Origin of the sequence: Streptomyces sp. NPDC058534 (assembly GCF_042717365.1) — a bacterium.
Taxonomy (GTDB): Bacteria; Actinomycetota; Actinomycetes; order Streptomycetales; family Streptomycetaceae; genus Streptomyces.
On sequence record NZ_JBHXNW010000017.1, the window covers coordinates 58264 to 106792 of the forward strand.

Genomic DNA, 48529 nt, shown 5'->3' on the forward strand with positions numbered 1-48529 from the left:
TTTTTTTATCACGACCCGCGCCGGGCCGCGCGGGGGGCGGGGGGGTGGGGCCTCCGGCACGGGCCGCCCCCCCCCGGGGCGGGCGGCGCCGCCGCCCGGGGCCTAGCTTCCGGGGGTGGGGGCTTGGCCGCAGCCGCGTTCGCGGGCGCCCTCGCGGGTGCGGCCGGGGGCGACCGGGCGCCGTGGGTTGCGGCGCAGCCACTCGCCCTCCAGCCGCGCCATGCGGTCGTTGTGGGCCCGCAGCGCGTCGTTCGACCCGTAGAGCAGGGTGTCGTGGCGGGTGCGGTGGATGGTCTCCAGCTCCTTCATGAGCTGCTGGTCGTCCAGGCGGCCCGGGTCCACTCCGGTCATGGTGTCCCCTATGTCGTGTTCGTTCATGCGGTCCGGGTACCCGCCCCCGGAGCACTACCACCCCCGAGCGCCACCCGGGAGAGCGCCATGGATCTCGCGTTTCTGCATCCCCTCTACGAACACCAGGGGCCCTGGGCCTCCGTGTACGTCGATCTGTCCCGGCACACGGAGGACACCGCGCACGAGCGTGAGCTGACAGCGGCCGCGGTGGCCCGGGAGCTGGCGGAGCAGGGCGCCGACGACGCCACCTGCCAGGCGGTGCGGGAGGCCGTGGACGAGCTGCGGCACGCCTCCGACCCGCACGGCCGGGCGCTGTTCGCGTGCGCCGGACGGGTGGTCCTGGACCCGCGGCTGGCCCGGCCCCCGTACGGCGGGACCACCGCCGACTGGGCACCGCTGCCGCACGTCGCCCCGCTGCTCGACCTGGCCGGCGAGGACCCGGTGTGCGTGGTGGCGTACATCGACCGCAAGGGCGCCGATTTCGAGCTGCGCGGCGCGCTGGGCAGCTCGGACGCGGGCGGGGTGACCGGCCGGCAGTGGCCGCTGCACCGCACGAGCAGCGCCGACTGGTCGGAGCGCCACTTCCAGCTGCGGGTGGAAAATGCCTGGGAGCACAACGCGGCGGAGATCGCGGACGCGCTCGCGGTGTGCCAGGAGGAGACGGGCGCCGACCTGCTGATCCTGGTCGGCGACGACCGGGAGCGGCGGTCCGTGCACGAGCGGCTGCCCAAGCGGCTGCAGGAGCGGATCGCCGAGGCCTCGCGCGGCGCCGGCAGCAGGCTCCTTGACGACGAGGTGGAGGGGCTGCGCGAGGACCACGTGCGCTCGCGCGCGCGGGAGGAGCTGGACCGGTTCCTGGCCGCCCGGGCACCCGACGACGAGGGCCGGGCGGGCGCGGCCGAGGGCGTGCCCGCGCTGGTGGAGGCCGCCCGGGAGCACCGCATCGACGAGCTGCTGGTCATCCCGGACGCCCCCGACACCCACCGCGAGGTGTGGATCGGCGAGGACGCCGACCAGCTCGCGGTGCGCCGTACGGAGCTGAAGACGCTCGGCGAGCAGAACTCCTGGTCGGCCCGGGCGGACGACGCGCTGCTGCGGTCGACGGTGATGACCGGCGCACCGGCGGTCTCGGTGACGCCGGCGCTGCCGTCGGAGGCCGCGGCCAAGGCCCCGGTGGGCGGTCTGGGGGCCCTGCTGCGCTGGAAGTGACCGGGCGGGCCGGTTCCTGAGGGCCCTATCGGGCCCGCTCCACCCGCCGCTCGTCCCAGACCGGCTCCGGCGTCTCACGGACGCGGCCGTCGCTGCCGAAGACCAGGTAGCGGTCGAAGGAGCGGGCGAACCAGCGGTCGTGGGTGACGGCGAGGACCGTGCCCTCGAAGCCCTCCAGGCCCTCCTGGAGGGCTTCGGCCGATTCCAGGTCGAGGTTGTCGGTCGGCTCGTCGAGCAGCAGGGCGGTGACGCCCTGCAGTTCCAGCAGGAGGATCTGGAAGCGGGCCTGCTGGCCGCCGGAGAGCCGGTCGAAGGTCTGCTCCGCCTGGTGGGTCAGCTCGTAGCGGCGCAGCCTCGACATGGCGGCGCCCCGGTCCTGGGCGTGCTCGGACCACAGGATGTCCAGAAGGGTCCGGCCGAGCAGTTCCGGGTGGGCGTGGGTCTGCGCGAAGTGTCCGGGCAGCACGCGCGCCCCGAGCTTCCAGTTCCCGGTGTGCGTCACGTCGTCGCCGGCCAGCAGCCGCAGGAAGTGCGACTTGCCGGAGCCGTTGGAGCCGAGGACGGCGACCCGTTCGCCGTAGAAGACCTCCAGGCCGAAGGGTTTCATGAGGCCGGTGAGTTCCAGTTGCTCGCAGGTGACGGCACGGACGCCGGTGCGGCCGCCCTTGAGGCGCATCCTGATGTCCTGCTCGCGCGGCGGCTCGGGCGGCGGTCCGGCCTCCTCGAACTTGCGCAGCCTGGTCTGGGCGGCGCGGTAGCGGGAGGCCATGTCCGGGCTGTTCTCGGCAGCCTGACGCAGCGTCAGCACCAGCTTCTTGAGCTGCGCGTGCTTCTCGTCCCAGCGGCGGCGCAGTTCCTCGAAGCGGGCGAAGCGTTCGCGGCGGGCCTCGTGGAAGGTGGTGAAGCCGCCGCCGTGCACCCAGGCGTCGGCGCCGGCGGGTCCGGGCTCCAGGGAGACGATCTTCTGGGCGGCGCGGGCGAGGAGTTCCCGGTCGTGGGAGACGAAGAGCACGGTCTTGCGGGTCTCGGCGAGCCGCTCCTCCAGCCAGCGCTTGCCGGGCACGTCGAGGTAGTTGTCCGGCTCGTCGAGCAGCAGCACCTCGTCGGTGCCGCGCAGCAGCGCCTCCAGGACCAGCCGCTTCTGCTCACCGCCGGACAGGGTGCTCACCCGCCGCCACTGGGCCTTCTCGTACGGCACGCCCAGCGCGGCCGTGGTGCAGATGTCCCACAGGGTCTCGGCCTCGTAGCCCTGGGCCTCGGCCCAGTCGGCGAGCGCCTGCGCGTAGCGCATCTGGGCGGCCTCGTCGTCCACGGTCATGAGCGCGTGCTCGGCGCTGTCCACGGCGCGCGCCGCCTCGCGGATCCGCGGCGATGCGACGGACACCAGCAGGTCCCGTACGGTCGTCTCGTCCCGGACGGAGCCCACGAACTGCCGCATCACCCCGAGGCCGCCGCCGACGGTGACGGTCCCGCCGTGCGGCTTCAGCTCCCCGGACAGCAGCCGGAGCAGGGTGGTCTTGCCCGCGCCGTTGGGTCCGACGAGGGCCACGACGGCCCCCTCCCCCACCCGGAAGGAGGCGTCGCCGAGCAGCGCCCTCCCGTCGGGGAGGTAGTACTCCAGGTGCGCTGCTTCGAGATGACCCATGGCACCGGATTGTGCGGCTCCGGCCACGCCCCGGGCAAACCGATTACGGCGGGCCCGGACGGCGCCGGGGGACGTGGCGAGCGCCACCGGCAGGAAACGGCGCGCACCGGGTAGGCGGGTGGGCATGAGCCCCGACGTAGACCTCACCGCCCTGACGCCCGGCCCGCACCCCCTCCGCAACGGTTTCCTGCGGCTGGACCAGCGTGCGTTCGAGGCCGTCGCCGCCCGCACCTGGCCGGGCGCCGACCCGCTGCTGCCCCGGCTGAGCCGTTCCGCCAACCACGGGGTGCTGTGGTTCGGGGTGGCCGCCGCCCTGGCCGCGTCCCGCACCCCGCGGGCCCGGCGCGCCGCCGCCCGGGGCCTCGCCTCGCTGAGCCTCGCCTCGCTGACGATCAACACCCTCGGCAAGCGCTCGGTGCGCCGGTCCCGCCCGGTGCTGGACCCGGTGCCGCTGGTCAGGCAGTTGAAGCGGCAGCCGATCACGACGTCCTTCCCGTCGGGGCACGCCGCGTCGGCGGCCGCGTTCGCGACCGGGGTCGCGCTGGAGTCCCCGGCATGGGGCGCGGCGGTGGCCCCGGTGGCCGCCGCGGTGGCCCTCTCCCGCGTCTACACCGGCGTCCACTTCCCGAGCGACGTACTGGCCGGCGCGGCTCTCGGGGCGGGGGCCGCGTTCGCCGTACGGAGCCTGGTGCCGACGCGCGCCCAGCACACCCCGCCGGCCCGGCCGCGCGCCGAGGTGCCGGCGCTGCCCAAGGGCGAGGGTCTCGTGATGGTCGCCAACGTCGCCTCGGGCACCTCGGACCGGGTGCGGGCGCTGTGCGACGCGCTGCCCGACGCCGAGGTGGTGGAGTGCGAGCCGGAGGACATCCCGGCGGAGCTGGAGAAGGCGGCGGACCACGCCCGGGTGCTCGGCGTGTGCGGCGGCGACGGCACGGTGAACGCCGCGGCCGAGGTCGCCCTGCGGCACGGCCTGCCGCTGGCGGTGCTGCCCGGCGGCACGCTCAACCACTTCGCCTACGACCTGGGCGTGGAGGACGTGCGGGATCTGTGCGGGGCGCTGGAGCGGGGCGAGGGGGTGCGGGTGGACGTGGGGCGGTTCGTCTCGGGCGGGCGGCAGGGCGTCTTCCTCAACACCTTCAGCCTCGGCGTCTACCCGGAGCTGGTGCGTGAGCGGGAGCACTGGTCGTCCAGGATCGGCGGCTGGCCGGCCGGGGTGCTGGCGGCCGTGCGGGTGCTGCGCGCGGACCGGCACCCGCTGGAGGCGGAGGTGCGCGGTCGCCGGCGCCCGCTGTGGATGCTGTTCGCGGGCAACGGGACGTACCACCGCAGGGGCCTCGCCTCGGGCCGCCGGCTCGACCTGGCGGACGGGCAGCTGGACGTGCGGGTGGTGCACGGTGGCCGCCGGCCGGCCCTGCGGCTGCTGTCCGCGGCGCTCGCTGGTCCGCTGACCCGCTCCCCGGCCCACGCGGCGGTGCAGGTGCCCCGGCTGCGGCTGTCGGGGGTGGCGCCGGGCACGCTGATGGCGTTCGACGGTGAGCTGACGGAGACCGAGGGCGACCTGACGCTGGAGAAGCTGCCGCAGGCGCTCACGGTGTACCGGCCGCTGCCCGGTGAGGGCGGCCTGCTGTCCTGACAGGTCGTCAGTCCGAGATGTGAAACGCGGGTCTCATCATTCGGCGGTCGGGCGTAACGTGATCAGACCGTCGGGAGAGGGGATCCACCATGCCGAAGCCGCGGGAGACCGCCGTCTACACGCACGGGCACCACGAGTCCGTGCTCCGCTCGCACACCTGGCGCACCGCCGCCAACTCCGCCGCCTATCTGCTGGGCTCCCTGCGGCCCGACATGAGGGTCCTGGACATCGGCTGCGGGCCCGGCACCATCACCGCGGACCTCGCGGCGCTGGTCCCGGACGGGCACGTCACCGGCGTGGACCGGGCCCCGGGGATCGTCGAACGGGCCCGGGCCACGGCGGCGGAACGCGGGCTCCGCAACACCGACTTCGCCGTGGGGGACGTACACGCGCTGGACTACCCGGACGACACGTTCTGCGTGGTCCACGCCCATCAGGTGCTCCAGCACGTGGGTGACCCGGTGGGGGCGCTGCGCGAGATGAGGCGGGTGGCGCGGCCCGGCGGGATCGTCGCCGTCCGCGACTCGGACTACGGAGCCATGACGTGGTACCCCGCGTCCCCGGGCATGGACGACTGGCTGGACCTGTACCGGCGGGTGGCCCGCGCCAACGGCGGCGAGCCGGACGCCGGGCGCCGGCTGAAGGCGTGGGCGCTGGAGGCGGGGTTCACGGACCTCACGGCGACCTCCGCGACCTGGACCTTCGCCACCGCCGAGGAGCGGGAGTGGTGGAGCGGCCTGTGGGCGGACCGGACCCTGGCGTCCGCGTACGCCGACCGCGCGACCGCGGGCGGCCACGCGACCACCGAGCGGCTGCGGGCCGTCTCGGCGGCCTGGCGGGAATGGGGCGAGCGGCCGGAGAGCTGGTTCAGCGTGCTGCACGGAGAGCTTCTGTGCCGCAAGGGGTGAAGAAGGGGTGAGGCCGCGGCCCCGGGAGACTCACTCCCGGGGCAGCAGCGGTCCGAGCGGTCCGAGGTCCAGGTTCAGGTCCTCGGGCCGCAGTCCGTAGCGGTCGCGCAGTTCGGTCATGCGGTCGTCGAGGAGCATCAGGGTGAGTCCGATCCGCTCCTCCTGGTCCTCGCTGAGGTCACCCTCGTCGACCCGGCGCAGCGCCTGGCGTTCCATGAGCTGGCGCAGCAGCTCGACGACCGTCAGCACCAGTTTGAGCAGGTCGCGCTCGACCGTGTCGGGGTCGAGGTCGAGGCGTTTGCGGGGCTCCGGTTGTTCAGTCACGTCAGTCCCCGAACGGCGATGGAACGTTGCTGTTGACCGAGCTGATCAGCGCGTTCAGATCGATGCGGACCAAGTCGACGTCCGCGATGCGCAGCGTGACGTCGCCGGTGATGACGACGCCGCCGGCCAGCAGCCGGTCGAGCAGGTCCACGAGAGCGATCTCCCGGCGTTCTACGACGGTCACGTACCCTCCCCCGGCTCTTCCTCAGCGGTGTCCTCTCCACCGGCGGCCGCTTCACCGGCGAAGGAATAGGCGGCCCAGGGGCCGGTGAGCTCCACGCGGATTCCCGGGACGTCGTCCTTTGTCCGGTCGATCCTTTCCACGAACTCCTCGGAGGCGTCACGCCGCACCAGGTAGGCGGCGTTGAGGACGTTCCGTCCGGCGGCACCGGACAGCCGGGGATTCTGCGGCGCGTGCAGCCGCGCGTCGTCGGCCAGGGAGGACAGCGTCGAGTGCAGACCCGTCGCGAACTCCTCGGCCCTCGACCACAGATCCTCGTTCGCCCGCGACTGCCGGCGGCGCTGGCGCAGGTAGTCCCGGCCCGAGGCGGGCTTGGGGGCGGGCTCCGCCGGCGCGGCCGCCTGCTCGGGCTCCGCCTCGACGTACACCTTCACGCCCCACTCCACCCGTCCGTCCAGCCGGCCGAGCGTGTTCCGGAAGGCCTCCTCGCGCTGCTCCATCATCATCCGTACGCCGCTGTCGTCCCGGAAGACGGTGGCCAGCCGGAGCGGCAGCGGCGTGGTGACCGCGGTGAGCGCGTCGATCACCTGCTGGTGGGAGCGGGCCGTGGCGGCCAGCCAGTCGAGGTCCTCCAGGTGCGCGCGCAGGGCCTCCTCGCTGAAGTCGGCCTCGGGCACATGGCTGACGACGGCGACCAGGTCGCCGTGGACCAGCAGCCGGGGCGGGTCGCCCGCCACCCCCGTGAGCTGGGACTGGAGGGCCGCGCCGAAGGGGCGGCAGACGGCGTAGACGTACCGCAGTCCGGTCACGGTGCCTCCCTCGGTACGCGGCCCGGGTCCAGCTCACGCAGGCGTTCGCGCAGCTCCGCGTTCTCCCGGGTGAGTTCGTCGCGCCGGGCGCGCGAGGAGAGCGCGGGGTCGCTCTCCCACCAGTCGATGCCCATCTCCTTGGCCTTGTCGACGGAGGCGACCACGAGCCGCAGCTTGATCGTCAGCAGCTCGATGTCGAGCAGGTTGATCTTGATGTCGCCCGCGATCACGATGCCCTTGTCGAGCACCCGCTCCAGGATGTCGGCGAGGTTGGCGCTCTGTCCCTGGCCGTAGGGCTCGGGCAGCCGGCTGGGTGTGGTCATCGACGGCTCCCGCGGCCGGCGTCCTCGTACTCCTCACGGGACGCGTCCTCGCCCTCCTTGTCGTCCGCCTCTTCCTCGTACTCGCCCTCCGGCTCCTCCTCGTCCTCGTCCTCCTCTTCCTCGTACTCGCCCTCGGGCTCCTCCTCGTCCTCCTCCTCGGGCTCCTCCTCGTACTCGGCGTCCGTCTCGCCCTCCTCCTCGGCGTCCGGCGCCTCCTCCTCGCCCTCGTGCTCCTCCTCGCCCTCGCCCTCGGGCTCCTGCCCCTCTTCCTGCTCCTGCTCCTCCTCCGCCACGGCGTCCTCGTGGCTGCGGACGACCTCGCCGTCGCGGATCTCGCCGCGCCAGCCGTCGTCGGCCTCGCCCTTGAAGGTGATGTGACGGACGTAGTTCTTCAGGTCGAGCCGGGCCCTGCGGCCCTGGGCGCGCCAGATGTTGCCGGTCTTCTCGAACAGACCCTTGGGGTAGTACTCGATGACCAGGATCACGCGGGTCATGTTGTCGGCCAGCTCGTGGAAGCTGACGACGCCCTTGGTCGTGCCCTTGGCGCCCTCCGACGTCCAGGAGATCCGGTCGTCGGCCACCTGCTCGGTGGTCTTCGCCTTCCAGCTGCGGTTGGACCAGAAGACCTTCAGCTGCCAGTCGGACGTCGTGTCGTCGGCGCGGTTCGCGCTCTTGACGCCCTTGGCGAAGGTGCTGAAGTCCTGGTACTGGGTCCACTGGTCGTAGGCCGTGCGCACCGGCACGCCGACGTCGACGTACTCGATGATGACGGTCGGCTTCTGACCGCCGCCGCCCTTCTTCCGGCCCTTGCCGCCGAAGAGGCCCTTGACGGCGCCCACCACGTTGTCCTTCACCTTGCCGGCGCCGACCTCGAGCGCGGCCCGCACCGGGCTCTTGCCCTCGGCGAGCTTGCGTCCGCCGTCGAGGGCGAGCTTGGCGAATCCGGGGCTGTTGCCGTCGGCTATGTCGTTGAGCTTGCCCGTGGTCTCGCCGAGCTTGCTGCCGACGCCGGTCAGCAGCCGCGTGACCTGCGCGGCGAGGTAGTCCTGCACCTCCGCCTTGAGGCGGTCCGCCGCCTCGCTCTGCGCCACGTCGGCCAGGGGGTTCTTCTTCGCGGCCTTGCCTGCCTCGGAGGCCGCGGATCCCAGGGTGTCGGTCATCGCTCACCACCGCCCTTCGTCTGCCGGGTGGCTCCGCGGGCGGCGCTCCTGGCACCGGCCGTCTTCTTGCCGGCCGCCTTCTTGCCGGGCTGGGCCCGCTTCGCCGCGGTCTTCTTGGCGGGTGCCTTGGCGGCCGCCTTCTTCGCCGGCGTCTTCTTCGCGGGCGCCTTCCTGGCCGTCTTGCGCGCGGCGGGCGCCGCCTCGCGCCGGTCCTCGTCGCGCTCGGCGCGCTCGTCCTGCTCGTCGTCGTGCTCGTCGTGCTCGTCGTGCTCGTCGTGCTCGTCGTGCTCGTCGTGCTCGTCGTCGGCGCGCTCGTCGGACTCCGCGTACTCCTCCGAGTCCTCCGAGCCCTCGGAGTCGCTGGAGCCGACGCCCGGAACCTGGGACGTCACGCCGGAGAGCTGGTCGCGGACCTCGGCGGTGCGCCCGTGCAGCCGGTCGGCGAGCGCGTTGATCTGCCGCTCGACCATGGCGCCCGAGGCCGCCTTGCCCACGCCCCGCAGATCCGTCTGGATCTGGTCCCCGATCTCCTTGAACTGGGGGTTGTTCTGCAACTGCGTACTGACCAGCTCGGCGATGCCCTTCGGGGTCAGGTTCATCTTCTTGCCGGCCACCATGGTGCCCACGGCGACCGCCAGTTTCAGCTTCTTCGTGCGTCCCAGCAGATATCCGGCCCCTACCGCGAGGCCCAGTCCCACTCGATTCATGGTGCCGTCCCTTGGCCCAATCCCGCGCTCGTGCGCGAAGCGATCTCCAGCCGGTCCAGAAGCTCGTCCTCCTGTTGGTCGAACTCCTCCTCAGTGATCTCTCCGGACTCCAACTGCTGTTCCAGACGGGCTAGTTCGGCCCGGACCGTGGCGGGGTCGTAGTAGATCCGCTCGGCCTCGTTCATGACCTGTCTGATGGCCCACCCGCTGGCGCGCGCCGGGGCGAGCGGCAGCAGCAGGACCTCCGAGATCAGTCCCACGTCCTCACTCCGTTCCGACATCCATCCCGCCGGCCGCGGTGCCCGCGGGCGCGGCCGGGCCGGGCTCCACGAAGCTGTACGGCGGCAGCGGGCCGTTCACCCGCACCTCCAGGTGCGGCATCTCCCCGCGGGCGCGCTCCACGGCGGCCAGGAACTCCTCGGCGGATTCCCGCTTCACCAGGAACGACACGTTGGCCAGCCAGCCGGTGGACTCGGGGCCCACGCTCACCGCGTCGGCGCCCGCCTCCAGGGCGCGCTCCAGCGTGGTGGCGTCCTCGGCCTCCTTGCCCTTGACGGCGGCCGCGACCATCTCGCCGAGCTGGATCTTGTTCTCGTAACTGCCGCCTCCCGCCTGCCGGTTGGCGTCGGCGAGGGCCCGGATCTCCGGGTGCTGGGCCATCACGTGGTGCAGTACGGCCTCCTCGTCGTGGGTGGCCTTGATGTTGTACTCGACCCGGCCGTCCAGCGCCCGGAGGCGTTCCTCGTAGTGTTCGGCGCGCTCCGCGAGCACCCCGGTCACCGCGCTGTCGTCCGGGGCGACGCTGCCGAAGCGCATGGGCAGCACGCAGCCGTCGGCGCCGACCTCGCTCAGCACGGTCTGGTGGGCGAGCAGCTCCCTGCGCTTGGGCCGCAGCCCCTCGGGCGCGTCGCTGACGACGGCCGCCAGCCCGCCCTCCTTCAGGATCCGTATCCCGCGCGGCGGGTCGCCGACACCGCCGGTGCCCTCGGGGAGCGAGGGATGCGCGCCGGCGGTGATGCCGTAGACGTACGTACTCACTCCTGCTCCTCCTTCCGGCGCGAGGCGGCGGTCTTGCGGGCACGCGGACGCGACGTGGTCTCGCGCTCGCGCCCGGAACCGTCCTCGTCACGGGCCTGCGTGAACGCGTCGGAGATCGTCTCCGCCGCGCCGGACAGCGCGCCCTTGGACTTGCCCTTGGCGCCGGACTCGGTCATCTTGCCGACCAGGTCGGGCAGGCCGGGGTCCTTGCGCGGACCGGCCTCCAGGTCGAGCCGGTTGCACGCCTCGGCGAAGCGCAGATACGTGTCCACACTCGCGACGACGACACGGACGTCGATCTTGAGTATCTCGATGCCGACCAGGGAGACGCGCACGAAGGCGTCGATGACGAGCCCCCTGTCCAGAACAAGCTCAAGCACGTCATAGAGGCCACTGCTGCCGCCTCCACCGCCGGACTGTTGTGCCGGTACGACAGTCATGCTTGCTGTTCCTCCATCATGGTTGTGGGTGTGGGTGTGGGTCCGCTGCGGCAGGTGGGCCGCCTAGCGTCCGCCGGAGCCGCGCGAGTCGGCCCGGCCGCGCTCGTAGCGCCTGACGCGCCGGTAGCCCGTGAGCTGCCCCTGCGAATCGAGCTCCACCTGGTAACTCCCCATCAGGCTCATCGTGTCGGGAACCCGCTGGAGTTCGAGGACCTCGACCTCCAGGACCCAGCCCTCCTCCGTCTGCTCGAAGGACGACACGGATTCGGCTGTCATGCCGGTGAGCTCCGCGAGCTGAGCGCGTGCCTCGCGCAGCACCTCCATGGGCCGGGGCCCGCGGGACTCGTGTGACTCCTGGTGTGACTCCTGTGACTTATGTGACTTATGTTGTTTTCGTGAACTGTGTTGTGAGCCTTGCGATTCGGACGTGTTGTTCGTGTTCGTCATGGCCACCTCTCATACCGGGTGGCCGCAAGGATGTTCGCCAAACCTCCATGGACGCGTGCATGTGCCACGCGCCGACGTGACCTGGCACGCCGCGGCCGGGACGACTCAGCCGCGCAGCGCGTTCAGCCGTCGCCGGGCGGGGCCCAGTGCCCGGGGGCGGTTCATGATCCCGGCCCAGGGCCGGGTGCGGGCCTGCTCGACGGCGTCCGCGATCGTCCAGCGGCGGGCGTGCAGGGCGGGGTCGTCCAGCTCGTCCCAGGAGATGGGCGTGGCCACGGGCGCGCCGGGCCGGGCGCGGACGGTGAAGGGCGCCACCGCGGTCTGCGCGTAGGCGTTGCGCTGGATGTCGAGGTAGAGCCGGTCCCCGCGGTCCTTCTTGCGGGCGGCGGTGGTGAGCCGGTCCGGATGGGCCGCGGCCAGGACCTCGGCCGCGTCCCGCGCGAACTCCCTTACCTCGTCGAAGTCCTGACGTCTCGTCAGGGGGACCACGACGTGCAGCCCCCGGGATCCGGTGGTCATGAGCGCCGAGGGCAGCTTCAGCCCGTCGAGCAGCTCGCCCACCAGCCGGGCGGCCTCCCGGACCGCCTCGAAGTCGTCGTCACCGGCCGGATCGAGGTCGAAGACCATCCGGTCCGGCCGGTCCACCTGCCCCGCCCGGGACAGCCAGCGGTGCAGGGTGAGGGCGGCCTGGTCGGCGAGGTAGACGAGGGTGGCCGAGTCGTCGCAGACCGTGTGGCAGACGGTGCCGCCCTCCTTGCCGACCTCGACGCGGCCGACCCACTCCGGGTAGTGCTCCGGAGTGTTCTTCTGCATGAACCTGGGCCCGTCGACGCCGTCGGGATGCCGCTCCAGCATGAGCGGGCGCCCCCGCAGGTGCGGCAGCATGAACGGGGCGACGGCACGGTGGTAGTCGACGAGATCACCCTTGGTGTACTCCGGCGCGCCGCCCTCACCCGCGGGGAACAGCACCTTGGCCGGGCGGTGGACCTCCACCGTGTGGCGGCCGGCCCGCACGGTCCGTGCGCCGTCGTCCCCACTCACGGAACGATCGCCTGCTCCACCAGCATCCGTCCGGCCGCGGCGATGGACTCGGCGTCGATCCCCGCGGCGTGCAGTTCCTCGGCGGGGGTCGCGGAGCCCGGCATCGTCCCGACGGCGAGCCGCACCAGCCGGGGCACGGGCCGACCGTCGCAGAACGCGTCGAGGACCGCGTCGCCGATCCCGCCCTCCTGGCGGTGGTCCTCGACGCTGACCAGGCAGCCGGTCTCCTCCGCGGCCCGGCGCAGGGTGGCGCGGTCGACGGGCTTGACCGAGTACAGGTCGATCACCCGGACCGGGATGCCGTCCCCGGCGAGGGCGTCGGCCGCGGCCAGCGCCTCGTGCAGGGTGACGCCGGCCGCCACGAGGGTGAGCCGGTCGCCGTCGGAGGAGCGCAGCACCTTGCTGCCGCCGACCGGGAACTCCTCGTCGGGGCCGTAGACGACCTTGCTCTCGCCGCGCGAGGTGCGCAGGTAGCGGACGCCCTCCAGGCCCGCCATCCCGGCGACCAGGCGCGCGGTCTGGTTGGCGTCGCACGGGTACAGCACGGTCGAGCCGTGGATGGCCCGCATCATCGCCAGGTCCTCCAGACCCATCTGGCTGGGCCCGTCCTGGCCGATGGCGACACCCGCGTGGGAGCCGACCAGGTTGATGCCGGCGCCGCTGACGGAGGCCATGCGCAGGAAGTCGAAGGCGCGGGTCAGGAACGCGGCGAAGGTGGTGGCGAACGGCACCCAGCCGCGTGCCGCCATCCCCACGGCCGCGGCGACCATCTGCTGCTCGGCGATGTAGCACTCGAAGTAGCGCTCGGGGTGCTCCTTGGCGAAGAACTCGGCGCGCGTGGAGTCGCCCACCTCGCCGTCGAGGGCGACGACGTCGCCGCGGGCGGTGCCGAGCGCGGCCAGCGACTCGCCGAAGGCGTTGCGGGTGGCGACCTCGTCGCCCAGCTCGTAGCGGGGCAGCTCGGTCTGCCCGGTGCCGGTCGAGTGCAGCGCCCGCGCGTCCTCGGGTTCATGCACCGTGACCCGCAGGTCGCGCGGGCCGCCGAGTTCGGCGACGGCCTCCTCGGCGTCGGACAGCGGCTTGCCGTGGTGGCCCTCGCGGTCCTCCACCGCCTTGACGCCCTTGCCCTTGAGGGTGCGGGCGATGACGGCGGTGGGCTGGCCCTTCGTGGACAGGGCCTCGCCGTAGGCGCGGTCGACGGCGTCGACGTCGTGGCCGTCGACCTCGATCGTGTGCCAGTCGAAGGCGCGGAAGCGGCGCGCGTACGCGTCGAGGTCATGGCCGTGCCGGGTGGGTCCGCGCTGGCCGAGCCGGTTGACGTCGACGATCACGGTGAGGTTGTCGAGGTGTTCGTGCCCGGCGTGCTCGGCGGCCTCCCACACCGATCCCTCGGCCATCTCGCTGTCGCCGCACAGCACCCACACGCGGTAGTCGTTGTGGTCCAGCCGCTTGCCCGCGAGGGCGATGCCGACGCCGACGGGCAGGCCCTGGCCGAGCGAACCGGTGGCCGTCTCGACCCACGGCAGCCGCTGCGGCGTGGGGTGGCCCTCCAGGCGGCTGCCCGCCTTGCGGAAGGTGAGCAGTTCCTCGTCGTCGATGGCGCCGGCCGCCTTGAAGGCGGAGTACAGCAGCGGCGAGGCGTGTCCCTTGGAGAGCACGAAACGGTCGTTGCCGGGGTGGGCGGGGCGCGCGAAGTCGTAGCGGAGGTGGTTGGCCAGCAGTACGGCCATCAGGTCGGCGGCGGACATCGAGGACGTCGGGTGCCCGGAGCCGGCGGCGTCCGCCGCCCGTACGCTGTCGACGCGCAGTTGCTGTCCGAGGTCGACGAGTTCACCGGTGTTCATGAGTCTCCTTCCACGCTGCGGCCGTCGGTGCGTTTGACCGGGCCGGGGGCGATGTCGGGTCCGGGGGGCGGCTGGTTCTCCGGGGGTTCGGGCCCGGGGTCGGCGGGCGGACCCGCGGCCCGGCTCGGTCCGGACGGGGCGACGGACCGACCTCCGCCGGACGCCCGGGACGCCTTGCGCGCCTTGCCGGAACCCCGGGCAAACCCCGTACCGCCGCCTTCCCCGGCCCGCCGCGGCTTGCCGGCGGCACGGGGCGGGTGCGGCTGGTTCTTGGCGGACTCCCCGCCCGGCTGGTTCCTCGCGGGCTCACCGCCCGACTGGTTCCTCGCAGGCTCACCACCCGGCTGATTCTTGGCGGGCTCACCACCCGACTGATTCTTCGCAGGCTCACCACCCGACTGATTCTTCGCAGGCTCACCACCCGGTTGATTCTTGGCGGGCTCACCGCCCGACTGGTTCCTCGCGGGCTCGGTGCCGGGCCCGCGCTTCGCGGAGTCGCCGTCGCGCCGCTTCTGCGTGGGCTCACCGTTCGGCGGGCCCTCGACGGGCTCGGCGGGCTCGGCCGGCTCGGCGGCGGGGCGGTTTCCGGGTGTCGCCGGGGCCTTCCCGGGCCGTTCCGGCCGGCCCGCCACGCGTGCCACCTCCGGTGACGCCGACTCCAGCGGCACCGACCAGGAGCGGACGAGGCCCAGCTGCACCGCCTGACGGGGCAGCACCGCGTCCAGCAGCCAGTCCGCGGCCACCCGGACGCGGTTGCCCGGCATCGCCGCGAGGTGGTAGCCGCGGGTGACCGCGCCCGCCGCGGGGCCGGACATCGGCAGGCCGAGGGGGTTGGCGGCGGCCTTGGCCCCGCCGAGGTCCACGACGAACCCCAGGTCACGGTGGCGGTAGGGCCGCCGCTCGCCGATACCGAGCGACGCGGCGACGTTCTGCGCGCACACCTTGCCGTGCCGCCAGGCGTGCTGCGCGGTCATCGGCGTGAACTGGCCGGGCCGGGTCAGGTCGGGCACCGCGGCCACGTCTCCGCAGGCGAACAACTCGGGGCGGCCCGGTGCCTGGAGGTGCGGGTCGACGAGCAGCCGGCCGCGTTCCATGGGCAGCCCCAGGGACTCGACCAGCGGGTCCGGCCGCACCCCCGCGCACCACACCAGCGTGCGCGTGTCGACGCTCGTACCGTCGGTCAGCACCACCCCGTCGTGCGTGGCCTCCTTCACCGAGGTCCCCATCCGCACGTCGACGCCCCGCTGCCGCAGCACCCGCTCGGCGGTGCGGGAGAGCCGTTCGTCCATCTCGGGCAGCACCCGGGGCGCCACGTCCAGCAGCATCCAGCGGGGCCGCATACCGGTGCGCATGGGGTGCTTGCGGACCTGCGCGTCGGTGTACATCGCGCCGTGCGCGGCGACCTCGGTGCCGGTGTATCCGGCGCCGACCACGACGAAGGTGCACCGCGCGGCGCTCTCCTCGCGGTCGTCGGCCGCGGCGGCCAGCTCCACCTGGCGCGTCACGTGGTCGCGCAGATACAGCGCCTCCGGCAGCCCCCGGAAGCCGTGGGCGTGCTCGGCGACGCCCGGGACGGGCAGCAGTTTGTTGACGCTGCCCGCGGCGAGCACCAGCCGGTCGAAGGACAGGGTGCCCTCGCCGCCCTCGGGCCCGGTGTAGCGCACGGTGTGCTCGTCGAGGTCGATGCCGTCGGCCTCGCCCAGCACCAGCCGGACGTGCGGCAGCGAGTCCGAGAGGGACACGGTGACCCGGCGCGGTTCCAGGATTCCGGCGGCCACCTGCGGCAGCAGCGGCAGGTAGAGGAAGTAGTCGGTCGGGTTGAGCAGGGTGATGTCGGCCTGGTGCCGGGTGAGCCGGGACAGGGTGCGGGCCGTCCGGTACCCGGCGAAGCCGGCACCGACGATCACGATGCGGGGTCGGCTCACGGTTCGCCTCCGGGCTGTCGCGTACCTCGTGAGCCTTCCGCGTCCCCTTGACCAGGGCACCCAAACGTCCGCGAGGAAGCCGCCGCGCCGCCGGTTCTCCGCCATACGCCCGGGTACCCGGCCCCGGTCCCACCCGCTCCCTGTCCGGAGGCACCCCCTCATGCCCGAGTACGGCTATTTCCTCTCGTGCGAGCAGTACGGCCCGGCGGAACTGATCGAGCAGGCCCGGATGGCCGAGCAGGCCGGGTTCGAGGCCCTGTGGATCTCGGACCACTACCACCCGTGGAACGGCGAACAGGGCCAGAGCCCGTTCGTGTGGTCGGTGATCGGCGCGCTGTCGGACGCCGTGTCCCTGCCGGTGGAGACGGCGGTGACCTGCCCGACCGTGCGCATCCACCCGGCGGTGGTGGCGCAGGCGGCGGCGACCAGCGCCGTGATGTCCAACGGCCGCTTCCGGCTCGGCATCGGCACCGGCGAGGCGCTCAACGAGCACATCTTCGGCGACGCCTGGCCCGCCGCGCACGTACGCCTGGAGATGCTGGAGGAGGCGGTCCAGATCATGGGCCGGCTCTTCACCGGCGAGGAGGTCAACCACCACGGCACCCACTACACGGTGGAGAACGCCCGCCTGTACACCCTCCCCGACGAGCCCGTCCCGATCGACATCTCCGGCTTCGGCCCGGCGGCGACCCAGCTGGCCTCCAGGGTGGGCGACGGCTACATCACGATGATGCCGGACGCCTCGATGGTGGAGCAGTACCGCAAGGGCGGGGGCGGCGGGAAGCTCGTCAGCGGGGGCACCAAGGTCTGCTACGACACCGACCGGGACGAGGCGGTACGGACCGTGCACCGGCTCTGGGCCAACGAGCAGCTGCCGGGCGAGCTGAGCCAGGTGCTGCCCTCGCCGAAACACTTCGAGCAGGCGCAGACCCTCGTCACCGAGGACATGGTGCGCAGCAGCCGGGTGTGCGGCGGCGACGTGGACGAGCACGTCGCGGAGCTGAAGCGGTTCGCCGACGCCGGCTTCGACCGTGTCTACGTCAACCAGATCGGCCCCGACCTGCGCGGCTTCTTCGACCTCTACCGCACGAAGGTGCTGCCGCAGCTCCAGCGGGGTGCCTGACCCGCACGCCGGTGGGCCCGCACGGACGCGTATCCGTGCGGGCCCACCGCTGTGTCCGCGGGCGGTCAGCCGCGCTCGCGCGGGGCCTCGGGGTCGGTGCCGTCCTGGCGCGGTGCCGCAGCTCCGGAACCGCCCGGCGCGGGCGGGCCCGGGACGCCGGTCGCGCCGCCCACGCCGGGTGCCACCGGCGGCATCGGCGGCACCTCGGGCGCGCCCGACGGCACGGCCGGCGCGTCACCGCCGACGCCGTGGCCGGACCCCGGCCCCGACGGGTGGGGCCGGGCCGCACCGCGCAGCAGATACGCGGCGACGCCCAGGAGGGCGGCCGTGATCAGCGCGGCGGCCCAGTCGGGCAGTCCCACGGCGAGCGCCAGGCCCACGGTGAGCGCGAGGGCCGCGCCCGCGTACAGGGCGGCGGCACCGGACGCGGCGTACAGCGTGGCCTTGCGGCGCTGCTTGCGGGTCTGTTCGCGCAGCTCGTCGCGCACGGTCTCGCGTGCCACCTGTGCCAGTTCGTCGACCAGATGCCTGTCCAGGTGTTCCAAGTGATCCATGCGGTCCATACCTTGCGGGTACCCGGGCGCGGAACTTCCATGGCCGGGGCGCGAGTCGGACCCGGCGCCCGCCAACTAGGCTCGTCGCCATGGACATTCTGGGAGCCACACTGCGCGTCTACGTCGACGACCTGGAGAAGGCGATCCCCTTCTACGAGGGTCTGGCCGGTGGCCGGGCCATGCGTTCCGAACGCGGCGGGGTCGAAGTCGCCGCGGTCGGCTGCTTCCTGCTGATGAGCGGACCCGAGTCCCAGCTCGAGGTGTTGCGCAAGGTGACGGCGACGATCGCGGTGACGGACGTCGAGGAGACCCAGCGCACCCTCACCTCGCTGGGGGGCGACGTCATCGCCGGACCGGTCCCCACGCCCGCGGGCCGCAACCTGATCGCCCGGCACCCGGACGGCGCGATCTACGAGTACGTGGACCGGCGGGCGTAGCCCCGGGCCGGACGGGCTCACCCCCCGTCCGGCCGCATCCGGAAGTCGTGCCGGGCCGGGAGCGGTTCGTCGCCGAGCCGCGCCCACAGCGCTCCGATGCTCTCGTCGCCCTCCCGCAGGTCGGCCACCTCGAAGCCCTCGTCGAAGACGGCCCGCGCGTCCTCGCGGCGTCCCTCGGCGGCCAGCAACTCCCCCTCGGCCAGCCGGAACCGGCCGCGGACCCGGGTCGCGGGGTCCAGCCGCTCCCACACGGCACGGGCGTCGGCCGTGCGTCCGACCGCGAGCAGCGCCCCGATGGCCTCCCGGCCGAGAGCCGCGGCGACGGCCGTCCACCGTTCGTCCCGGTCCGGAGCGCCCGCGGGGTCCGGCCGGCGCGCGCACAGGTCGTCGAAGGCCTCCGCGTACTGGTCGGCGGCCCGCTCCGGGTGCCCGTCCGCCTGGTCCGCGGCGGCGAGGCAGCGCAGCAACGGCCAGCGGTCGGCGGCGTCCTTGAGGCCGCGCTCCCAGCTGCGCACCGCCTGGGCCCGGTCGTCGCCGTGCCACTGGGCGACCCCGAGGTGGTACTCGGCGAGCGGGGTGGCGGCGGTGGTCTCCAGCATGTCCCGCCAGGGCCGGGCGACCAGGGTGGAGCCGGGCGGCTCGTGGCGTCCGGTCTCGGGGAGGGTCCCGGCGCGCAGCAGGTGCAGCCAGGGTTCCTGCTCCTCGCCGAGCGTGTCCTCACCGAACGGGGTGCCGGGCAGCTTCCAACCCGCACGCAGCGCTTCGAGAGCGCCCCAGCCCGAGCCGGTCGCCAGGCGCTCGCCGGGCTCGGTGTCGGCGTACGCCCGCCATGCCTCGTAGGCGGCGTCCACGTCGGCCCGCGGCAGGGCGGTCTCCAGCCGCTCCTCCGCCCCGCGCAGCACGGTGTGCCAGTCGCCGTCGGGCGGGGCTTCGAGCGGTCCGTACGCCTCCAGCCAGGACACCTCGCTCTCCGCGTCCAGCCTGACGTGCTCCAGCTGGGTGCGGGCGAGGCCGGCCTGGATCTCGCAGTAGCCGCCGGTGCCGGGCTCGGTGAGCCACTCCTGCCAGCGGCGCCCGCCGGGTCCGGTGCCCCACACGAACAGCTTCCGGCCCCGCAGCACGTCGGTCGAGGTCTGCGCCAGCCCGTGGCCGTGCTCGTCGAGCGCGGCGATCCAGCGGCGCCGGCCGTCCGGCACGTCGTAGAAGTAGTCGGCGGCGTAGGTGCTGCTCAGCGGGTACGTCCGGTCGGTGCCGTCGTACTCCGGGACGGGCACGCGGCTCAGCCGTCGCTCGTAGCCGAAGTGGTACGCCTCGTCGGCGGGGGCGAGGACCCGGCGGTCCTCGGGCACGGCGATGTTGGACCACCAGTAGGTCGGCACCGGGCGTTCGTGCGGGTTGCGGACGCGGACGCCGACGTACAGGAAGTCGGAGCCGTCCGGAAGCCACAGGTCGACCTGGAAGGGCAGGTCGCGCAGCCGCTCCCACTCCCACAGGCGCAGCATCTCGCCGCCGTCCGGGGCGGGCACGCGGGCGGCGTGCACCGGTGAGCAGGAGAGTGTGGTGTGTCCGGTGGCGCCGATGTTCCACTCGATGCCGCCGGAGAACCAGGCGCCGTTGAGGGCGAAGTTGGCGGGCTGGAGGACGGGGTTGACGTAGAGGAGTTCGCGGTCGGTCGGCTTGTGGTGCAGGGAGGCGATCCGGCCGCCGAGCGCGGGCAGGACGGTGGCTCGCAGCCGGTCGTTCTCGATGACCAGCGCGTCCAGTTCCCGCGCCTCGCGTGCGCGGCCGTAGCCGTCCCGGACCATGACGGGCAGCAGGCTGCGCAGCGGCTCGTAGTCGACCTGGCGGGCCATGTCGCGCGGCAGGCCCGCCCGGTCGCGGTCGTCGATGCGGTGGGCCTCGTCCAGGGGGCGCAGCGGTGGCAGCGGGTTGTCCGGGCCCTGCGGCGCGGCGGGCAGGGTCAGTACCTCACGTCGGATCGTCGTCACGGTTCCCCATGGAAGCCGCTCACCGGCGCGGTGAACAGGGGCGGAGCCGGTCACCGTGACGCGACGTGACTCACGTTTAACTGCGTGGGGCGCGGTGCGGGCAGGGGTTCGAGGCCGGGCGGTCGGCGATCAACCGGAGGCCACGGTCTCGGCGGTGATCGCCCAGCGCTGGTGGTCGCGCCACGCCCCGTCGACGTGCAGCATCCGCGGCGAGAAACCCTCCAGGTGGAAGCCGCAGGAGCGGGCCAGCGCGATCGAGGCGGCGTTGCCCGGCTGCACGTTGATCTCCAGCCGGTGCAGCCGCATCGGCCCGAACGCGTACCGCACCACGAGGCCCAGCCCCTCGCGCATCAGCCCCCGGCCGGCCGCGTGCGCGAAGGCGCCGTACCCGACGGCGCCGCTCAGGAAGCCGCCCTCGACGATGTTGTTGATGTTGACGAACCCGGCGATGGCTCCGCCGTCGCCGGAACCGCCCGCCCGGTCCTTCTCGCAGATCAGGAACCCGGCCTTGGTGCGGTCCTCGATCAGCCGGGCCGCGTAGGCGTCGTACGCCTGAGGACTGTCCGGCGGGAAGAGCCACGGGTGGTGCAGGTCCTTGCTCTCCCGGGCCCGGGCGGTGAACTCGGCGGCGTCCGCGTAGGTGTAGTGCCGTATGCCCACGCGAGGGCCCTCGGCGAGGTGACGGGACGGGGTGTGCGGCATGGGGCCAGCCTAAGGCGCCCCGGAGGCACGCGGAGCGCGGTCAGCGCAGTGCGGGCCGCTCCAGGGTCAGGGTGCCCGCGTCCGCGTCGAGTTCCGCCGTTAGGCCGAACGGGACGGTCAGCGCCCCCTCGCAGTGCCCGAACCCGAAGTCCTCGACGACCGGGACGCCGAGGCTCCCGAGCCGGTCGGCCAGCAGGGGCCGCAGCCGCTCGTACGGCTCGCACTCCTGCCAGGAGCCCAGCAGCACCCCGCCGACCCCGTCGAGCCAGCCCGCGCGGAGCAGCTGGGTGAGGTAGCGGTCGAGGCGGTACGTCTCCTCCCCCACGTCCTCCAGGCACAGCAGCCCGCCGCGCGCGGAGGGCCGGGCGTGCGGGCTGCCCAGTTCGGAGGCGAGCAGGGCGAGGCAGCCGCCGAGGGTGACGCCCCGCGCCCGGCCGGGGACCATCGGGGCGCCGCCGGACGCGATCACCCGGACGGCGTCGGGGGCGAACAGGCTGGCCCGCAGGTGCTCCTGCGCCCGCGTGTTCTTGATGAAGTCGACCCCCGCGGCCATCGGACCGTGCAGGGTGACCAGCCCGAGGCGGGTCGCGAACGCCTCGTGCAGGGCGGTGATGTCGCTGAAGCCGACGAAGACCTTCGGCCCGGCCGCGCGCATCGCCTCCCAGTCGAGCAGGTCGGCCATGCGCTGGACGCCGTACCCGCCGCGGGCGCACAGCACGGCGGCCACGGACGGGTCGCACCAGGCGGCCTGGAGGTCGGCGGCCCGGTCGGTGTCGGTGCCCGCGAGATAGGCGAAGGTGCCGTGCCGGTCCAGGACGTGCGGTGCCACGACCGGGTCGAGGTCCCAGCCGCGCAGGACGTCCAGGCCCGCCTGGAGCCGCTCCTCGGGCACGGGCCCGCTGGGCGCGACGACGGCCACCCGGGCGCCGGGGGCGAGCCGGGCCGGCCGGGTCAGTTCCGTCACGCCGCTCACCGGGTCAGCTCCAGGGTGGGGATGCCCTGCGGGTCAAGGCCGAAGACCTGTGCGTAGAGGGAGAGTTCGGCCTCCAGGGCGCGCACCATGGTCTCCGCCCGGCGGAAGCCGTGCCCCTCGCCCTCGAAGGTGAGGTAGGCGTGCGGCACCCCGCGGCCGGCCATGCGGGCGAGGAACCGCTCGCACTGCACGGGCGGGCAGATCACGTCGTCCAGGCCCTGGAGCAGCAGGAACGGCGCGGTGACGCGGTCGGCGTGCTCGGCGGGCGACCGCTCGGCGTACCGGCCGGGCACATCGGCGTACGGGCCGATCAGGCTCTCCAGGTACTGGGACTCGAAGTCGTGGGTCTCCCCCGTGCCCCAGCCGGTCAGGTCGAGGATCGGGTAGATGACCGTGCCGCAGGCGTAGACGTCGGTGGTGGCCAGGGAGGCCGCGGAGGTCCAGCCGCCCGCGCTGCCGCCGCGCACCGCGAGCCGCCGCCGGTCGGCGGTGCCCTCCTCGGCGAGGGCGAGGGCGACGGCCGCGCAGTCCTCGACGTCGACCACGCCCCACTGCTCGCGCAGCCGGTTGCGGTACTCGCGTCCGTGCCCGCTGGAGCCGCCGTAGTTGACCTCGGCGACGCCGATGCCGCGGGAGGTGAAGTAGGCGATCTCCAGGTCGAGGACGAGCGGGGAGCGGGTGGTGGGACCGCCGTGCGCCCAGATGACGTACGGCGGTAGGGCGCCGTCCGGCGCGCGGCAGCCGGGGTGGTGCGGCGGGTAGAGGTGCGCGTGGATGTCGCGGCCGTCCGGGCCCGTGAAGGTGCGGATCTCCGGCCGCGGGTAGTACGCCGGGTCCACGACGTCCTCGTGCGGGGCGCCGATCACGCGGGCGCGGGCGCTGGGGGTCCCCCCGCGCGAGCTCGTTCGAGCGTGGGGGAGGGCGTCCAGCTCGACGACCTCGTAGCCGCTGTGCGCACCGGCGCCGACCCCCGCGATGCGCTCACCGTGCGCGGCCAGGGTGGGCGCGAACTCGGTCCAGGGGCCGGCCGCGTCGACGACCTCGCCGGTCTCCGGGTCGAGTATCCCGAGGACGGGGGCGCCCCGGCCGTGCAGGACGGCGATCAGTCCGCTGTCCAGGGGCGCGAACCAACGCTGCCCGAGCTTCCACAGCGGCCCGCCGAACTCCTCGTCGCGGGCGCACAGCGGCCGTCCGTCGCGGTAGAGGTTCCACCAGCCGGTGCGGTCGGAGGCGTACAGCAGGGCGCCGTCCGGGGCCCAGTCCACCTGGGCGATCGACTCCTCGGGGCCGCCGGCGGCGGTCCTGGCGTCCCGGAAGGTGCCGTCGGGGCCGATGTCGGCGACGATCAGCTCGGTGCCGTCCCACGGCATGCGCGGGTGGTCCCAGGCGAGCCAGGCCGCGCGCCGCCCGTCGGGGGAGACGCGGGGTCCGGTGACGAAGCGGTGGCGTTCGCCGGTGAGTTCGCGGAGCTTGTCCCGGTCGTCGGCGGCCGAGCCGTCCAGCGGCACGGCGACCGGGAGCCGGCGCACGTCGGTGGGCCCGTCGCCGGTGAACTCCTCCAGGACGCACCACACCTCGGCGCGCTCGGGGCGCGGCTGCGGCTCGACCCAGCGCAGCCCGCCGCCGACCGGGGAGACGGGCGTCAGCGGACGCGGTTCGGCACCGCCCGGCCGGTAGGCGTACAGCCGTTGGTCGGCGAAGTTCACGAAGACCACCAGCGGCCCGGCGTCGGTGGTGACCGCGGCCCACGGCCGGCCGCCGTACTCGATGACGCGGCTGCGCACGTTCCACGGCGAGGGCAGCACCGGCTCCTCGGTGCCGTCGGGGTGGCGCCGCACCAGCGCGCGCCGCCCGCCCTCGGTGGGCCGGGGCGCGGTCCACCACACCTCGTCGCCGACGAAGCCCACGTCGTCGGGACGCCCGTCGTGCGCGGCGGCGAGCACCGCGTCGATGGGCGAGGGCCACGCCCCGTACGCAAGAGTCCGCACTGACTCCCCCACTTCCTTCTCCTCCAGCCGCTCGGTCGGAACGGCGCTAGGCCGTGCGCAGGAACCGGTCCAGGACCCGGACGCCGAAGTGCAGCGCCTCGACGGGGACGCGTTCGTCCACGCCGTGGAAGAGGGCCTGGTAGTCGAAGCCCTCGGGCAGCTTCAGCGGCGCGAAGCCGTAGCCGGTGATGCCGAGCCGCGAGAACTGCTTGGCGTCCGTGCCGCCGGACATGCAGTACGGCACCACATGCCCCTCCGGCGCGAACTCCTCGACGGCGGCGCGCATCCGGGCGTACGTCGGCGAGTCCACCGGCGCCTGGAGGGCGACCTCGCGGTGGGCGAACTCCCAGTCCACGTCGGGCCCGGTGAGCCGGTCGAGGGTGTCGCGGAACTCGTCCTCGCCGCCGGGCAGGAACCGCCCGTCGACGTGGGCGACGGCCTCGCCCGGGATGACGTTCAGCTTGTACCCGGCGTCCAGCATGGTCGGGTTGCTGCTGTTGCGGACGGTGGCCTCGACGAGCCCCGCGGCGGGCCCGAGCTTGTCCAGCAGCGCGTCGACGTCGCTCAGGTCGCTCTCGATGCCGTAGACGGCCGCGATCTCGGTCAGGGCGGCGCTCACGGTCGGGGTCAGGCGCAGCGGCCACTCGTGGTCGCCGATGCGGGCGACGGCGGCGGCGAGCCGGGTGACCGCGTTCTCCCTGTTCACCTTCGAGCCGTGCCCGGCCCGTCCGCGCGCGGTGAGCTTGAGCCAGCCGGTACCGCGCTCACCTGCGGCGATGGGGTAGAACTGCCGCCCGGCGCCGTCGTGGAAGGTGAACGCCCCGGACTCGCTGACGCCCTCGGTGCAGCCCTCGAACAGCGGGGCGTGCCGGTCGGCGAGGAAGCCGGAGCCGTCCTCGGCGCTGGCCTCCTCGTCCGCGGTGAAGGCGAGCACGATGTCGCGCCGCGGCCGCACCCCCGCGCGGGCCCAGTCACGCACGACGGCGAGGATCATCGCGTCCATGTTCTTCATGTCGACCGCGCCGCGCCCCCAGACGACGCCGTCGCGGATCTCCCCGGAGAAGGGGTGCACGCTCCAGTCGGCGGCCTCGGCGGGCACCACGTCCAGGTGACCGTGCACGAGCAACGCGTCGGCCGACGGGTCGGTGCCCTCGATGCGGGCCACGACGTTGGTGCGGCCCTTGGCCCGCTCAAGCAGCGTGGGCTCGATCCCGGCCTCGGCGAGCCGCGCGGCGGCGTACTCGGCGGCCGGCCGCTCCTGGCAGTCGCCGCCCCCTCGGTTGGTGGTGTCGATCCCGATCAGCTCGGAGGTGAACCGGACGACCTCGTCCAGTGCCCGCGCGTCGGTCCCCGTCTGCTCAGCCATACTGCTCCTCCACCGCCGCCGAGACGATCGTGGTGACCGCCTTGAACGTCCGGATCGCCTCGAACATGGTGTCGTGGGTGTACGCCACCTTCCGCTCCCCCACCCGCGCCACACCGGGCACCACGGTCGCGGCCGCCGCCAGGTGCTCGGCGTCGAACTCCAGGGCCACGGTGAACGGCCCGCCGCTCACCGGCTCGTACCGCACCGCGAGCGCCGCCGCCTCCTTGGCGGCCGCGCGGATGTCGGCGGCGGTCCTGGCGGGCGTACGGCACACCGCCGCGTACCGCGACACATGGTCCTTGACCGCGACCTTCCGCGCCTCGGGCGCGTAGCCCAGCGCGTCCTCGCAGGCCACGTCGTCCCCGGTGACCAGCACGACCGGCACCCCGTACTCGGCGACGACGTGCGCGTTGAGCAGCCCCTCACTGGCCCGTACATCGTTCAGCCAGACGCCCGTGATCTGGTTGGCGAGGTAGGTGTGCGCGAGGACGCCCTCCATGCCGGCGCCGGCGTGATACCCGATGAACGCGATGCCGTCCACGTCCCCGTGCTGGACGCCCTCGACCATGGACAGCGCCTTGTGGCGCCCGGTGAGCATCTGGGTCCGCTCGTCGAGCCGCTCCAGGAGCAGGTTGCGCATGCTCCAGTGCGCCTCGTTGACCAGCACCTCGTCGGCGCCGCCGTCGAGGAACCCGAGCACGGCCGCGTTCACGTCGGAGGTGAACATCGACCGGCACCGCTCCCACTGCGGCGTCCCCGGCAGCACGTCGGCCGGCCAGGTGACGCCGGTGGCGCCTTCCATGTCGGCGCTGATGAGGATCTTCATGGGACGTCACGTTACGCGGTCGCGGCGAACCCCAGCCAGACCTGTGGACAACTCTCACCGGTCCAGACCAATAACACGTCAGCCCTGGTCAGAGGCGCCTCACACCCCACGCCCCGCCACCACCCACCTCGACGGCAGCTCGATCCGGGTGCCGTCCGGCGTGTACTCCGTGGTGACCAGCGGGAGTTCGCCGGTCGCCAGGACGGTGAGGCCGGCCGTGCGCAGGTGCTCCGGTACCGCCTCGTCGGGGACCGCGCCGGGGGTGAGCCCGTGGCGGAGGACGGGGGCGAGTTTGGCGGGCGGGCCGTCGGGGCCCTGGGCCAGGTCCGCCAGGACGGTGCGGGCCGCCTGGGCGGGCTCCACCAGGAAGGCGCGGCCGCGGGCGCCGAGGAGGGCGGCCAGCGCGTCGGCGAGGGGCTGCCGGTCGTCGGGCTCGCACTGGTGCAGGACACCGCGCACGTAGAGGTTGGCGTCGCCCAGCTCTGCGTGCAGCGTCTCCGCCTCGGCCTTGTCGGCGGCGTCCAGCTGCCGGTACGCCGCCCAGCCCGCGGGGTCGGCGCGGCGGGCGTGGTCGAGGGCGGCGGCGGAGAGGTCGGCGCCGACGACGTGCGGGAAGCGTTCGGCGAAGTAGCGGGTCTGGGTGCCGTTGCCGCAGCCGAGGTCGACCAGCGGCAGGGCGGGGTCGGTCAGGTGGGGCTCGAAGTGGGCGAGGTGGCGGCCGGCCGTCAGCATCGGCTCCGCGTCCCAGAACACCGCCCCCTGGCCCCCGGGCGCCTCGCTCCAGAAGCTCTCCCAGGCCGCCCGGTACCGACTCGTCACGCTCATGCCCGTCTCCCCAGGTGCGCCGACGTACGGCCCGTCGAGGCGACGGGTGCGTACGGTGTATCGCGCCCCGCGCACGGCCACAAGCGTCCGGCGCATTCCTTCACCGGACGTGCGAACCGTGCGTCAATCATCGTCGGGGCAGGGTCAGTTCGAACCAGACGGTCTTGCCGTTCTTCGTACGGCTCGCGCCCCACTCGCGGGCGAGGGTGCTGACGACGCGCAGGCCCCGCCCGGTCTCGTCGTGGGGCCCGGCGGTCTTCAGCGCCGGCAGTTCGTGGTCGTCGTCGTCCACCTCGCACAGCAGCGTGTCCGCCCGCACCAGGCGCAGTTCGACGGGGCGGGCGTGGGAGTGCCGTACGGCGTTGGTGACGAGTTCGCTGACCATCAGCTCGGCGGCGTCGGCCTGCTTCGGCAGGCCCCAGTCGTGGAGTTGCTCGCGCACCACCGCGCGGGCCCGCCCGACCTCCGAGGGGTCGCGGGCGAGGCGCCACTCGGCGACGGCGTCGGGCTCGACGCCGCCCAGCCGCGTCATCAGCAGGGCGACGTCGTCCTTGCGGCCGCCGCGGGTGCCCAGCGCGCGGATGATGGTGTCGCAGGCGTCGTCCATGGACGCGGCGGGGTGGGCGGCGGACTCGCACAGGGCGGCGAGGCCGACGCCGATGTCCTCGCCCCGCATCTCCACCAGCCCGTCCGTGCACATCACCAGCCGGTCGCCGGGCGCCACCGGCACCCGTACCGACTCGAAGGGCACCCCTCCGACGCCGATCGGCGCCCCGGTGGGCAGGTCGATCAGCTCGCTGACGCCGTCCTCGGCGCGGACCAGGACCGGCGGGATGTGACCGGCGTTGGCGAGGTGGAGTTCCCCGGCGATGGGGTCGTAGACGGCGTACAGGCAGGTGGCGAGGTGGGTGTCGCCGAGCCGCTGGGCGAGGTCGTCGAGGTTGCGCAGCAGTTGGGCGGGCGGCAGGTCGAGGCCGGCCATGGTCTGCACGGCGGTGCGCAACTGGCCCATCATCGCGGCCGAGTTGAGGCCGTGGCCCATCACGTCGCCGACGACGAGGGCGGTGCGGGCGCCCGGCAGCTTCACCGAGTCGAACCAGTCGCCGCCGACGCGGCCCAGGAGGGTGCCGGGCAGGTAGCGGGTGGCGATGTCGCAGCCGCCCATGCGCTCGGGGATGTGCGGCAGCATGCTGTCCTGGAGCGTCTCGGCGACGTTCTCCTGGTACGTGTACATGCGCGCGTTGTCGAGCACGAGCCCCGCGCGGGCGGCGAGTTCGGCGCCGGTGACCCGGTCCATGTCGTTGAAGACGGGCCGCTCCGGGTGCCGCAGCAGGATCATGAAGCCGAGGACGACATGGCGTGCCTTCAGGGGCACCAGCAGCATCGAGCGGCCGGTGATGAGCGGCCGGATGTCCCTCTTCTCGAACTGCGAGGCGATGGCGTGGCCCATCTCCTCGGTGATGCGCGGCACCAGGACCGGTTCGCCGCTGGTCATGCACTGGAAGAAGGGGGTGTGCGCCGGGAACGGCATGGCCTCGCCGACCGGTACGACGTCGTCCCAGCGGCCGGGTTCGTCGGTGTGCTCCAGAGCGACCCGGTGCCACATCGTCGTCGTGTCCGGCACGCCGTCGGGGAAGCCCTCGCCGGCGACGACCTGTTCGCGCAGATAGGTGCCGGCGACGTCGGTGAAGCGCGGGACGACCGCCCTGCTGACCTCGACGATGGTCCGCGAGAGGTCGAGCGAGGTGCCGATCGCACCACTGACCTCGTTGAGGAACTCCAGGCGTTCGCGGACGGCGGCGTACTCCAGGTCCTCCGCCTCGTCGCGCAGGTCGTCCGGCACCGGTTCGCCGGCGGCCAGTGCGTGGGCGGCCCGCTCTCGGCGCGCCCTGCGTTCGGCCCGCCGGGGCACGCCCCAGTCGGGGGTGACCGGCACCCGGTCGTTCTGGCTGAATTCCAGGACGGGGTAGCCCAGTTCGAGAACCTGGGCGACCATGCGGGCGCTTTCGCCGACGCTCATGCTGGGCAGGATCTCGGGGAGGCGGCGGGCGAGTTCGTCGGCGCCGGGGAAGTCGGTGTGCAGCGCGAAACCGGGCGCGATCCGCTCCACCGTGGGCGCCTGGGCGCCGCCGTCGGCGTAGTCCCGCCGCAGCCCGTCCGCGTCGGCGGCCAGCACCAACAGTCGCTCCGGGCCCGGGCCCACCAGGGGGTACGCCCACCAGAGGACGTCGACGCGCCGGGCAGCCGGCACGGTCAGCCGGGCGCGGCCCGCCGCCGGGTAGGACAACCGCCCGTCGAGGGAGGACTCAAGGCCGGGCCCCAGGCCGTCGGAGTCGGCGTACGCATCGTATGCCGTCTCGTCCGCACCGTATGCCGTGTCGTCCTCGGCGCCGGCCCCGGGCAGCACTCCGGAGACGGGCAGCAGGTCGGGCGCGGGCCGGCCGATCGCCTCTTCCCTGGGCAGGCGGAACAGCCGTCGTGCACCGCGGCTCCAGTGGGAGACCAGTCCGTCGCGGTCCACCACGACGACGGCCAGCGGGACACGGCCGGTCACAGGGTCGGGCGGCACGGCGCCGCGTCCGGCCGGGCGGCCGTGAGATGTGTCCCGTTCGGTGCCATGGTCCATGGCGTCAGGCCCTCCCTGCCCACGGCTCCGCAAGATCTGAGTAGCCGTCACCACCGTACGGCGGTGCCCGGTGACCATGTGCGGCAACGGGGAAATTGGTGGCGCGCAAACGCACCGGCGCGCGCCCGCGCGCCGGTGACCGTCTCAGTCCTCGTGTCCGAGCTGCAGGTCGCGCTCCGTGCGGCCGCCGCCGGCCACTTGGAGCACGGTGGCGACGGGCGGGTATCCGGCGGCGATGACGGTGTACTCGCCGGACGACAGGTCGACGAACCGGAAGGTGCCGTCCGGGCCGGTGGTCAGGGTGTCGACGACGTTGCCCGCCGCGTCGAGCAGTGTCACGCGCGCGTCCTCCACCACCCGTCCGCCGCCGGCCCGCACGGTGCCGCGCAGCACGGCGCCGCCGGCCAGCTCGACGTCCTGGCGGGTCTCGCGGGCGGCCTGGACGCTGACGGGCAGCGCGGCCGGGCGGAAGGCGGGGGCGCTGGCGGCGAGGGTGTACTCACCGGCCACCAACTCGGTGATGACGTAGCCGCCCTCGCGTCCGCTGCGGGTGGTGGCGACGACCTCGCCGTGGACGTTGGTGAGGGTGACGGTCGCGTCGCGCACGGGGCTGCCGTCGGCGGTGAACACGCCGCCGGCCAGGCGCCCGGCGCCGCCGAGGACCACGTCCAGTTCGACCGGGCGTTCGCCGACGGTCACGGAGACCGCCTGCGGCTGGTGGCCCCCGGCCGCGGCGATCAGGACGTACGCCCCGGAGCCGGGCGTGGCGAGGGCGTAGCGTCCGTCGTCGCCGCTGGCGCCCCGGCCGATCTGCTGTCCGCCGACGTCGATGAGGGTGAGCGCCGCGCGGGGCACGACGGTGCCGTCGGGGTGCTGCACGGTGCCGCAGACGGGGATGCCGGCGGCGTAGGGCGAGCGGGCCCGCGGGACCTGGACGGTGGGGTGCGCGGTCTCCGGGTCGGTGACGGGGGCGTGGTGGGACACCAGTGGTTTCTCCTTGAGGAAGAGGGCGATGAGCAGTCCGAGGACGAGCACCGGCACCAGGTAGAGGAAGATCCGCGGCATGGCGTCGGCGTACGCCCCGATGTAGGCGTCGCGCAGTGCCGGGGGCAGGGAGTGGACGAGCTGTGGGGTGATGGCCTCGGCGTCGGGCAGCCCGGCGCCCGCCTCGGCGGGGACCCGGTCGGCCAGGGCGTCGGTGAGCCGGTCGGCGAAGAGGGTGCCGAAGATGGCGGCGCCGACGCTGCCGCCGATCTGCCGGAAGTAGTTGTTGGCGCTGGTGGCGGTGCCGAGGTCGGCGGGGCGCACGGTGTTCTGCACGGCGAGGACGAGGACGGGCATCACCAGGCCGATGCCGGCGCCGAGGACGGCCATCCAGACGCTGTAGTGCAGCCGGGGGGTGTCGGCGTCGAGGCGGGAGAGCAGCCACATGCCGACGACGGACAGGGCGCTGCCGAGGATCGGGTGGGAGCGGTAGTGACCGGTGCGGCTGATGAGCTGTCCGGAGACGATCGAGGCGACGACGATGCCGCCCATCATGGGCAGCATCAGCAGGCCGGACTCGGTGGCGCTGGCGCCGTCGACCATCTGCAGGAAGGTCGGCAGGTAGCTGGCGGCGCCGAACAGGGCGACGCCGATGACGAGGCCGACCAGCGCGGTGATGTTGAAGACGGAGTCCCGGAACAGCCGCAGCGGGATGAGCGGTTCGGGCGCGAAGCGCTCGGCGACCAGGAAGAGGAGGGTGGACCCGGCCGCTCCGGCGGCGAGGCCGAGGATGACCTCCGACCCCCACGCGTACTCGGTGCCGCCCCAGCTGGTGAGCAGGACCAGGCAGGTGGAGGCGGCGGCGAGCAGCAGGGCGCCGAGGATGTCGAGGCGCGGCCTGACCCGCGGTTTCGGCAGCTTCAGGACGACGGCGACGACGGCCATGGTGACGAGGCCGAAGGGCACGTTGATGTAGAAGCACCAGCGCCAGGAGAGGTGGTCGGTGAAGTAGCCGCCGAGCAGCGGGCCGGCGACCGAGGCGAGTCCGAAGGCGGCGCCGATCAGGCCCATGAAGCGGCCGCGCTCGCGGGGCGGGACGATGTCCGCGATGATCGCCTGCACGCCGATCATCAGGCCGCCCGCGCCGACGCCCTGGACCGCGCGGAAGGCGATCAGCTGGTCCATGGTCTGCGCGCGGCCGGCGAGTGCGGAGCCGATGACGAAGACCAGGATGGCGAACTGGAAGACGCCCTTGCGTCCGAAGAGGTCGCCGAGTTTGCCGTAGATCGGCAGGCCGACGGTGGAGGTGAGCAGGTAGGCGGTGATCGCCCAGGACATCTTGTCCAGGCCGTGCAGTTCGCCGACGATCTTCGGCAGCGCCGTGGCGACGATCATCTGCTCCAGCGCGGCGAGCAGCAGCGCCAGCATCAGTCCGACGAAGACCAGACGCACCCGGCGCGGGCTCAGTGCCGCGTCCGGCTCCGGGTCGGGAGTGGGTGGCCGGGGAGGCGCCTGGGGTGCGGTGACCGGTTCGTCCTGCACCAGAGTGATCCCGCCCACGTCCCGCTCCCCTCGTCACACCTGCTCACAATTGCCACCTGAGGCGGCAACTGCGAACAAGTGCGACGAGTTACGGAAACGCGGCCGGTTCGACCGGAGATCACTCGAACCGGTGAGGTGGCCAACGGCCGCCCGTGGCTTGCCGTTTGGCCACTTCTGGACGGCCGGTCAGGACTACTGCTTCTCGACCTCGGCGGCGAGCTTGGTGAGCATCGCGTCGTAGATCCGGGCGAGCCCCTTGGGCGCGAAGGTCTTCTCGAAGAAGCCGCCGACGCCGCCGGCGCCCTGCCAGGTGGTGACGACCACGACCCGGGACTTGCCCTCGCCCGCCGGGGTGACCCGCCAGGTGGTGACCATGGAGGAGTTGCGGTCCTTCTCGACCAGCTCGCCGTCGGTCGGCTCGGTGACCTCCAGCAGGCAGTCGCGGACGCGCTTGCTGGTGGCCTGGAGCTTCCAGTGCACGAGGGTGCCCTCGCCGTCGCCGCCCTCGCGGACCTCGTACTCGCTGAAGTGCTCGGGCAGCAGCTTCTCGCGGGTACCGCTGTAGTCGGCGAGGGTGTCGAACACCGTCTCCGCGTCGGCTGCGACGATCCGCTCCGTCTCCGCCTCGACCTGCGCCATCGGGTTCCTCCAGGGCCTGGTTCTCGGGTTCCGGGCAAGCCAACCACCCCGCCGCCCGGCCACCAAATCGGGGGGCGCGAAGCAGCCCCGTGCGACTGGGCCGCACGATCAAGGGAACAAGTGTTCTATTGTGTGGCCAGTGCTACCGAGGAGGCGTCCATGCGCTGGGAGAACCTCACCGACTCCGACCACGCCCGAGCGGCCGACCCCGCGCTGTTCGGCGCGGACACGGTGACCACCCGCACCTTCGACACGCCCGAGTTCCGCGGCGTCACCTTCCACGAGGTCCGGGCCCGCTCGATCCTCAACCGCGTGCCGGGGGCCTCGCGCATGCCGTTCGAGTGGACCGTGAACCCCTATCGGGGGTGCACACACGCGTGCGTGTACTGCTTCGCGAGGAAGACGCACAGCTACCTGGACCTCGACACCGGACTCGGCTTCGACTCGCAGATCGTCGTCAAGGTGAACGCGCCCGAGCTGCTCCGCCGCCAGCTGGCCTCGCGCCGCTGGCAGGGCGAGCACGTAGCGATGGGCACGAACGTCGACTGCTATCAGCGCGCCGAGGGCCGCTACCGGCTGATGCCCGGCATCATCGAGGCGCTCACCGAGCGGGCGAACCCCTTCTCGATCCTGACCAAGGGCACTCTGATCCTGCGCGACCTGGACCTGCTGACGCGGGCGGCGCGGGTGACGGACGTGGGGATCTCGGTCTCGGTCGGGTTCACCGACGCGGAGCTGTGGCGCACCGTGGAGCCGGGCACGCCCGCGCCGGAACGCCGGCTGGAGGTCGTACGGATCCTCGGCGAGCACGGCATCGGCTGCGGCGTCCTGATGGCGCCGGTGATCCCCTTCCTCGGCGACGAACCGGCCCAACTGCGCGCGACCGTGCGGGCGATAGCCGCCGCCGGGGCCACCTCGGTGACGCCCCTGGTGCTGCATCTGCGGCCGGGCGCCCGGGAGTGGTTCATGGCCTGGCTCGGCCGGCACCACCCGCACCTGGTGCGCCGGTACGAGCGGCTGTACGCGGAGGGCGCCTACGCCCCGAAGTGGTACCAGCGCCGGATCACGCGCCAGGTGCACGATCTGGCCCGCGAGTACGGCATCGGGCCCGCGCGCGCGGGGATGCCGCGGCGGATCGCGGAGCCGGAGCCCGCACGGCCCGCTGAGGCCGCCGCCACCGAGCCGACCCAACTTTCGTTCATCTAGGAGTATTCGAGGGCATTCGAGGGCATCTTCCGGCCCAATTGGGTCAAGTGTGAGCAGAATGCGTTCCTCCTGGGGCGCTCCCCGGGACGATGCGGCGAGGACCGCGCACCGCTCGGACCGCAGCCCCGCCGTCTCCGGAGGACGCCATGAGACAACGCGCAGCCGTGCTGTGCGGCGCCGCCGTCATCGCCGCCGGAAGTGTCACGGCCGTCCCCGCCGGGGCGAGCGCGCCGCACTCCGCCGGGACCCCGGCCGCCGCGCCCGCCTCGGACCTCCACTGGAAGAAGTGCGCCACGGAGGACTACCCGACGCTCCAGTGCGCGTCCCTCAAGGTGCCGCTCGACCACGCGCGCCCGCGCGGGAGGCAGATCACGCTCGCGCTGTCCCGCATGCCGCACACGGCCGCGACGTACCAGGGCCCCCTGCTGGTCAACCCCGGCGGCCCGGGCGGCAGCGGGCTGACCCTCGCCGGGTTCGTGGCGTCCTCGCTGCCCGAGAAGGTGGCCGCGCAGTACGACGTCATCGGCTTCGACCCGCGCGGGGTGGGGAAGAGCAGCCCCGCCCTGAACTGCCGACCGGGCCACTTCGACCCCGTGCGCCCCGACTCGCTGCCCGACACGCCGGACGTCGAGCGGGCCAACCTCGCCCGCGCGGAGGCGTTCGCCGAGGCATGCGGCGACAAGTACGCGGACGTGCTGCCGTACATCGACACCGTCAGTGCCGCGCGGGACGTGGACGCGATCCGCGCGGCGCTCGGCGCGGAGCGGATCAACTACTTCGGCTACTCCTACGGCACCTATCTGGGCGCCGTCTACGCCAAGCTCTTCCCCGCGCGCGTGCGGCGCCTGGTCCTGGACTCCGTCGTCGGCCCGGACGACGTCTGGTACGACGCCAACCTCAACCAGGACCTCGCCTTCAACGACCGCCACCGGGCGTTCCTGGCGTGGATCGCCGAGCACGACGCGGCGTACGGGCTGGGCACCGACCCGGAGCGGATCGAGCGGGCCTGGTACGCCATGCGGACGGCGCTGGCGAAGGAGCCCGCGGGCGGGCGGGTCGGCGCGTCGGAGCTGGAGGACACCTTCGTCCCCGGCGGCTACTACAACGGCTACTGGCCCTATCTGGCGGAGGCCTTCGCCGCCTACGTGAACTCCGGGGACACGGACCCGCTCGTCGAGGCGTACGAGAACTTCGGGGCGCTGGACGCCTCCCGCGAGAACGGCTACAGCGTCTACACCGCGGTGCAGTGCCGCGACACGGCCTGGCCGCGCGACTGGGACGAGTGGCGTGACGACAACTGGGACCTGTACGAGAAGGCGCCGTTCATGGTCTGGAACAACGTCTGGTACAACGCGCCGTGCGCGTCCTGGCCCACGAGCGCGCGGCGACCGGTGGACGTCGCCAACGGCGAACTGCCGCCCGCGCTGCTGTTCCAGGCGACCGGCGACGCGGCCACCCCGTACGAGGGCGCGGTCACCGCGCACCGCCTGCTGCGCGGATCCGCCCTCGTCGTCGAGGAGGGCGGCGGGAACCACGGCGTCACGCTGAGCGGGAACTCCTGCCTGGACGAGCACCTGGCCGCGTACCTGACCGACGGCACCGTGCCGCGCGGCGCGGGTGAGGCGGACGCGGGTGAGCCGGACGCCGTGTGCGCGGCGCTGCCCCAGCCCAAGCCGCTGGAGTCCAAGGCGGCTTCGACGTCCGCACGCGGCTCGACGCTGCACGGGCTGCTCGGCTTCCGCCGCTAGCCGACCGCTCCCCCGGCGGGCGGCGGCCCGCCGGGGGCGTTGTCAGTGCCATGGTCCACGATGGGCGCATGAGTGAGCTGACCAGGATCCACGCCCCCGACGGCGTCGCGCCCGCCGCCCAGTACAGCCATGTCGTCCTCGGCACCGGGCGGTTCGTGGCCGTCTCGGGTCAGCTCGCCCTGGACGAGGACGGCAGGCCGGTCGGCGTGGGCGACCCCGCGGCCCAGGCCCGTCAGGTCTTCGAGAACCTGCGCCGGTGCCTGTCGGCGGCCGGCGCCGGCTTCGACGACGTGGTGAAGCTGACCTACTTCGTCACGGACATGGCCCACATGGACGCGATCCGCACCGCACGCGCCGCGCACATACCCGGCGACCGGCTGCCGGCCGCCTCGGCGGTGCAGGTGGCCGCGCTGGTGCGGCCGGAGTTCCTGATGGAGATCGAGGCGTTCGCGGTCGTGGCCCCGTGAGCGGGCCGCTGGTGCGGGAGATGACGGTCGCCGACTGCGACCGGGTGGCCCTGATCCGCGTCCGGGGCTGGCAGACCGCCTACCGCGGCCTGGTCCCGCAGGTGTACCTGGACGGGATGGACGCCGCCGGGGACGCCGAGCGGCGCCGCGTCCTGTTCTCCCGGGCCCGGGCCGGCGTGGTGAACCTGGTCGCCGAGGACGACCGCGGCGAAGTCGTCGGCTGGGCCTGCCACGGCCCCTACCGGGGCGGTGAACGACCGACCAGGGACGCCGAGTTGTACGCGATCTACGTCTCCCCGGAGCGGCTCGGCGCGGGCATCGGGCAGGCCCTGATCCGGGAGTCGGTGCGCCGGTGTGCGGCGGCCGGGCACCCGCGGATGCTCCTGTGGGTGCTGAGGGACAACGCCCGCGCCCGGCGCTTCTACGAACGGGCGGGTTTCGGCGCCGACGGCGCCGAGGAGCCGTTCCTGGTGGAGGGGGTCGAGGTGCCCGAGGTGCGGTACGCCGCCGACCTGGCCGGCTGACCGCTCACCGCTGTCCCGGGATGCGCGCCAGCGCCCGCACCGCCGCCTGGGCCAGCGCCGGATGGGCGAGGGCGTCGTTCAGCACGGGGCCTGCCCGGTCGTCGCCGAGAGCGCCCAGGCCCTCGACGCACGCGAGCGCGACCCGCCGGTGGGGGTCGTGCGGGCGCAGCCGGCGTTCCAGCGTGGCGATCAGGGCGGGCACGGCCTCGGGGGCCCGCAGCTCGACCAGCAGCCGCACCGGGTGCAGGGCGTAGGCGACCCGCAGCTCGTTGGTGGCGAGGGTGGCGGCCGCGCGGGCGGTGCGGGGGTCACCGAGGCGGGCCAGGGCATGGGCGGCGGAGGCGCAGCGCGGCGGGTCCCGGTGGTTGAGCAGCAGCACGAGGGACTCGAAGGCCCGCCGGTCCCCCGCCGTCCCGAGCCGGAAGGCGGCCAGTTCCCGGGCCCAGAGCGGGTGTCCGGGCTCGGTGAGCACCGCGGCCAGCTCGTCGTGGTCCCCGGTGACCACGAGCCGGTCGTGGGCCGTCGGGGCGCCCGGCACGCCCGACGTCGCCGCCTCGGCCCGTAAGCGCTCCGTGAGCATTCGCAACTCTTCGTCCATGACACCGAGGTTAGGGGGGTCGCCCGGCGTGTGGGACGTACATCACGAACACAGGGGGCTGGCGCGCTCGTTACCCGCGAGTTAATCTCAGACGAGCGGGTCACCCACTCGCAGCAATTCCTCACGGTGGTCTGGTGACGCGGCCACCGGGAGAACAGTCGGTTCGGTACCACGGGTACCGCAGGACGGCTCGGCCCCGGGACAGGGCCAGGTCGGAGAGAGCCGCCGGGCGGGCGTGTGCACGCCTCCGCGACGGCACCGGGCGTGTGCGATCCCAGCCCGGCAACACCCGCACTCCGCACTCCTTCCTCTTTCACGCATCCGGCGCGCCCCTCGGCGCGTCCGGGCGTGTTCCGTCGTCACCCTCATTCCTGGAGTCCCGCGATGGCCACTCCCCTGTCCGACACCCCTCTGTCCCCGCTCCGGACCATCGCCGTCATCGGCCTCGGCACCATGGGCACCGGCATCACCGAGGTCCTGGCCCGGGCCGGCCGTACCGTCGTCGGCGTCGACGTCAGTGAGGCACAGGCCGCCAAGGCGCTCGCCGCGGTGGAGTCGTCCACCGCCCGTGCCGTCGAGCGCGGACGCCTCACCGGCCAGGAGCGCACCGACGCCCTCGCCCGCGTCCGCACCACCACCGACCTGCGCGCGGCGGCCGACGCCGACCTGGTGATCGAGGTGGTCCCGGAGTCGTACGAGGTCAAGCAGCAGGTCTTCAGGGAACTGGACGGGATCGTGCGTCCGGAGACCATCCTGGCGACCGGCACCAACGCCCTGTCGGTGACGCGGCTGGCCTCCGAGTCCACCCGTCCGGAGCGGGTGCTCGGCCTGCACTTCTTCAACCCGGCCCCGGCGATGAAGCTGGTCGAGGTCGTCTCCTCGGTGCTGACCGCGCCGGCCGCCGTCGCGGCGGTCACCGACCTCGCCCTGGACCTCGGCAAGGAGCCGGTGGCGGTCGGCGACCGGCCCGGGTTCGTCGCCGACGGCCTGCTGTTCGGCTACCTCAACCAGGCCGCGGCCATGTACGAGGCGAACTACGCCTCCCGCGAGGACATCGACGCCGCGATGCGTCTCGGCTGCGGTCTGCCGATGGGACCGCTGGCCCTGCTGGACCTGGTCGGCGTGGACACCGCGCGCACGGTCCTGGAGGCCATGTACGCCGCCTCCCACGACCGGCTGCACGCCCCCGCCCCGATCCTCAGGCAGCTCAGCGAGGCGGGCCTGACGGGCCGCAAGGCGGGGCGCGGCTTCTACACCTACGAGGCGCCCGGCAGCGCGGTCGTGGTGCCGGACGCCCTGACCCCGCGCGCGGACGACCGTCCCGTCGCCGGCCGTCCGGTGGGCGCGGTGGGCGTCGCCGGGTCGGGCACCATGGCGTCCGGCATCGCGGAGGTGTTCGCCAAGGCCGGGTACGAGGTCGTGCTCGCCGCCCGCAGCGCGGAGAAGGCGCAGACCGCCAAGGCCCGGGTCGGCAAGTCGCTGGCCCGCTCGGTCGACAAGGGGCGGATGACCGCCGAGGCGGCCGCGCGGACGCTGGAGCGGATCACGCCGACGGGGGCGTACGACGACTTCGCCGACGTCGACCTGGCCGTGGAGGCGGTGGCCGAGGACCTGGAGGTGAAGCGGCAGCTGTTCGCCACGCTGGACAAGGTGTGCAAGCCCGGCGCGGTGCTGGCCACCACCACCTCCTCGCTGCCCGTCGTCGCCTGCGCCCGCGCCACCTCGCGCCCGCAGGACGTGATCGGCATGCACTTCTTCAACCCGGCGCCGGCCATGAAGCTGGTCGAGGTGGTCCGCACGGTGCTGACGGCGGACGACGTGCACGCCACTGTCCGCGAGGTCTGCGCGCAGATCCGCAAGCACGCCGTGGACTGCGGCGACCGGGCCGGGTTCATCGTGAACGCGCTGCTGTTCCCGTACCTGAACAACGCGGTGAAGATGGTGCAGGAGCACTACGCGACGCTCGACGACATCGACGCCGCGATGAAGCTGGGCGGCGGCTACCCGATGGGGCCCTTCGAGCTGCTGGACGTGGTCGGTCTGGACGTCTCGCTGGCCATCGAGAAGGTCCTGCACCGCGAGTTCCGCGATCCGGGCCTGGCCCCGGCGCCGTTGCTGGAGCACTTGGTGGCCGCGGGCTGCCTCGGCCGCAAGACGGGCCGCGGCTTCCGCGAACATGCCCGCCGCTGAGCGTCCGGGCGACTGGTTCCGGTCGGAGGAGGACTGGGGCGGACTGCTCGATCCGGCCGGGTCTCCCCCGCCCTCCGCGGGCGGGGAGATCCCCGGTCACGCGCATGATTGCGCACACATGCAGTACGTTCGGGTCATGCCCCAGCCCGCCAAGTCCTCACGTACACCAGCCACGTCCGACGCTCCGGAGAGCGCGGCCGGCAGCCGGGCCGCCGCCCAGCGGCTCAAAATGCGCCGGGAACTGGCGGCGGCGGCCATGGAGCTGTTCGCGGCCAAGGGGTACGAGGCGACCACCGTCGACGAGATCGCGGCCCGCGCCGGGGTCGCCCGCCGCACCTTCTTCCGCCACTTCCGCTCCAAGGAAGAGGCGATCTTCCCGGACCACGACGACACCCTGGTGCGCGCGGAGGCGGTCCTCAACGCGGCGCCCGCGCACGAGCATCCGCTCGACACGGTGTGCCGCGGCATCAAGGAGGTCATGAAGATGTACGCGGCGCGGCCGGAGATCTCGGTCGCCCGCTACAAGCTGACGCGCGAGGTGCCCACCCTGCGCGAGGCGGAGATCGCGTCGGTGGCCCGCTACGAGCGTCTGTTCACCCGCTATCTGCTCGGGCACTTCGACGAGCACGCGCACGACGACGACGCCAACGACGACCCGCTGCTGGCGGAGGTGGCCGCGTCCGCCGTGGTCACCGCGCACAACCACGTGCTGCGGCGCTGGCTGCGGGCGGGCGGGCAGGGCGATGTGGAGGCGCAGCTCGACCACGCCTTCGCGATCGTCCGCAAGACGTTCGGGACGGGCATCGGGGCGGGGCGCGGTACGGCCTCCACCGGGCGTCCGGAGGGCGCCTCGGCCTCGGTGCAGGGCGACGTGCTGGTGACGGTGGCACGCACCGACGCGCCGCTGCACGAGGTCATGCGGACCATCGAGCAGGCCCTCAAGGAGCACTGAGACCGAGCTTCCCCCTGTGACGACGGCCACCCGACGGGTGGCCGTTTTTGCACGTCAACGCCCCTTTTCCCGCCTCTCGCGACCGCCGTTCGATCGATCATCGCTCATCTGTCGCGTAAAGATTTCATCTGAGAGCACGTTCTGGCACCGAGTGCCTTGCGGAGTGACACGCGGTGCCATACGTTGAAGATGTCCGGGCTGTCCCCGCGAGCCATCGCCCGCGTGTCCGGCGCCTGCGTCACAGGCACCCTCCGCGCCACAAAGCGCTGCCGAACAGCACCACGCCCGCCGAACCGACGGCACCCCTCACCCAACCCTCAGCAGCACCGACGTAACCCTCAGCGCCCCTCCCTCAGGGCGCTCGACGCCGGAGGCAACACCGTGACCATGAAGGACATCCTGGCCGCGATCCAGTCGGCCGACTCCACGCCCGCCGACATCGCCGCCCTGCCGCTCCCCGAGTCGTACCGTGCGATCACCGTGCACAAGGACGAGACCGAGATGTTCGCGGGCCTCGAAACCCGCGACAAGGACCCGCGCAAGTCGATCCACCTCGACGAGGTGCCGCTGCCGGAGCTGGGCCCCGGCGAGGCCCTGGTGGCCGTCATGGCCTCCTCGGTCAACTACAACTCGGTGTGGACCTCGATCTTCGAGCCGCTGTCGACCTTCGGCTTCCTGGAGCGCTACGGCAGGGTCAGCGAGCTGGCCAAGCGCCACGACCTGCCGTACCACATCATCGGCTCCGACCTGGCGGGCGTCGTCCTGCGCACCGGCCCGGGCGTCAACGCCTGGCAGGCCGGTGACGAGGTCGTCGCGCACTGTCTCTCCGTCGAGCTGGAGTCCTCCGACGGCCACAACGACACGATGCTCGACCCCGAGCAGCGCATCTGGGGCTTCGAGACCAACTTCGGCGGCCTCGCGGAGATCGCGCTCGTCAAGTCCAACCAGCTGATGCCCAAGCCGGGCCACCTCAGCTGGGAGGAGGCCGCGGCGCCCGGCCTGGTCAACTCCACCGCGTACCGCCAGCTGGTCTCCCGCAACGGCGCCGGCATGAAGCAGGGCGACAACGTACTCATCTGGGGCGCCAGCGGCGGCCTCGGCTCCTACGCCACGCAGTTCGCGCTGGCCGGCGGCGCCAACCCGGTCTGTGTCGTCTCCAGCGAGCAGAAGGCGGACATCTGCCGCTCGATGGGCGCCGAGGCGATCATCGACCGCAACGCCGAGGGCTACAAGTTCTGGAAGGACGAGACCACCCAGGACCCGAAGGAGTGGAAGCGCTTCGGCAAGCGCATCCGCGAGTTCACCGGCGGCGAGGACATCGACATCGTCTTCGAGCACCCCGGCCGCGAGACCTTCGGCGCGAGCGTCTTCGTCACCCGCAAGGGCGGCACCATCACCACCTGCGCCTCGACCTCGGGCTACATGCACGAGTACGACAACCGCTACCTGTGGATGTCCCTGAAGCGCATCATCGGCTCCCACTTCGCCAACTACCGCGAGGCCTGGGAGGCCAACCGCCTCATCGCCAAGGGCAGGATCCACCCGACGCTCTCCAAGGTGTACGCCCTGGAGGAGACCGGCCAGGCCGCCCACGACGTCCACCGCAACGCCCACCAGGGCAAGGTCGGCGTGCTGTGCCTCGCCCCCGAGGAGGGCCTGGGCGTGCGCGACGAGGAGATGCGCGCCAAGCACGTCGACGCCATCAACCGCTTCCGGAACATCTGAGGAGCGTCGCATGACTGAGCGTCAGAAGGACCGGCCGTGGCTGATGCGGACCTACGCCGGTCACTCCACGGCCGAGGCGTCCAACGAGCTGTACCGGCGCAACCTCGCCAAGGGCCAGACCGGTCTGTCGGTCGCGTTCGACCTGCCGACGCAGACCGGCTACGACTCCGACCACATCCTCGCCCGCGGCGAGGTGGGCCGGGTCGGCGTGCCGGTGGCGCACGTCGGTGACATGCGCCGGCTGTTCCAGGACATACCCCTGGAGCAGATGAACACCTCGATGACCATCAACGCCACGGCCATGTGGCTGCTGGCGCTCTACCAGGTCGTCGCCGAGGAGCAGGGGGTGGACATCACCAAGCTCCAGGGCACGACCCAGAACGACATCGTCAAGGAGTACCTGTCCCGGGGCACGCACGTCTTCCCGCCGGGCCCCTCGCTCCGCCTGACCACGGACATGATCGCCTACACGGTCTCCCACATCCCGAAGTGGAACCCGATCAACATCTGCAGCTACCACCTGCAGGAGGCGGGCGCCACGCCGGTGCAGGAGATCGCGTACGCGATGTCCACCGCGATCGCCGTACTGGACGCCGTGCGCGACAGCGGCCAGGTGCCGCAGGAGCGCATGGGTGACGTCGTCGGCCGCATCTCCTTCTTCGTGAACGCGGGCGTCCGCTTCGTCGAGGAGATGTGCAAGATGCGCGCCTTCGGCCGCATCTGGGACCGCGTCACCCGCGAGCGGTACGGCATCGAGAACCCCAAGCACCGCCGCTTCCGCTACGGCGTCCAGGTCAACTCCCTGGGCCTCACGGAAGCCCAGCCGGAGAACAACGTCCAGCGGATCGTCCTGGAGATGCTGGCGGTCACCCTCTCCAAGGACGCACGCGCGCGTGCCGTGCAGCTGCCGGCCTGGAACGAGGCGCTGGGCCTGCCCCGGCCGTGGGACCAGCAGTGGTCGCTGCGCATCCAGCAGGTGCTGGCGTACGAGAGCGACCTGCTGGAGTACGGCGACCTCTTCGAGGGCTCGACGGTGGTCGAGGCCAAGGTGGACGAGCTGGTCGAGGAGTCGCTCGCGGAGATGGAGCGCATCGAGGAGATGGGCGGCGCCATGGCCGCCGTCGAATCCGGCTACCTCAAGTCCCAGCTGGTCGCCTCGCACGCCGAGCGCCGGGCCCGGATCGAGTCGGGCGAGGAGAAGATCATCGGCGTCAACGCCTTCGAGGGCACCGAGCCGAACCCGCTCACCTCCGACCTGGACACCGCGATCCAGACCGTCGACCCGGCGGTCGAGGCACGGGTCATCGCCTCGCTCCTGAACTGGCGGGACACCCGCTACCAGCCGCCCTTCAACCACCCGCGCCCCTGCAAGGCGCTGGAGAAGCTGAAGGAGGCCGCCAAGGGCACCGACAACCTCATGGAGGCCACCCTGGAGTGCGCCCGCGCCGGCGTCACGACCGGCGAGTGGGCCGGGGCGCTGCGCGAGGTCTTCGGCGAGTTCCGGGCCCCGACCGGAGTGTCGTCGGCGCCGGTGGCGATCGCCGCCGAGGAGGGCTCGGCGCTCGGCGAGGTCCGCCGCAGGGTCGACCTGACGGCCAAGGACCTCGGCGTCGGCAAACTGCGCTTCCTGGTCGGCAAGCCCGGCCTGGACGGACACTCCAACGGCGCCGAGCAGATCGCGGTGCGGGCCCGCGACGCCGGCTTCGAAGTGGTCTACCAGGGCATCAGGCTGACCCCGGAGCAGATCGTGGACGCCGCCCTGGCCGAGGACGTGCACGCGGTGGGCCTGTCCATCCTGTCCGGGTCGCACGCCCAGCTCGTCCCCGACGTGCTGGACCGCCTCCGTGTGGCGGGTGCCACGGATATACCGGTGATCGCCGGTGGCATCATCCCCAACGGTGATGCCGAAGCGCTGCGGGCCGCCGGAGTGGCCGCGGTCTTCACCCCGAAGGATTTCGACATCACCGGAATCATCGGCCGGATCGTCGACGAGATCCGGTACGCGAACAAGCTCGACCCCCTGGAGGTCCCCGCATGACGACAGCCCACCCGTCGCCCACCGCCACCCTTCGAACGAGCGGCTCCGCCGCCCACCCCCCAAATCGCCTTCGCCCCCGCCGTTCCTGTCTGGCGGTACCCGGAAGCAACCCCCGCTTCCTGGAGAAGGCCCAGGGTCTCCCCGCCGACCAGGTCTTCCTCGACCTGGAGGACGCCTGCGCGCCGCTCGCCAAGCCGGAGGCGCGGCACACCATCGTCAAGTTCCTCAACGAGGGTGACTGGACCGGCAAGACCCGCGTCGTGCGCGTCAACGACTGGACGACCGAGTGGACGTACCGCGACGTCGTGACGGTGGTGGAGGGCGCGGGCCCGAACCTGGACTGCATCATGCTGCCGAAGGTGCAGGACGCCCAGCAGGTGGTGGCCCTCGACCTGCTGCTCACGCAGATCGAGAAGACGATGGGCTTCGAGGTCGGCCGGATCGGCATCGAGGCGCAGATCGAGAACGCGCGGGGCCTGAACAACGTCAACGAGATCGCCGAGGCCTCCCCGCGCGTGGAGACCATCATCTTCGGCCCGGCCGACTTCATGGCCTCCATCAACATGAAGTCCCTGGTCGTGGGCGAGCAGCCGCCCGGCTACCCGGCGGACGCCTACCACTACATCCTGATGAAGATCCTGATGGCCGCCCGCGCCAACGACCTCCAGGCGATCGACGGCCCCTACCTCCAGATCCGCAACGTCGACGGCTACCGCGAGGTCGCGCAGCGCGCCGCCGCCCTCGGCTTCGACGGCAAGTGGGTGCTGCACCCGGGCCAGGTCGAGGCGTCCAACGAGATCTTCTCGCCCTCCCAGGAGGACTACGACCACGCCGAGCTGATCCTGGACGCGTACGACTACTACACCTCCGAGGCGGGCGGCAAGAAGGGCTCCGCGATGCTCGGCGACGAGATGATCGACGAGGCCAGCCGCAAGATGGCCCTGGTCGTCTCGGGCAAGGGACGCGCCGCCGGCATGAAGCGCACCGGCAAGTTCGAGATCCCGGAGGGCTGAGCGCCATGCAGTTCGGACGGACCTACGAGGAGTTCGAGGTCGGGGCGGTGTACAAGCACTGGCCGGGCAAGACGGTCACCGAGTACGACGACCACCTGTTCTGTCTCCTCACCATGAACCACCACCCCCTCCACATGGACACGAACTACGCCGAGAAGACGACGGACTTCGGCAAGAACGTGGTGGTGGGCAACTACATCTACTCGCTCCTGCTCGGCATGTCCGTCCCGGACGTCTCCGGCAAGGCGATCGCCAACCTGGAGATCGAGTCGCTGAGGCACGTGGCGCCGACCTTCCACGGCGACACGATCTACGGCCAGACGACCGTGCTGGACAAGTGGCCGTCGAAGTCGAAGAACGACCGCGGCATCGTCCACGTCGAGACCAAGGGCTACAAGCAGGACGGCACCCTCGTGTGCGTGTTCCGCCGCAAGGTGATGGTGCCGACCGAGACGTACATCAAGGAGCGCGGCGGCGAGCAGCCGGGCCGCCCCGAGCTGAAGGAACAGGGGAAGTAGATGAGCCGCCTCGCCCAGACCCACGGTCTGACGGACGTCCAGACGGAGATCCTCTCCACCGTCCGGGACTTCGTGGACAAGGAGATCATCCCGGTCGCGACCGAGCTGGAGCACCGGGACGAGTATCCGCAGGACATCGTCGACGGGCTCAAGGAGCTCGGCCTGTTCGGGCTGATGATTCCGGAGGAGTACGGGGGCCTGGGCGAGTCGCTCCTCACCTACGCGCTGTGCGTGGAGGAGATCGCCCGGGGCTGGATGTCGGTGTCCGGCATCATCAACACGCACTTCATCGTGGCGTACATGCTCAAGCAGCACGGCACGCAGGAGCAGAAGGACCACTTCCTGCCCCGGATGGCCGCGGGCGACATCCGCGGCGCCTTCTCCATGTCCGAGCCGGCACTGGGTTCCGACGTGTCGGCCATCTCCTCGAAGGCGGTGCGGGACGGCGAGGAGTATGTCCTGAACGGCCAGAAGATGTGGCTCACGAACGGCGGTACGTCGTCGCTGGTGGCCGTTCTCGTGAAAAGTGACGAGGGTCACCCCGAGGGGACCGCCGCCCACAAGTCGATGACGACCTTCCTGGTGGAGAAGGAGCCCGGATTCGGTGAGGTCCGCCCCGGCCTGACCATCCCCGGCAAGATCGACAAGATGGGCTACAAGGGTGTCGACACCACCGAGCTCATCATGGACGGCCTGCGCATTCCGGCCAATCGGGTGCTCGGCGGCGTCACCGGGCGAGGTTTTTACCAAATGATGGACGGCGTCGAGGTCGGCCGCGTCAACGTGGCGGCGCGTGGCTGCGGCGTCGCTCAGCGTGCCTTCGAACTCGGCGTCCGGTACGCCCAGCAGCGTCACACTTTCGGCAAGCAGATCGCCCAGCACCAGGCCATTCAGTTCAAGCTCGCGGAGATGGCTACCAAGGTGGAGGCGGCGCATGCGATGATGGTGAACGCTGCACGCAAAAAGGACTCGGGCGAACGAAACGACCTGGAAGCGGGGATGGCCAAGTACCTCGCATCCGAGTACTGCAAAGAGGTCGTGGAGGACGCCTTCCGGATCCACGGCGGGTACGGCTTCTCCAAGGAGTACGAGATCGAGCGCCTCTACCGCGAGGCTCCGATGCTCCTGATCGGTGAGGGCACCGCCGAGATCCAGAAAATGATCATCGGCCGCCGACTGCTCGAAGAGTATCGATTCCAGGGTTAGATGTCCGGATACGGGGTGTTTTCTTGGAGAAGAAGGTCACACCCCGTAGGCAGTGTTCGGCCGCCGACTCGGCTTCCTGGCTTACCCAGTTGCGGCTGAGAGCCGCTACGATCGCCGGAAAGCCGCCGTCCCCCGTCAGTGTGCGGCATCATCCGCTACGAAGGTCATCCATGCCCCACAGCCAAACCTCTGCACCTCGCGACAGCCTCGCCGGCGTACGCCTCGCGCGCGGAGCATCGCCGTGGCTTCTGCCGACCGTCGCCACCGCAGCCGTCAGCCTCCTGCGCGCCCGCCGTTCCGGCGCGGCCAAGGCCGTCGCCGTCCCCGCCACCGCGCTCGCGGCCGGGATGCTGTGGTTCTTCCGCGATCCCGAGCGCGAGATCACCCAGGGCCGGGTCATCTCGCCCGCCGACGGTGTGGTGCAGAGCATCATGCCGTGGAAGGACGGCCGTACCCGCGTCGCGATCTTCATGAGCCCGCTCAACGTCCACGTCAACCGCGCCCCGCTGTCGGGCACGGTGACGTCGGTCGAGCACGTGCCGGGCGGCTTCGTTCCCGCTTTCAACAAGGAGAGCGAGAACAACGAGCGCGTCGTGTGGCACTTCGACACCGAGCTGGGCGACATCGAGATGATCCAGATCGCCGGCGCGGTGGCCCGCCGCATCGTCCCCTACGTGCCGCAGGGCACCAAGGTCGAGCAGGGCGACCGGGTCGGTCTGATCCGCTTCGGCTCGCGCGTCGACCTGTACCTGCCCGAGGGTGTGGAGGTCGACGTCGAAGTGGGTCAGAAGACGGTGGCTGGGGTGACTCGAATTGACCGTGATTGATCCACAGACCCAGGCCGGATGGGTGCCCGAGGCCGACGACGTGGACGAAGAGGAGGAGATGCCTCTCTCGCTCCGTCTGTCGATAGCGGACACCCTCACTCTCGGCAACGCCACGTGCGGGTTCATGGCGGTGTACTTCACCACCACCGGGATCCTCATCCCGCACCTCATGGGCAGCGACGAGTCGGGCATGGCCCGGCACAGCGCGGCCACCGCGGTCATCCTGATGCTGTGCGCGGCGATCTTCGACCTGTGCGACGGCCTCGTGGCGCGCAAGCTGCGGTCGTCGCCCATGGGCGCGGAGCTGGACAACCTCTCCGACCTGATCAGCTTCGGCCTTGCGCCGGCGTACTTCGTCCTCGTCTACGGCATGGTCGCGGACGACGCCTACCAGCGAGTGGCGGCGGTGGGGGCGATCGTGGTGCTGCTGGCGGTGGTGCTGCGGCTCGCGCGGTTCTCCTGCGTCACCGTCAAGGACGGCACCTTCCAGGGCATGCCGTCGCCGTTCGGGGCGCTGACGGTGGTGTCGATCGTGCTGCTTGAGCTGCCGTTCGTGGCGACGCTGCTGGCCATCATCGGGACGGCGTGGCTGATGGTGAGCCGGGTGGAGTACCCGAAGCCGCGGGGGCGGCTCGCGGTGGCCATGCTGTCGTGGATCGTGCTGTCGATGGGGCTGCTCGCCGCGTGGGCGTTCGACGCGCCGAGCGGGCAGCTGCTGCTGCAGACGGGGTGCGCGTTGCAGCTGGTGATGGGGGCGGTGATCCCGCTGTTCGCGACGGCTCGGCGGGTGAACAACTTCCGTGACAATCGGCGGGAGGCGCGGGCGGCGCAATTGCCGTGACGGCGTCTTGGCAGGGCCCCGGACCCGGGTGGGTTCGGGGCCCTTCGCATGTCGGGGGGGGTCCGGCGCTGGTGCGGGTCTTGCTGGGGGCTCCGCCCCCAGACCCCCGGGCCTGTGC

General features: G+C 72.5%; 45 protein-coding genes. 18 read left to right on the forward strand and 27 right to left on the reverse strand.

The genetic code is table 11. The annotated features are described in order from the left end of the window. Positions 1–102 precede the first annotated feature (102 nt). Entirely contained in the window at positions 103–378 is a 276-nt protein-coding gene (locus ACFWR9_RS13350; protein WP_383840204.1) for a DUF6158 family protein, read from the reverse strand. A 60-nt stretch (positions 379–438) separates the two neighbouring features. Between ACFWR9_RS13350 and ACFWR9_RS13355 the strand changes: the two genes are divergently transcribed. After that, positions 439–1560: a Vms1/Ankzf1 family peptidyl-tRNA hydrolase gene (locus ACFWR9_RS13355; RefSeq protein ID WP_383840207.1), complete on the forward strand. Its 1122-nt coding sequence runs from the start codon at positions 439–441 to the stop codon at positions 1558–1560. A 25-nt stretch (positions 1561–1585) separates the two neighbouring features. Here ACFWR9_RS13355 and ACFWR9_RS13360 read toward each other — a convergent pair whose 3' ends face one another. After that, the gene (locus ACFWR9_RS13360; RefSeq protein WP_383840210.1) at positions 1586–3205 is read right to left on the reverse strand and encodes an ATP-binding cassette domain-containing protein; all 1620 of its coding nucleotides are present in this window, start codon (positions 3203–3205) and stop codon (positions 1586–1588) included. A 124-nt stretch (positions 3206–3329) separates the two neighbouring features. Between ACFWR9_RS13360 and ACFWR9_RS13365 the strand changes: the two genes are divergently transcribed. Together ACFWR9_RS13365 and ACFWR9_RS13370 are read left to right on the forward strand one after the other, a co-directional pair. After that, on the forward strand, positions 3330–4838 hold the full coding sequence (locus ACFWR9_RS13365; protein WP_383840212.1) for a bifunctional phosphatase PAP2/diacylglycerol kinase family protein: 1509 nt from the start codon (positions 3330–3332) through the stop codon (positions 4836–4838). A gap of 89 nt (positions 4839–4927) precedes the next feature. Beyond that, complete coding sequence (locus tag ACFWR9_RS13370) at positions 4928–5746, forward strand: class I SAM-dependent methyltransferase (RefSeq protein ID WP_383840215.1); 819 nt, start codon at positions 4928–4930, stop codon at positions 5744–5746. A gap of 30 nt (positions 5747–5776) precedes the next feature. On the opposite strand, the gene ACFWR9_RS13375 is transcribed toward ACFWR9_RS13370, so the two are convergent. From ACFWR9_RS13375 to ACFWR9_RS13435, 13 genes are all read right to left on the reverse strand, one after another. Next, positions 5777–6070: a gas vesicle protein K gene (locus ACFWR9_RS13375; RefSeq protein ID WP_383840218.1), complete on the reverse strand. Its 294-nt coding sequence runs from the start codon at positions 6068–6070 to the stop codon at positions 5777–5779. A gap of 1 nt (position 6071) precedes the next feature. Continuing rightward, complete coding sequence (locus ACFWR9_RS13380) at positions 6072–6254, reverse strand: gas vesicle protein (protein ID WP_122618943.1); 183 nt, start codon at positions 6252–6254, stop codon at positions 6072–6074. Continuing rightward, positions 6251–7060 carry a GvpL/GvpF family gas vesicle protein gene (locus ACFWR9_RS13385; RefSeq protein ID WP_383840221.1) on the reverse strand — a complete coding sequence of 270 codons (810 nt, stop codon included), beginning with the start codon at positions 7058–7060 and terminating at the stop codon, positions 6251–6253. Before ACFWR9_RS13385 ends, ACFWR9_RS13380 begins: the two co-directional genes overlap by 4 nt. Beyond that, a complete protein-coding gene (locus ACFWR9_RS13390) occupies positions 7057–7383 on the reverse strand; it encodes a gas vesicle protein (RefSeq protein ID WP_383840224.1) in 327 nt (108 codons plus the stop codon). The genes ACFWR9_RS13385 and ACFWR9_RS13390 overlap by 4 nt, the downstream gene beginning before the upstream one ends. Further along, complete coding sequence (locus ACFWR9_RS13395; protein WP_383840227.1) at positions 7380–8543, reverse strand: SRPBCC family protein; 1164 nt, start codon at positions 8541–8543, stop codon at positions 7380–7382. Before ACFWR9_RS13395 ends, ACFWR9_RS13390 begins: the two co-directional genes overlap by 4 nt. Further along, positions 8540–9250 carry a DNA primase gene (locus tag ACFWR9_RS13400; RefSeq protein ID WP_383840230.1) on the reverse strand — a complete coding sequence of 237 codons (711 nt, stop codon included), beginning with the start codon at positions 9248–9250 and terminating at the stop codon, positions 8540–8542. Before ACFWR9_RS13400 ends, ACFWR9_RS13395 begins: the two co-directional genes overlap by 4 nt. Next, on the reverse strand, positions 9247–9510 hold the full coding sequence (locus tag ACFWR9_RS13405; protein ID WP_383840233.1) for a gas vesicle protein GvpG: 264 nt from the start codon (positions 9508–9510) through the stop codon (positions 9247–9249). Before ACFWR9_RS13405 ends, ACFWR9_RS13400 begins: the two co-directional genes overlap by 4 nt. A gap of 4 nt (positions 9511–9514) precedes the next feature. Next, positions 9515–10288, reverse strand: coding sequence for a GvpL/GvpF family gas vesicle protein (locus tag ACFWR9_RS13410; RefSeq protein ID WP_383840236.1), 774 nt, complete (start codon positions 10286–10288; stop codon positions 9515–9517). Then, the gene (locus tag ACFWR9_RS13415; RefSeq protein WP_383840239.1) at positions 10285–10728 is read right to left on the reverse strand and encodes a gas vesicle structural protein GvpA; all 444 of its coding nucleotides are present in this window, start codon (positions 10726–10728) and stop codon (positions 10285–10287) included. Before ACFWR9_RS13415 ends, ACFWR9_RS13410 begins: the two co-directional genes overlap by 4 nt. A 63-nt stretch (positions 10729–10791) precedes the next feature. Then, positions 10792–11175 carry a gas vesicle protein gene (locus tag ACFWR9_RS13420; protein WP_383840242.1) on the reverse strand — a complete coding sequence of 128 codons (384 nt, stop codon included), beginning with the start codon at positions 11173–11175 and terminating at the stop codon, positions 10792–10794. 105 nt (positions 11176–11280) lie between these two features. Further along, the gene (ligD, locus tag ACFWR9_RS13425; RefSeq protein WP_383840245.1) at positions 11281–12216 is read right to left on the reverse strand and encodes a non-homologous end-joining DNA ligase; all 936 of its coding nucleotides are present in this window, start codon (positions 12214–12216) and stop codon (positions 11281–11283) included. Beyond that, a complete protein-coding gene (locus tag ACFWR9_RS13430; RefSeq protein WP_383840248.1) occupies positions 12213–14060 on the reverse strand; it encodes a transketolase in 1848 nt (615 codons plus the stop codon). The genes ligD and ACFWR9_RS13430 overlap by 4 nt, the downstream gene beginning before the upstream one ends. Continuing rightward, a complete protein-coding gene (locus tag ACFWR9_RS13435; RefSeq protein WP_383840251.1) occupies positions 14057–15985 on the reverse strand; it encodes an FAD-dependent oxidoreductase in 1929 nt (642 codons plus the stop codon). Before ACFWR9_RS13435 ends, ACFWR9_RS13430 begins: the two co-directional genes overlap by 4 nt. A 160-nt stretch (positions 15986–16145) precedes the next feature. Here ACFWR9_RS13435 and ACFWR9_RS13440 point away from each other — a divergent pair, with 160 nt between their 5' ends. Continuing rightward, complete coding sequence (locus tag ACFWR9_RS13440; RefSeq protein ID WP_383840254.1) at positions 16146–17108, forward strand: LLM class F420-dependent oxidoreductase; 963 nt, start codon at positions 16146–16148, stop codon at positions 17106–17108. Between the two features lie 65 nt (positions 17109–17173). Here the strand turns inward: ACFWR9_RS13440 and ACFWR9_RS13445 are convergent, their stop codons facing one another. Beyond that, positions 17174–17671: a phage holin family protein gene (locus tag ACFWR9_RS13445; RefSeq protein ID WP_383840257.1), complete on the reverse strand. Its 498-nt coding sequence runs from the start codon at positions 17669–17671 to the stop codon at positions 17174–17176. A gap of 80 nt (positions 17672–17751) precedes the next feature. On the opposite strand from ACFWR9_RS13445, the gene ACFWR9_RS13450 reads away from it, so the two are divergent. Beyond that, complete coding sequence (locus ACFWR9_RS13450; RefSeq protein ID WP_383840260.1) at positions 17752–18099, forward strand: VOC family protein; 348 nt, start codon at positions 17752–17754, stop codon at positions 18097–18099. Between the two features lie 17 nt (positions 18100–18116). Here ACFWR9_RS13450 and ACFWR9_RS13455 read toward each other — a convergent pair whose 3' ends face one another. The 10 genes from ACFWR9_RS13455 to ACFWR9_RS13500 form a co-directional block, all read right to left on the reverse strand. Continuing rightward, positions 18117–20087: a DUF5107 domain-containing protein gene (locus tag ACFWR9_RS13455; protein WP_383840263.1), complete on the reverse strand. Its 1971-nt coding sequence runs from the start codon at positions 20085–20087 to the stop codon at positions 18117–18119. A 129-nt stretch (positions 20088–20216) separates the two neighbouring features. Further along, entirely contained in the window at positions 20217–20789 is a 573-nt protein-coding gene (locus tag ACFWR9_RS13460) for a GNAT family N-acetyltransferase (RefSeq protein ID WP_383840266.1), read from the reverse strand. Between the two features lie 40 nt (positions 20790–20829). After that, positions 20830–21753 (reverse strand): LD-carboxypeptidase, encoded by a 924-nt coding sequence (locus ACFWR9_RS13465; protein WP_383840362.1) that lies wholly within the window; start codon positions 21751–21753, stop codon positions 20830–20832. Positions 21754–21758: 5 nt separating this feature from the next. Next, entirely contained in the window at positions 21759–23750 is a 1992-nt protein-coding gene (locus ACFWR9_RS13470; RefSeq protein WP_383840269.1) for a prolyl oligopeptidase family serine peptidase, read from the reverse strand. 46 nt (positions 23751–23796) lie between these two features. Next, positions 23797–25116 (reverse strand): M20/M25/M40 family metallo-hydrolase, encoded by a 1320-nt coding sequence (locus ACFWR9_RS13475; RefSeq protein ID WP_383840272.1) that lies wholly within the window; start codon positions 25114–25116, stop codon positions 23797–23799. Next, positions 25109–25942 carry a M55 family metallopeptidase gene (locus ACFWR9_RS13480; RefSeq protein ID WP_383840275.1) on the reverse strand — a complete coding sequence of 278 codons (834 nt, stop codon included), beginning with the start codon at positions 25940–25942 and terminating at the stop codon, positions 25109–25111. The genes ACFWR9_RS13475 and ACFWR9_RS13480 overlap by 8 nt, the downstream gene beginning before the upstream one ends. A gap of 99 nt (positions 25943–26041) precedes the next feature. Then, positions 26042–26767 (reverse strand): class I SAM-dependent methyltransferase, encoded by a 726-nt coding sequence (locus ACFWR9_RS13485; RefSeq protein WP_383840278.1) that lies wholly within the window; start codon positions 26765–26767, stop codon positions 26042–26044. 127 nt (positions 26768–26894) lie between these two features. Beyond that, complete coding sequence (locus ACFWR9_RS13490) at positions 26895–29393, reverse strand: SpoIIE family protein phosphatase (RefSeq protein WP_383840282.1); 2499 nt, start codon at positions 29391–29393, stop codon at positions 26895–26897. A 144-nt stretch (positions 29394–29537) separates the two neighbouring features. Continuing rightward, positions 29538–31937, reverse strand: a complete 2400-nt coding sequence (locus tag ACFWR9_RS13495) for an MFS transporter (RefSeq protein WP_383840286.1) — start codon at positions 31935–31937, stop codon at positions 29538–29540. Between the two features lie 174 nt (positions 31938–32111). Further along, positions 32112–32558: an SRPBCC family protein gene (locus tag ACFWR9_RS13500; protein ID WP_307016039.1), complete on the reverse strand. Its 447-nt coding sequence runs from the start codon at positions 32556–32558 to the stop codon at positions 32112–32114. A gap of 159 nt (positions 32559–32717) precedes the next feature. On the opposite strand from ACFWR9_RS13500, the gene ACFWR9_RS13505 reads away from it, so the two are divergent. The 4 genes from ACFWR9_RS13505 (at position 32718) to ACFWR9_RS13520 (ending at position 36503) form a co-directional block, all read left to right on the forward strand. Continuing rightward, positions 32718–33764 carry an Rv2578c family radical SAM protein gene (locus ACFWR9_RS13505; RefSeq protein ID WP_383840289.1) on the forward strand — a complete coding sequence of 349 codons (1047 nt, stop codon included), beginning with the start codon at positions 32718–32720 and terminating at the stop codon, positions 33762–33764. Positions 33765–33910: 146 nt separating this feature from the next. Continuing rightward, positions 33911–35512, forward strand: a complete 1602-nt coding sequence (locus ACFWR9_RS13510; protein ID WP_383840292.1) for an alpha/beta hydrolase — start codon at positions 33911–33913, stop codon at positions 35510–35512. Between the two features lie 68 nt (positions 35513–35580). Continuing rightward, positions 35581–35979, forward strand: a complete 399-nt coding sequence (locus ACFWR9_RS13515; RefSeq protein WP_383840295.1) for a RidA family protein — start codon at positions 35581–35583, stop codon at positions 35977–35979. Between the two features lie 20 nt (positions 35980–35999). Beyond that, positions 36000–36503 carry a GNAT family N-acetyltransferase gene (locus ACFWR9_RS13520; protein WP_383840365.1) on the forward strand — a complete coding sequence of 168 codons (504 nt, stop codon included), beginning with the start codon at positions 36000–36002 and terminating at the stop codon, positions 36501–36503. A gap of 4 nt (positions 36504–36507) precedes the next feature. Here the strand turns inward: ACFWR9_RS13520 and ACFWR9_RS13525 are convergent, their stop codons facing one another. After that, positions 36508–37101 carry an adenylosuccinate lyase gene (locus tag ACFWR9_RS13525; protein ID WP_383840298.1) on the reverse strand — a complete coding sequence of 198 codons (594 nt, stop codon included), beginning with the start codon at positions 37099–37101 and terminating at the stop codon, positions 36508–36510. Positions 37102–37485: 384 nt separating this feature from the next. On the opposite strand from ACFWR9_RS13525, the gene ACFWR9_RS13530 reads away from it, so the two are divergent. The 9 genes from ACFWR9_RS13530 (at position 37486) to pssA (ending at position 48411) form a co-directional block, all read left to right on the forward strand. Further along, on the forward strand, positions 37486–39291 hold the full coding sequence (locus ACFWR9_RS13530; RefSeq protein WP_383840302.1) for a 3-hydroxyacyl-CoA dehydrogenase family protein: 1806 nt from the start codon (positions 37486–37488) through the stop codon (positions 39289–39291). 136 nt (positions 39292–39427) lie between these two features. Further along, a complete protein-coding gene (locus tag ACFWR9_RS13535) occupies positions 39428–40243 on the forward strand; it encodes a TetR/AcrR family transcriptional regulator (protein ID WP_383840305.1) in 816 nt (271 codons plus the stop codon). 387 nt (positions 40244–40630) lie between these two features. Then, positions 40631–41968: a crotonyl-CoA carboxylase/reductase gene (gene ccrA, locus ACFWR9_RS13540; protein WP_383840368.1), complete on the forward strand. Its 1338-nt coding sequence runs from the start codon at positions 40631–40633 to the stop codon at positions 41966–41968. Between the two features lie 10 nt (positions 41969–41978). Continuing rightward, positions 41979–44006: a protein meaA gene (locus ACFWR9_RS13545; protein WP_383840308.1), complete on the forward strand. Its 2028-nt coding sequence runs from the start codon at positions 41979–41981 to the stop codon at positions 44004–44006. Continuing rightward, a complete protein-coding gene (locus ACFWR9_RS13550; protein ID WP_383840311.1) occupies positions 44003–45019 on the forward strand; it encodes an HpcH/HpaI aldolase/citrate lyase family protein in 1017 nt (338 codons plus the stop codon). The genes ACFWR9_RS13545 and ACFWR9_RS13550 overlap by 4 nt, the downstream gene beginning before the upstream one ends. A 5-nt stretch (positions 45020–45024) precedes the next feature. Further along, complete coding sequence (locus ACFWR9_RS13555) at positions 45025–45537, forward strand: MaoC family dehydratase (protein WP_352154236.1); 513 nt, start codon at positions 45025–45027, stop codon at positions 45535–45537. Next, positions 45538–46743, forward strand: coding sequence for an acyl-CoA dehydrogenase family protein (locus ACFWR9_RS13560; protein ID WP_376347832.1), 1206 nt, complete (start codon positions 45538–45540; stop codon positions 46741–46743). It abuts the gene before it with no gap. Positions 46744–46913: 170 nt separating this feature from the next. Further along, complete coding sequence (locus ACFWR9_RS13565) at positions 46914–47570, forward strand: phosphatidylserine decarboxylase (protein WP_161330558.1); 657 nt, start codon at positions 46914–46916, stop codon at positions 47568–47570. A gap of 22 nt (positions 47571–47592) precedes the next feature. Continuing rightward, complete coding sequence (gene pssA / locus ACFWR9_RS13570; RefSeq protein ID WP_383840371.1) at positions 47593–48411, forward strand: CDP-diacylglycerol--serine O-phosphatidyltransferase; 819 nt, start codon at positions 47593–47595, stop codon at positions 48409–48411. Positions 48412–48529 lie beyond the last annotated feature (118 nt).

Bases quoted from the DNA above. Each gene is read 5' to 3' on its own strand.
- ACFWR9_RS13480 (WP_383840275.1), bottom strand. From the start codon at position 25,942: ATGAAGATCCTCATCAGCGCCGACATGGAAGGCGCCACCGGCGTCACC.
- ACFWR9_RS13445 (WP_383840257.1), bottom strand. From the start codon at position 17,671: ATGGACCGCATGGATCACTTGGAACACCTGGACAGGCATCTGGTCGAC.
- ACFWR9_RS13420 (WP_383840242.1), bottom strand. From the start codon at position 11,175: ATGACGAACACGAACAACACGTCCGAATCGCAAGGCTCACAACACAGT.
- ACFWR9_RS13530 (WP_383840302.1), top strand. From the start codon at position 37,486: ATGGCCACTCCCCTGTCCGACACCCCTCTGTCCCCGCTCCGGACCATC.
- ccrA (WP_383840368.1), top strand. From the start codon at position 40,631: ATGAAGGACATCCTGGCCGCGATCCAGTCGGCCGACTCCACGCCCGCC.
- ACFWR9_RS13390 (WP_383840224.1), bottom strand. From the start codon at position 7,383: ATGACCACACCCAGCCGGCTGCCCGAGCCCTACGGCCAGGGACAGAGC.
- ACFWR9_RS13430 (WP_383840248.1), bottom strand. From the start codon at position 14,060: ATGAACACCGGTGAACTCGTCGACCTCGGACAGCAACTGCGCGTCGAC.
- ACFWR9_RS13500 (WP_307016039.1), bottom strand. From the start codon at position 32,558: ATGGCGCAGGTCGAGGCGGAGACGGAGCGGATCGTCGCAGCCGACGCG.
- ACFWR9_RS13535 (WP_383840305.1), top strand. From the start codon at position 39,428: ATGCCCCAGCCCGCCAAGTCCTCACGTACACCAGCCACGTCCGACGCT.
- ACFWR9_RS13400 (WP_383840230.1), bottom strand. From the start codon at position 9,250: ATGAATCGAGTGGGACTGGGCCTCGCGGTAGGGGCCGGATATCTGCTG.
- ACFWR9_RS13360 (WP_383840210.1), bottom strand. From the start codon at position 3,205: ATGGGTCATCTCGAAGCAGCGCACCTGGAGTACTACCTCCCCGACGGG.
- ACFWR9_RS13490 (WP_383840282.1), bottom strand. From the start codon at position 29,393: ATGGACCATGGCACCGAACGGGACACATCTCACGGCCGCCCGGCCGGA.
- ACFWR9_RS13365 (WP_383840212.1), top strand. From the start codon at position 3,330: ATGAGCCCCGACGTAGACCTCACCGCCCTGACGCCCGGCCCGCACCCC.
- ACFWR9_RS13485 (WP_383840278.1), bottom strand. From the start codon at position 26,767: ATGAGCGTGACGAGTCGGTACCGGGCGGCCTGGGAGAGCTTCTGGAGC.
- ACFWR9_RS13460 (WP_383840266.1), bottom strand. From the start codon at position 20,789: ATGCCGCACACCCCGTCCCGTCACCTCGCCGAGGGCCCTCGCGTGGGC.
- ACFWR9_RS13370 (WP_383840215.1), top strand. From the start codon at position 4,928: ATGCCGAAGCCGCGGGAGACCGCCGTCTACACGCACGGGCACCACGAG.
- ACFWR9_RS13510 (WP_383840292.1), top strand. From the start codon at position 33,911: ATGAGACAACGCGCAGCCGTGCTGTGCGGCGCCGCCGTCATCGCCGCC.
- ACFWR9_RS13350 (WP_383840204.1), bottom strand. From the start codon at position 378: ATGAACGAACACGACATAGGGGACACCATGACCGGAGTGGACCCGGGC.
- ACFWR9_RS13395 (WP_383840227.1), bottom strand. From the start codon at position 8,543: ATGACCGACACCCTGGGATCCGCGGCCTCCGAGGCAGGCAAGGCCGCG.
- ACFWR9_RS13520 (WP_383840365.1), top strand. From the start codon at position 36,000: ATGACGGTCGCCGACTGCGACCGGGTGGCCCTGATCCGCGTCCGGGGC.
- ACFWR9_RS13555 (WP_352154236.1), top strand. From the start codon at position 45,025: ATGCAGTTCGGACGGACCTACGAGGAGTTCGAGGTCGGGGCGGTGTAC.
- ACFWR9_RS13550 (WP_383840311.1), top strand. From the start codon at position 44,003: ATGACGACAGCCCACCCGTCGCCCACCGCCACCCTTCGAACGAGCGGC.
- ACFWR9_RS13515 (WP_383840295.1), top strand. From the start codon at position 35,581: ATGAGTGAGCTGACCAGGATCCACGCCCCCGACGGCGTCGCGCCCGCC.
- ACFWR9_RS13505 (WP_383840289.1), top strand. From the start codon at position 32,718: ATGCGCTGGGAGAACCTCACCGACTCCGACCACGCCCGAGCGGCCGAC.
- ACFWR9_RS13355 (WP_383840207.1), top strand. From the start codon at position 439: ATGGATCTCGCGTTTCTGCATCCCCTCTACGAACACCAGGGGCCCTGG.
- ACFWR9_RS13560 (WP_376347832.1), top strand. From the start codon at position 45,538: ATGAGCCGCCTCGCCCAGACCCACGGTCTGACGGACGTCCAGACGGAG.
- ACFWR9_RS13565 (WP_161330558.1), top strand. From the start codon at position 46,914: ATGCCCCACAGCCAAACCTCTGCACCTCGCGACAGCCTCGCCGGCGTA.
- ACFWR9_RS13440 (WP_383840254.1), top strand. From the start codon at position 16,146: ATGCCCGAGTACGGCTATTTCCTCTCGTGCGAGCAGTACGGCCCGGCG.
- ACFWR9_RS13525 (WP_383840298.1), bottom strand. From the start codon at position 37,101: ATGGACGAAGAGTTGCGAATGCTCACGGAGCGCTTACGGGCCGAGGCG.
- ACFWR9_RS13415 (WP_383840239.1), bottom strand. From the start codon at position 10,728: ATGACTGTCGTACCGGCACAACAGTCCGGCGGTGGAGGCGGCAGCAGT.
- ACFWR9_RS13545 (WP_383840308.1), top strand. From the start codon at position 41,979: ATGACTGAGCGTCAGAAGGACCGGCCGTGGCTGATGCGGACCTACGCC.
- ACFWR9_RS13450 (WP_383840260.1), top strand. From the start codon at position 17,752: ATGGACATTCTGGGAGCCACACTGCGCGTCTACGTCGACGACCTGGAG.
- ACFWR9_RS13475 (WP_383840272.1), bottom strand. From the start codon at position 25,116: ATGGCTGAGCAGACGGGGACCGACGCGCGGGCACTGGACGAGGTCGTC.